This window comes from Streptomyces lincolnensis (assembly GCF_021173675.1).
In the GTDB taxonomy this organism is placed as follows: domain Bacteria; phylum Actinomycetota; class Actinomycetes; order Streptomycetales; family Streptomycetaceae; genus Streptomyces; species Streptomyces lincolnensis_B.
In genome coordinates this window covers 58,088-115,758 of record NZ_JAIHON010000016.1, presented here as the reverse complement: position 1 = coordinate 115,758, position 57,671 = coordinate 58,088, and the positions used below count along the sequence as shown (strand labels likewise).

The 57,671-nt window shown below is 71.8% G+C and carries 43 protein-coding genes (2 of these 43 running past the window's edge); 32 read left to right on the top strand and 11 right to left on the bottom strand.

Annotation, left to right across the window (positions count from 1 at the left end; genetic code table 11):
- Positions 1-317, top strand: the final stretch of a protein-coding gene (locus K4B79_RS38515; protein WP_232032074.1) for an RNA polymerase sigma factor. It extends 1,357 nt beyond the left edge of the window; the window shows 317 of its 1,674 coding nt (coding positions 1,358-1,674); its start codon lies beyond the left edge, outside the window; the stop codon is at positions 315-317.
- Here K4B79_RS38515 and K4B79_RS38510 read toward each other — a convergent pair.
- Positions 262-1,011, bottom strand: coding sequence for a glycerophosphodiester phosphodiesterase (locus K4B79_RS38510; protein ID WP_232032073.1), 750 nt, complete (start codon positions 1,009-1,011; stop codon positions 262-264). The genes K4B79_RS38515 and K4B79_RS38510 overlap by 56 nt on opposite strands.
- Before the next feature lie 47 nt (positions 1,012-1,058).
- On the bottom strand, positions 1,059-2,126 hold the full coding sequence (locus K4B79_RS38505) for an adenosine deaminase (protein ID WP_232032072.1): 1,068 nt from the start codon (positions 2,124-2,126) through the stop codon (positions 1,059-1,061).
- Between the two features lie 188 nt (positions 2,127-2,314).
- On the opposite strand from K4B79_RS38505, the gene K4B79_RS38500 reads away from it, so the two are divergent.
- Entirely contained in the window at positions 2,315-3,040 is a 726-nt protein-coding gene (locus K4B79_RS38500; RefSeq protein ID WP_232032071.1) for a DUF4190 domain-containing protein, read from the top strand.
- Positions 3,041-3,119: 79 nt separating this feature from the next.
- Positions 3,120-3,641, top strand: a complete 522-nt coding sequence (locus K4B79_RS38495) for a DUF4190 domain-containing protein (RefSeq protein ID WP_232032070.1) — start codon at positions 3,120-3,122, stop codon at positions 3,639-3,641.
- Positions 3,642-3,711: 70 nt separating this feature from the next.
- Here K4B79_RS38495 and K4B79_RS38490 read toward each other — a convergent pair whose 3' ends face one another.
- Positions 3,712-4,281, bottom strand: coding sequence for an NADAR family protein (locus K4B79_RS38490; RefSeq protein WP_232032069.1), 570 nt, complete (start codon positions 4,279-4,281; stop codon positions 3,712-3,714).
- Positions 4,282-4,489: 208 nt separating this feature from the next.
- On the opposite strand from K4B79_RS38490, the gene K4B79_RS38485 reads away from it, so the two are divergent.
- From K4B79_RS38485 to K4B79_RS38455, 7 genes are all read left to right on the top strand, one after another.
- Positions 4,490-6,028: a gamma-aminobutyraldehyde dehydrogenase gene (locus tag K4B79_RS38485; RefSeq protein ID WP_232032068.1), complete on the top strand. Its 1,539-nt coding sequence runs from the start codon at positions 4,490-4,492 to the stop codon at positions 6,026-6,028.
- A gap of 78 nt (positions 6,029-6,106) precedes the next feature.
- Entirely contained in the window at positions 6,107-7,354 is a 1,248-nt protein-coding gene (locus K4B79_RS38480) for a polyamine ABC transporter substrate-binding protein (protein WP_232032067.1), read from the top strand.
- Positions 7,351-8,514, top strand: a complete 1,164-nt coding sequence (locus K4B79_RS38475) for an ABC transporter ATP-binding protein (RefSeq protein ID WP_232032066.1) — start codon at positions 7,351-7,353, stop codon at positions 8,512-8,514. Before K4B79_RS38480 ends, K4B79_RS38475 begins: the two co-directional genes overlap by 4 nt.
- Complete coding sequence (locus K4B79_RS38470) at positions 8,514-9,443, top strand: ABC transporter permease (protein WP_232032065.1); 930 nt, start codon at positions 8,514-8,516, stop codon at positions 9,441-9,443. Before K4B79_RS38475 ends, K4B79_RS38470 begins: the two co-directional genes overlap by 1 nt.
- Positions 9,444-10,244, top strand: coding sequence for an ABC transporter permease (locus K4B79_RS38465; RefSeq protein WP_232032064.1), 801 nt, complete (start codon positions 9,444-9,446; stop codon positions 10,242-10,244).
- Positions 10,245-10,247: 3 nt separating this feature from the next.
- The gene (locus tag K4B79_RS38460; protein WP_232032063.1) at positions 10,248-11,648 is read left to right on the top strand and encodes an NAD(P)/FAD-dependent oxidoreductase; all 1,401 of its coding nucleotides are present in this window, start codon (positions 10,248-10,250) and stop codon (positions 11,646-11,648) included.
- 125 nt (positions 11,649-11,773) lie between these two features.
- Complete coding sequence (locus K4B79_RS38455) at positions 11,774-12,229, top strand: hypothetical protein (protein ID WP_232032062.1); 456 nt, start codon at positions 11,774-11,776, stop codon at positions 12,227-12,229.
- 65 nt (positions 12,230-12,294) lie between these two features.
- Here the strand turns inward: K4B79_RS38455 and K4B79_RS38450 are convergent, their stop codons facing one another.
- Positions 12,295-13,143 carry a phosphatase PAP2 family protein gene (locus K4B79_RS38450; protein ID WP_232032061.1) on the bottom strand — a complete coding sequence of 283 codons (849 nt, stop codon included), beginning with the start codon at positions 13,141-13,143 and terminating at the stop codon, positions 12,295-12,297.
- 214 nt (positions 13,144-13,357) lie between these two features.
- Positions 13,358-14,692, bottom strand: a complete 1,335-nt coding sequence (gene gabT / locus K4B79_RS38445) for a 4-aminobutyrate--2-oxoglutarate transaminase (RefSeq protein WP_232032060.1) — start codon at positions 14,690-14,692, stop codon at positions 13,358-13,360.
- A 249-nt stretch (positions 14,693-14,941) separates the two neighbouring features.
- On the opposite strand from gabT, the gene K4B79_RS38440 reads away from it, so the two are divergent.
- From K4B79_RS38440 to K4B79_RS38430, 3 genes are all read left to right on the top strand, one after another.
- Positions 14,942-17,068, top strand: a complete 2,127-nt coding sequence (locus tag K4B79_RS38440; protein ID WP_232032059.1) for an ATP-binding protein — start codon at positions 14,942-14,944, stop codon at positions 17,066-17,068.
- A gap of 121 nt (positions 17,069-17,189) precedes the next feature.
- Complete coding sequence (locus K4B79_RS38435; RefSeq protein WP_232032058.1) at positions 17,190-18,872, top strand: PucR family transcriptional regulator; 1,683 nt, start codon at positions 17,190-17,192, stop codon at positions 18,870-18,872.
- Positions 18,873-19,087: 215 nt separating this feature from the next.
- A complete protein-coding gene (locus tag K4B79_RS38430; RefSeq protein ID WP_232032057.1) occupies positions 19,088-20,533 on the top strand; it encodes an aldehyde dehydrogenase family protein in 1,446 nt (481 codons plus the stop codon).
- A gap of 97 nt (positions 20,534-20,630) precedes the next feature.
- On the opposite strand, the gene K4B79_RS38425 is transcribed toward K4B79_RS38430, so the two are convergent.
- Positions 20,631-23,465: a glycoside hydrolase family 3 C-terminal domain-containing protein gene (locus K4B79_RS38425; protein WP_232032056.1), complete on the bottom strand. Its 2,835-nt coding sequence runs from the start codon at positions 23,463-23,465 to the stop codon at positions 20,631-20,633.
- A 349-nt stretch (positions 23,466-23,814) separates the two neighbouring features.
- Between K4B79_RS38425 and K4B79_RS38420 the strand changes: the two genes are divergently transcribed.
- The 7 genes from K4B79_RS38420 to K4B79_RS38390 all read left to right on the top strand — a co-directional run bounded on the left by K4B79_RS38420 (position 23,815) and on the right by K4B79_RS38390 (position 34,843).
- Positions 23,815-25,512, top strand: coding sequence for an extracellular solute-binding protein (locus tag K4B79_RS38420; protein WP_232032055.1), 1,698 nt, complete (start codon positions 23,815-23,817; stop codon positions 25,510-25,512).
- Between the two features lie 27 nt (positions 25,513-25,539).
- Positions 25,540-26,574 (top strand): ABC transporter permease, encoded by a 1,035-nt coding sequence (locus K4B79_RS38415; protein WP_232032054.1) that lies wholly within the window; start codon positions 25,540-25,542, stop codon positions 26,572-26,574.
- Positions 26,571-27,521, top strand: a complete 951-nt coding sequence (locus K4B79_RS38410) for a carbohydrate ABC transporter permease (RefSeq protein WP_232032053.1) — start codon at positions 26,571-26,573, stop codon at positions 27,519-27,521. Before K4B79_RS38415 ends, K4B79_RS38410 begins: the two co-directional genes overlap by 4 nt.
- Before the next feature lie 152 nt (positions 27,522-27,673).
- Entirely contained in the window at positions 27,674-29,884 is a 2,211-nt protein-coding gene (locus tag K4B79_RS38405; protein ID WP_232032052.1) for a sialidase family protein, read from the top strand.
- Entirely contained in the window at positions 29,884-31,875 is a 1,992-nt protein-coding gene (locus K4B79_RS38400; protein WP_232032051.1) for a beta-galactosidase, read from the top strand. The genes K4B79_RS38405 and K4B79_RS38400 overlap by 1 nt, the downstream gene beginning before the upstream one ends.
- Complete coding sequence (locus K4B79_RS38395; protein WP_232032050.1) at positions 31,872-34,079, top strand: glycosyl hydrolase family 95 catalytic domain-containing protein; 2,208 nt, start codon at positions 31,872-31,874, stop codon at positions 34,077-34,079. Before K4B79_RS38400 ends, K4B79_RS38395 begins: the two co-directional genes overlap by 4 nt.
- Before the next feature lie 50 nt (positions 34,080-34,129).
- The gene (locus K4B79_RS38390) at positions 34,130-34,843 is read left to right on the top strand and encodes a glycoside hydrolase family 12 protein (protein WP_232032049.1); all 714 of its coding nucleotides are present in this window, start codon (positions 34,130-34,132) and stop codon (positions 34,841-34,843) included.
- 30 nt (positions 34,844-34,873) lie between these two features.
- On the opposite strand, the gene K4B79_RS38385 is transcribed toward K4B79_RS38390, so the two are convergent.
- The 3 genes from K4B79_RS38385 to K4B79_RS38375 form a co-directional block, all read right to left on the bottom strand.
- Positions 34,874-36,061, bottom strand: coding sequence for a sulfotransferase family protein (locus tag K4B79_RS38385; RefSeq protein ID WP_232032048.1), 1,188 nt, complete (start codon positions 36,059-36,061; stop codon positions 34,874-34,876).
- A gap of 155 nt (positions 36,062-36,216) precedes the next feature.
- On the bottom strand, positions 36,217-38,265 hold the full coding sequence (locus tag K4B79_RS38380; protein WP_232032047.1) for a glycoside hydrolase family 31 protein: 2,049 nt from the start codon (positions 38,263-38,265) through the stop codon (positions 36,217-36,219).
- A 161-nt stretch (positions 38,266-38,426) separates the two neighbouring features.
- Positions 38,427-39,440 (bottom strand): LacI family DNA-binding transcriptional regulator, encoded by a 1,014-nt coding sequence (locus tag K4B79_RS38375; protein ID WP_232032046.1) that lies wholly within the window; start codon positions 39,438-39,440, stop codon positions 38,427-38,429.
- Between the two features lie 220 nt (positions 39,441-39,660).
- Between K4B79_RS38375 and K4B79_RS48420 the strand changes: the two genes are divergently transcribed.
- The 12 genes from K4B79_RS48420 to K4B79_RS38310 all read left to right on the top strand — a co-directional run bounded on the left by K4B79_RS48420 (position 39,661) and on the right by K4B79_RS38310 (position 56,523).
- Entirely contained in the window at positions 39,661-41,796 is a 2,136-nt protein-coding gene (locus K4B79_RS48420) for a protein kinase domain-containing protein (RefSeq protein ID WP_232032045.1), read from the top strand.
- Between the two features lie 80 nt (positions 41,797-41,876).
- Complete coding sequence (locus K4B79_RS38365) at positions 41,877-43,862, top strand: outer membrane protein assembly factor BamB family protein (RefSeq protein WP_232032044.1); 1,986 nt, start codon at positions 41,877-41,879, stop codon at positions 43,860-43,862.
- Between the two features lie 5 nt (positions 43,863-43,867).
- On the top strand, positions 43,868-46,063 hold the full coding sequence (locus K4B79_RS38360) for a protein kinase domain-containing protein (protein WP_232032043.1): 2,196 nt from the start codon (positions 43,868-43,870) through the stop codon (positions 46,061-46,063).
- Positions 46,064-46,139: 76 nt separating this feature from the next.
- Positions 46,140-46,292: a hypothetical protein gene (locus tag K4B79_RS38355; RefSeq protein ID WP_232032042.1), complete on the top strand. Its 153-nt coding sequence runs from the start codon at positions 46,140-46,142 to the stop codon at positions 46,290-46,292.
- A gap of 288 nt (positions 46,293-46,580) precedes the next feature.
- Complete coding sequence (locus tag K4B79_RS38350) at positions 46,581-46,853, top strand: GH12 family glycosyl hydrolase domain-containing protein (protein WP_232032041.1); 273 nt, start codon at positions 46,581-46,583, stop codon at positions 46,851-46,853.
- A 130-nt stretch (positions 46,854-46,983) separates the two neighbouring features.
- The gene (locus K4B79_RS38345) at positions 46,984-48,915 is read left to right on the top strand and encodes an acyl-CoA dehydrogenase family protein (protein WP_232032040.1); all 1,932 of its coding nucleotides are present in this window, start codon (positions 46,984-46,986) and stop codon (positions 48,913-48,915) included.
- A gap of 87 nt (positions 48,916-49,002) precedes the next feature.
- The gene (gene dxr / locus K4B79_RS38340) at positions 49,003-50,259 is read left to right on the top strand and encodes a 1-deoxy-D-xylulose-5-phosphate reductoisomerase (protein ID WP_232032039.1); all 1,257 of its coding nucleotides are present in this window, start codon (positions 49,003-49,005) and stop codon (positions 50,257-50,259) included.
- Positions 50,260-50,267: 8 nt separating this feature from the next.
- Positions 50,268-51,560 (top strand): M50 family metallopeptidase, encoded by a 1,293-nt coding sequence (locus K4B79_RS38335; protein ID WP_232032169.1) that lies wholly within the window; start codon positions 50,268-50,270, stop codon positions 51,558-51,560.
- Between the two features lie 171 nt (positions 51,561-51,731).
- Positions 51,732-52,889, top strand: coding sequence for a flavodoxin-dependent (E)-4-hydroxy-3-methylbut-2-enyl-diphosphate synthase (gene ispG, locus K4B79_RS38330; RefSeq protein WP_232032038.1), 1,158 nt, complete (start codon positions 51,732-51,734; stop codon positions 52,887-52,889).
- Positions 52,890-53,283: 394 nt separating this feature from the next.
- Positions 53,284-54,132, top strand: a complete 849-nt coding sequence (locus K4B79_RS38325) for a GNAT family N-acetyltransferase (protein ID WP_232032037.1) — start codon at positions 53,284-53,286, stop codon at positions 54,130-54,132.
- A gap of 87 nt (positions 54,133-54,219) precedes the next feature.
- Positions 54,220-54,750, top strand: a complete 531-nt coding sequence (locus K4B79_RS48415; protein WP_374208569.1) for a GNAT family N-acetyltransferase — start codon at positions 54,220-54,222, stop codon at positions 54,748-54,750.
- Between the two features lie 69 nt (positions 54,751-54,819).
- A complete protein-coding gene (locus K4B79_RS38310) occupies positions 54,820-56,523 on the top strand; it encodes a proline--tRNA ligase (RefSeq protein ID WP_232032036.1) in 1,704 nt (567 codons plus the stop codon).
- Positions 56,524-56,635: 112 nt separating this feature from the next.
- On the opposite strand, the gene K4B79_RS38305 is transcribed toward K4B79_RS38310, so the two are convergent.
- Positions 56,636-57,526, bottom strand: a complete 891-nt coding sequence (locus K4B79_RS38305; RefSeq protein WP_232032035.1) for an aminoglycoside phosphotransferase family protein — start codon at positions 57,524-57,526, stop codon at positions 56,636-56,638.
- 26 nt (positions 57,527-57,552) lie between these two features.
- Positions 57,553-57,671, bottom strand: the 3' end of a protein-coding gene (locus K4B79_RS38300) for a ferritin-like domain-containing protein (RefSeq protein ID WP_374208568.1). The gene runs 361 nt beyond the window's last position; only the last 119 of its 480 coding nucleotides appear in the window; its start codon lies off the right edge, out of view — the gene reads right to left on this strand; it ends in the stop codon at positions 57,553-57,555.

Sequence of the window (57,671 nt, the reverse complement as noted above, 5' to 3'; positions counted from 1 at the left end):
CCACCGGCATGGGCAACGCGACCGTCGGCTACGCCGTCCCGCCGCCCGGCACCCAGCAGATGTGGCAGAACGAGTACTTCTACCTCGACGGCGCGGTCACCCTCACCGTGAACGAGCGCGGCGCCGACTACGGGCTGAGCGTCTTCCCGACGACCTGGGACAGCGTGGAGAAGGACATCGAGACCGGACCCCCCGAGGGCGCGAAGCGCTACGGCCTCGTCCGCGACACCGGCGAGGACGACACCCCCGTCCCGCAGTACGTCACCCGCTCGACCCCGGCCGATCCGGCGACGGTTCCTCAACGGTCCCGCGTGTAGCGGGCGTTCCGGCTCCGTCGCGCAGGACGCACAGGGTGTCGATGCGGTTCGTGGTGATCGAGTCGACGCCCATGCCGATGAGGCGGCGCATGGAGCGGCGGGTGTCGGGGGTCCAGACGGACAGGAGGTAGCCGTCGGTGTGGACGCGCTCGGCGAGGGCGTGGTCGACCAGGGAGAAGCGGTAGTTGAGCCAGCGCGGGCGGACCGCCTCCAGCAGGGCGGGCCGGGGCGGGGCCAGGGTGGTCCAGGTCAGGGCGATCTCGGCGGCCGCGTCCGCCGCGCGCACGGCGAGCATCGCCGGGGCGCCCGCGCAGTAGTACACGCGGTCCTCCGCCCGGCACTCACGCACCACGTCCACCACCCGCCGGGCCGCCCGCACATCGGGCGTACCCGGCAGATCCAGCATCACCCGGCCGCCGTCCGTCGCCTTCAGCGCCTGAGCCAGGGTCGGCACCCGGCCGTCGGTGAGCCCGCGCACCTCGTCCGACGACAGCGACAGCAACGGCCGGTCGTGCTCCCACAACCGCTTCAGCGTGTCGTCGTGCAGCAGGACGGGCACGCCGTCCCGGGTGAGCCGTACGTCGATCTCGACGGCGTCCGCGCCCCGTTCGAGCGCGGAACGCAGCGAGTCGATCGTGTTCTCACGGACGCGGTAGGGGTCGCCGCGGTGTGCCACGGCGGTCAGCTTCTGCATGCGCCCATTGTGCTGGTGGCCGGGTGACGGTGGTCAGGTGACGGCGGTCAGGGGGCGAGCCAGGCCGAGGTGTAGGTGTCGATCTCGTCCCGGATCCGCGACTTGCCCGCCTCGTCGAGGAAGGAGGCGTCGACCGCGTTCTTCGCCAGCTCGGCCACCCCCCGCTCGTCGAGATCCAGGAGCCGGGCGGCCACCGCGTACTCGTTGTCGAGGTCGGTGCCGAACATCGGCGGGTCGTCGGAGTTGATGGTGACCAGCACCCCGGCCTTCACGAACTCCTTGATCGGGTGCTCGTCCAGGGTGCGCACCGCGCGGGTGGCGATGTTCGAGGTCGGGCACACCTCCAACGGGATCCGGTGCTCGGCGAGATGGGCGAGGAGCCTGTCGTCCTGCGCGGAGCTGGTGCCGTGGCCGATGCGCTCGGCCCGCAGGTGGGTCAGCGCGTCCCACACCGTCTGCGGCCCGGTGGTCTCACCGGCGTGCGGCACGGAGTGCAGGCCCGCGGCGATGGCCCGGTCGAAGTACGGCTTGAACTGCGGCCGGGGCACGCCGATCTCGGGCCCGCCGAGACCGAAGGAGACCAGCCCCTCCGGGCGCAGCCGGTCGTCGGTGGCGAGCCGGACCGTTTCCTCGGCCGACTCCAGGCCCGCCTCGCCGGGGATGTCGAAGCACCAGCGCAGCACGGTCCCGAACTCGGCCTCGGCCGCCTTGCGGGCGTCCTCGATCGCGTCCATGAACGCCCGCTCGTCGATCCCGCGGCGGGTCGAGGAGAACGGTGTGATGGTCAGCTCGGCGTAGCGCACCTGCTGCCGGGCCAGGTCCCGGGCCACCTCGTACGTCAGCAGCCGGACGTCCTCCGGAGTGCGGATCAGGTCGACGACGGACAGGTAGACGTCGATGAAGCGGGCGAAGTCCGTGAAGGTGAAGAAGTCGACCAGGGCCTCGGGGTCGGTGGGCACCTTGGTGTCGGGGTGCCGGGCGGCCAGTTCGGAGACGATGCGCGGGGAGGCGGATCCCACGTGGTGCACGTGCAGTTCGGCCTTGGGCAGCGACGCGATGAAGGCGTGCAGATCGCGTGGTGCGGGGTCGACGAGCACGTCGAGGTGGTCGGTCATGGGGGCCTCCCCGGGGCAGGGCGCCGGGCACCGGATGGGGTGCGGCGCGGTGATCGGCTGATCGATGCGGGCCCATCGTAGGACGAGTGCGGGGGAGGGGCCGCCGCGTTTTTTGCGGGGACCGGCCTCCGACGTGCGGTGGGCGAGGCCGTAGCATGGCGGCACGAACGACCTAGGGGGACATGATCATGACGGACGCAGCGCAGCCGGGCGGAGAGGCCGGTGGCGGCCACGACCCCTGGGCGGCACCGGAGAACAAGCCGTCGTTGGACAAGGCGCAACCGCCCGCGCAGCAGCCGCCGCCCGCGCAGCGACCGCCGTCCGTGCACGACCAGGCCACGGTGACGTCGATGCCGAACGACGGCTTCGCCGCCCCCGGCACCGGCCCCCTGCCCGGTTACCCGCCGCCCGGCGCGACGGCCGCCACGGGCGCCACCGCCCCGGTCGGCGGCCCCGGCCCCGGTGTGCCGCCCCCGCCGGTCGCCCCCACCGGCCCCGCGGCCCCCGGCGGCTACGGCTACCCGTCCTACGCCCCGCCCCCCGGTTACGGCGGCTGGCCCGGCATGCCGGCGCAGCCGCAGAACGGCATGGGCATCGCGGCGATGGTGCTGGGCATCCTGTCCTGCTGCCTGTTCTGTCTGTACGGCGTCGTCTCGCTCGTGCTCGGCATCCTCGCCGTGATCTTCGGCATCAAGGGACGCAAGCGGGTCGAGCAGGGCCTGGCCGACAACCACGGTCAGGCGCAGGCCGGTCTGATCACCGGCATCATCGGGATCATCCTCGGCGTCGCCGTGCTCGTCCTGCTCGCCATCGGCATCACGGCCGCCATCAACATGGACGACGAGTACGACTCCGACTCCGGCTCCTACGGCGCCCTGCACAGCGTCTCCGCGCCGGCGCTGTCGCCCCGCTGATCCCAGCTCTCAAGAACCCTTCTCTCCAAGGTGATCAGGGCCACTACGATGCCCTGGCAGTCAACGAGGGGAGCAGTTCATGTCCGACGCCCAACCCGGATCCGGGGGATTCGGGCCGCCGCCGTCGCAGCCGCCGCAACAGCCCGCGGGGGGAGTCGGCGGATACGCCTATCCGCCCGCCGCGCCGGGGGCCGCTCCGGGCTACGGCTACCCGAACGCGGGTCAGCCGTACCAGGGCCAGAACCCCTCCTACCCGAGCCAGCACGCCTACCCGGCCGCGCCCCCGATGGGCGCCTATCCGCAGGCGCCGGGCTACGGCATGGCGCCGCAGCCGGCCAACGGCATGGGCACGACCGCGCTGGTGCTGGGCATCATCGGTGTCGTGTGCAGCGTGGTCGTCGTGATGTGGTGGCTCGGTGTCATCCTCGGGATCCTCGCCATCATCTTCGGCGCGATCGGCCGGGGGAAGGCCAACCGGGGCGAGGCCACCAACAGGGGCGCGGCGACCGCGGGGCTCGTCTGCGGGATCATCGCCACCGTGATCCTGCCGCTGCTCGGCTTCCTCGTCTTCGCGAGCATCATGGGCGCGTGGGGGCTGTGAGGGAGGCCCTCGGGGGCCACTGAAGCAAACAAGGCGACAGGGGGCCGGTCGAGGGCCGGCCCCGCTGCCGTCACCCCTCCCGCAACCGCCCCCGGGCCTCCATCAACGCGAACCCCAGCAGGTTCGGGCCCCGCCACCGCTCGGGATCCGCGGCCGCCTCGTCGTCCGCGGCGAGGCCGATGCCCCACACGCGGTCCACGGGACTGGCCTCCACCAGCACCCGGTCGCCCGTGTTCACCAGGAACTCCCGCAGATCCGCGTGCGCGGCGAACTTGTGGACGCTGCCCTCGACCACGATCCGGAACCGCTCGCGCTCCCATATCGCCTCGTCGAAGCCCCGCACGAGCCGCCCGGCCTTCTTGGCCTCGGCCGGATGGCCGGCGTCCAGCACCCGCCGCTCGGCCTCGGGATCTTCGAAAAGCCGCGCCTTGCCCGCCATCATCCAGTGCTCGGCGGTCGCATAGGTCACGCCGTCCACGGCGAACGGCGACGGCCACCACTGGCTCAGACAGCTCGCACCGACCCGGCCGTCCGCCCGCGGCGCGTGCCCCCAGAAATGCAGGTACTTGATCCGCGCACCCGCCCGGACCGCCCTGACCAGGGCGTCCCGCGAGTCGATCAGCCCCGTGGTTCCTTCCATGCACGCGAGTCTGGCAGGCACCACTGACACTCCGTCCCCCCTTTTCCCGGCCCACTCGACACCTGGTCGACAGATTCCGTCGCGTAACCAAAAGGCAACAACGGAATCACTTGTTGGACGCCCTCTGCTCTGTCAGGATCGGCACTCAAATCCAGCTGGAGCTACGCCAGCCCCGTCCCGGACCGGGGCGACGGCGGAGGAGAGCGACATGCACAACCCGGGCACTGCCACCCCGGACCGGTTCGCGGCCCAGGAGCGCTTCGCGGACGGCGCGCAGTTCATCGCGGGCCGCCCGGCGAAGGGCACCTCCGGCCGGACGCACACGGTCGTCGACCCGGCGACCGGCGAGGACGTGTACACGTTCGAACTGGCGGGCACCGCCGACGTGGACGCGGCCGTCGCCGCCGCCCGCGCGGCCTTCCCGGGCTGGTCCTCGGCCACCCCGGGAGAACGCTCCGACGCCCTGCACCGCTTCGCCGCCGTGCTCGCCGACCACGCCGACGACCTGGCCCGCGCCGAGTCCCTCCAGTGCGGCAAGCCGCTGAAGCTGACCCGGGAGTTCGACGTCCCGGGCACCATCGACAACACCGCGTTCTTCGCGGGCGCCGCCCGGCACCTCCAAGGGCAGTCCGCGGGCGAGTACTCCGGCGACCACACCTCGTACGTCCGCCGTGAGCCCATCGGCGTCGTCGGCTCCATCGCCCCCTGGAACTACCCCCTGCAGATGGCCGCCTGGAAGATCCTCCCGGCGATCGCCGCGGGCAACACCATCGTCCTGAAGCCCGCCGAGCTCACCCCGCTGACCTCGTTGCTGTTCGCGCGGGCCGCCACCGACGCCGGGATCCCGGACGGCGTGATCAACATCGTCACGGGCACCGGCAAGGAGGCCGGCGAGCACCTCGTCGGCCACCCGGACGTGGCCATGACCTCCTTCACGGGCTCCACGGCCGTCGGCAAGCGCGTCGCCGAGATCGCCACGGCCACCGTCAAGCGCCTCCACCTGGAACTCGGCGGCAAGGCGCCCTTCCTGGTCTTCGACGACGCCGACCTGGAGGCGGCCGTCCACGGGGCGGTCGCGGGCGCGCTCATCAACACCGGGCAGGACTGCACGGCCGCCACGCGCGCGTATGTGCAGCGGCCCCTCTACGAGGCGTTCGTCGAGCGGACGGCCGCCCTCATGGAGACCGTCAGGCTCGGCGACCCGTTCGCCGCGGGCACCGACCTCGGCCCGTTGATCTCGCACGTCCAGCGGGACCGGGTCGCCGGTTTCGTCGAGCGGGCGCGCGCCTACGCGCGCGTGGTGACCGGCGGCGAGGCTCCTCGGGGCGATCTCAAGAACGGGGCGTACTATCGCCCCACCCTGATCGCGGACGCCGCCCAGGACAGCGAGATCGTCCAGTCCGAGATCTTCGGACCGGTCCTGGTGGTGCTGCCCTTCGACAGCGACGACGAGGGGATCCGGCTGGCGAACGACACGCCCTACGGGCTCGCGGCCTCCGCCTGGAGCCGTGACGTCTACCGGGCGAACCGTGCCACCCGTGAGCTCAGGGCGGGCTGTGTGTGGGTCAACGACCACATCCCGATCATCAGCGAGATGCCCCACGGCGGATACCGGGCGTCCGGCTTCGGCAAGGACATGTCCGCGTACTCGTTCGAGGAGTACACCCAGATCAAGCACGTCATGTTCGACAACACGGCGGTGCCCCGCAAGGACTGGCACCGCACGATCTTCGGGGACCGGCTGTAACCGATGTCCGGCTACCGCCGGGTGACGTCTCCAGGCCGCCCGACCCGCGGCCGCTCATCCCGAAAGGGCACCACGCGCATGGAGCAGTTCGAGCCAGACCGCCTGTCCCCGGCCCAGGTGGCCGCCGTGCGGCGCAGCTTCCGCAACGGGCGTGCCTCCCTCACCCGCCGATCGCTGCTGCGCGCCTCCGCGGGCGGCGCGCTCGCGGTCGGCGGCGTCGCGGGCCTGAGCGCCTGCGGCATCCCCGCGGCGGGCAACACGCAGGGCGGCGTCTCCGCGGACGACCGCTCGGCCAAGGAGAAGACGGTGAACTTCTCCAACTGGACCGAGTACATGGACGTCGACGACAGCGGCAAGCACCATCCGACGCTGGAGCAGTTCACCCGGCGCACCGGCATCAAGGTCAAGTACACCGAGGACATCAACGACAACAACGAGTTCTTCGGCAAGATCAAGCCGCAGCTCGCCGCGGGCCAGGACACCGGCCGCGACCTGATCGTCCTCACCGACTGGCTGGCGGCCCGGCTGATCCGCCTGGGCTGGGTACAGAAACTGGACGCGTCCAACCTGCCCCACGCCTACGCCAACCTGTCCGCGCAGTTCCGCGACCCGGACTGGGATCCCGGCCGCGCCTACTCCTACGTCTGGCAGGGCATCTCCACGGTCATCGCCTACAACAAGAAGGCGCTGGACGGCGTCGAGGTGAAGTCGGTCTCCGACCTGCTCGACAACCCGAAGCTCAAGGGCCGCGTCGGCTTCCTCTCGGAGATGCGCGACAGCATCGGCATGACCCTGCTCGACATGGGCAAGGACCCGGCGACGTTCACCGCCGACGACTTCGACGCGGCCGTCGCGCGCATCCAGAAGGGCGTCGACAAGGGCCAGATCCGCCGCTTCACGGGCAACGACTACACCTCGGACCTGACCAGCGGCGACTTCGCGGCCTGTATCGCCTGGGCCGGCGACGTCGTCCAGCTGAAGGCGGACAGCCCGGACATCGACTTCATCATCCCGGACAGCGGCTACATGACGTCGACCGACAACCTGCTGGTCCCCAACAAGGCCCGCCACAAGACGAACGCCGAGCGGCTCATCGACTTCTACTACGAGCCGAAGCCGGCCGCCGAACTCGCCGCGTACATCAACTACGTGTGTCCGGTCGACGGGGTGAAGGCCGAGCTGGAGAAGATCGACAAGGACGCGGCGGAGAATCCGCTGATCATCCCGGACAAGGCCATGGCCGAGAAGTCGCACGCCTTCCGCTCGCTGAGCTCGAAGGAAGAGACCGAGTTCGAAGAGAAGTTCGCGAAGCTGACTGGGGCGTGACCACCGTGACGAACAAGAACACAGAGGGCAGCGGCGACGTCCGCCTCTCCGGCATCGGCAAGACCTACGGCTCCTTCACCGCCGTACATCCCCTCGACCTGACCGTGCCGCAGGGCTCCTTCTTCGCCCTGCTCGGCGCCTCCGGCTGCGGCAAGACCACCACCCTGCGCATGATCGCGGGACTGGAGGAGCCCACCAGCGGCACCGTCCACCTCGGTGACCAGGAGGTCACCCGGCTGCCGCCCTACAAGCGGCCGGTGAACACCGTCTTCCAGTCCTACGCGCTCTTCCCGCACCTCGACATCTTCGAGAACGTCGCCTTCGGGCTGCGCCGGCGCGGCATCAAATCGGTGAAGAAGCAGGTCGAGGAGATGCTCGACCTGGTGCAGCTCGGCGAGCAGGCGCGCAAGAAGCCGCACCAGCTCTCGGGCGGCCAGCAGCAGCGGGTGGCCGTGGCGCGGGCGCTGATCAACCACCCCAAGGTGCTCCTCCTCGACGAACCCCTCGGCGCCCTGGACCTCAAGCTGCGCCGCCAGATGCAGCTGGAGCTCAAGCGGATCCAGACCGAGGTCGGCATCACCTTCATCCACGTCACGCACGACCAGGAGGAGGCCATGACCATGGCCGACACGGTCGCCGTGATGAACGCGGGCCGGGTGGAGCAGCTCGGCTCGCCCACCGACCTCTACGAGAACCCGGACACCACCTTCGTCGCCAACTTCCTCGGTACGTCGAACCTCATCGAGGCCGAGGTCGACTCCAGGAGCGGCGACGAGATCGTACTGAAGGCGGGCGGCGGCAAGCTCGTCCTGCCCGAGGCGCGCTGTTCGGCGCCCACGACGACCGGCGGCAAGGTGCTGGTCGGGGTCCGGCCCGAGAAGATCACCCTCACCCACGCCGACGAGGCGGGCGAGATCCCCGCGGGCCGCAACCGGATCACCGGGAAGATCGCCGACTCCAGCTTCATCGGCGTCTCCACGCAGTACGTCATCGACAGCCCCGTCTGCCCCGAGTTCGAGGTCTACGCCCAGAACATCGACCGGGACGCCCGGCTGGTGCCGGGCGCGGACGTGGTCCTGCACTGGAACCCGGCGCACACCTTCGGCCTGGACGCCGCGATGGACATCGACGCCGGCACCGAGGAAGAGGCGGCGGTCTGATGGCGACGCTCACCGAGGCGCCGCCGCCTCCGACCCCGACGGCTCCGGAGAAGAAGCCCCCGCGCAGAAGAGGCCGCTTCACGCCGTACTGGCTGCTGCTGCCCGGCATCCTGTGGCTGCTGGTCTTCTTCGCGCTGCCGATGATCTACCAGGCCTCCACGTCCGTGCAGACGGGCTCCCTGGAGGAGGGCTACAAGGTCACCTGGCACTTCGTGACCTACTGGGACGCGCTGAGCGGGTACTGGCCGCAGTTCCTGCGCTCGGTCGCCTACGCGGCCGCCGCGACGGTGCTGTGTCTGCTGCTCGGCTACCCGCTGGCGTACCTCATCGCCTTCCGCGCGGGCCGCTGGCGGAACCTGATCATGATCCTGGTGATCGCGCCCTTCTTCACCAGCTTCCTGATCCGCACCCTCGCCTGGAAGACGATCCTCGCGGACGGCGGCCCGGTCGTCGGCGCCCTCAACACCCTGCACGTCCTGGACGTCACCAACTGGCTCGGCTGGACCGCGGGCGACCGGGTCCTGGCCACCCCGCTGGCCGTCGTGTGCGGTCTGACGTACAACTTCCTGCCGTTCATGATCCTGCCGCTGTACACCTCGCTGGAGCGCATCGACGGACGGCTGCACGAGGCGGCCGGCGACCTGTACGCCAAGCCCTGGGTGACCTTCCGGAAGGTCACCTTCCCGCTGTCGATGCCGGGCGTGGTCTCCGGGACCCTGCTCACCTTCATCCCGGCGGCCGGCGACTACGTCAACGCGGACCTGCTCGGCTCCACCGACACCCGCATGATCGGAAACGTCATCCAGACGCAGTTCCTGCGGATCCTCGACTATCCGACGGCGGCGGCCCTGTCCTTCATCCTCATGGCCGCGATCCTCATCATGGTCACCTTCTACATCCGCAGGTCGGGGACGGAGGATCTGGTCTAAATGGCCCTCGTCAACTGGCTCAAGCGCCATCTCGTCGTCATCGCGGGACTGCTGACGCTCGGGTATCTCCTGCTGCCGAACGTCGTCGTCACGGTGTTCTCCTTCAACAAACCGAAGGGGCGCTTCAACTACGCGTGGCAGCAGTTCTCCACGGACGCCTGGAAGGACCCGTGCGGGGTCTCCGACCTGTGCGGCTCCCTGTCGGTCAGCCTCCAGATCGCCTTCTGGGCCACGCTCGGCGCGACCGCCCTCGGCACGCTGATCGCCTTCGCGCTGGTCCGCTACCGGTTCCGTGCCCGGGGCGCGGTCAACTCGCTGATCTTCCTGCCGATGGCGATGCCCGAGGTCGTCATGGCGGCCTCGCTGCTCACCCTGTTCCTCAACATGGGCGCCCAGCTGGGCTTCTGGACGATCCTCATCGCCCACATCATGTTCTGCCTGAGCTTCGTCGTCACGGCGGTGAAGGCACGAGTGATGTCGATGGACCCCCGGCTGGAGCAGGCTGCCCAGGACCTGTACGCGGGCCCCGTCCAGACCTTCGTCAGGGTCACGCTCCCGATCGCCGCCCCCGGCATCGCGGCGGGCGCGCTGCTCGCCTTCGCGCTCTCCTTCGACGACTTCATCATCACCAACTTCAACGCGGGCTCGACCGTCACCTTCCCGATGTTCGTCTGGGGGTCGGCGCAGCGCGGAACGCCCGTGCAGATCAACGTCATCGGGACGGCCATGTTCCTCGTCGCCGTCCTTCTGGTCCTGGCCTCCATGGTCGTCGGCAATCGCCGCAACAGACAAAAGGCGTGAGCCGTGAACTGGACGAAGGCACTCTCCGAAGCCCGGCCCGTCCCGTACTGGCTGGACGACCCCGCCAAGCCGGACCCCGAGCCCGCCCTCACCGGCGCCGAGACCTGTGACCTGCTGGTCGTCGGCGGCGGCTACAGCGGACTGTGGACCGCGCTCAACGCCAAGGAGCGCGACCCGCGACGGGACGTCGTCCTGCTGGAGGGCCGCGAGGTGGGCTGGGCCGCCTCCGGCCGCAACGGCGGCTTCTGCGCCGCCTCCCTCACCCACGGTCTGCCCAACGGGCTGACCCGCTGGCCCGACGAGATCCACAGGCTCCAGGAGCTGGGCGCCCGCAACCTCGACGACATCGAGAAGGCGGTCGCCCGGCACGACCTGGACTGCGACTTCGAGCGCACCGGCGAGATCGACGTGGCGACCGAGACGTACCAGGCGTGGGCACTGCGCGACTGGTACGAGGAGACGCGGCGCCAGGGTCTCGCGGACGGCGTCGAGTTCCTGGACGCCGAGGCGGTGCGGGAACAGGTCGACTCGCCGACGTTCGAGGCGGGCCTGTGGGACCGCCGGGGCGTGGCCATGCTCCACCCCGCCAAGCTCGCCTGGGGACTGAAGCGGGCCTGTCTGCGCCTCGGCGTCCGCGTGTACGAGCACACCCCCGCGCTCGATCTCAAGCCCTACGGCGCCGGCATGGCCGTACGCACTCCCTACGGCTCGGTCCGGGCCCGCAAGGTGGCGCTCGGCACCAACGTCTTCCCGAACCTGGTCCGACGCGTCCGGGCGTACACCGTGCCGGTCTACGACTACGCGCTGATGACCGAGCCGCTGACCGCCGAGCAGCTCGCGTCGGTCGGCTGGCACAACCGGCAGGGCCTCGGCGACAGCGCCAACCAGTTCCACTACTTCCGGCTGTCCGCCGACAACCGCGTCCTGTGGGGCGGTTACGACGCCGTGTACCCCTACGGCGGCCGGGTGCGGGCCGAGTACGACGACCGCCCGGAGACGTACGCCAAGCTCGCCGGGCACTTCTTCACCTGCTTCCCGCAGCTGGAGGGCGTCCGCTTCACGCACGCCTGGGGCGGCGCGATCGACACCTGCTCGCGCTTCTCGGCGTTCTTCGGCACCGCCCACCACGGCAAGGTGGCGTACGCGGCGGGCTACACGGGCCTGGGCGTGGGCGCGACCCGGTTCGGCGCCGACGTGATGCTCGACCTGCTGTCGGGGGAGAGCACCGAGCGGACCTCGCTGGAGATGGTCCGCACCAAGCCGCTGCCCTTCCCGCCGGAGCCCTTCGCCTGGACCGGCATCGCGCTCACCAAGTGGTCGCTGGCGCGGGCGGACGCGCGCGGTGGCCGGCGCAACCTGTGGCTGCGGACCATGGACCGGCTCGGGCTCGGCTTCGACAGCTGACCGCGCCGCCCGCGGTGTGATCCGGTTCACTCCAACGGGGTGCCGGAACCCGCGTAATGCAGGCCGGGAGACCTCCCTCTCCTTCGTGACGCGACCCGCGTCCGAACCGAAAGGGAGGTTCCCTCATGACTGGGGCGAAGACGGCTGTGGAGTGGCTGGCATCCGTCGCACCGGATCCCGAGGCCTGCCGCTGGGAATGGGAGCGCAACCCCCTCGGGGTCGCGCTGCTGCCCGCCGGCAAGGTCTGGGACGTACTGATCCTGCGGGCCGAGCTGGGCTACCCCACGCTCGACGTCCTCACCCGCATCCTCGACCAGCCCGGCCCGGTGCTGGTCGACTTCGGTGACGCCCGGATGGGCTTCTTCGTGCCACCGGGCACCGCGGCCCGCTGGGTCGGCACGGGCATCCGCACGGCCGGCGCCGGCACCTGGATCGTGGTGCCGTATCCGGGCCGGGTGGCCGGCGGCGGGGTCCGCTGGCTGGTCCCGCCGGACGGTTCCGGCACCCTCACCGACCCGGCCCTGCTGGAACTGGCGATGCACGAGGCGGCGGCGGGCCTGGCCACGGAGCAGGACGACTAGGAGCACCTCGAAGGATCGACCGGATCTCGTCGGCCGCCCGTGCGGCCGACGCGGGGCGAACCCCCTCAGGTCCGCGGTCGGGTTCTCGGCCGGTCGGGCGTCCCCCGCCCGAGGAACAGCCACAGCGACGACAGCAGCACCGCACACAAACACCAACTGGCCACCACGTCCAGTGGCCAGTGATAGCCGCGGCGGACCAGACCGAAGGACACGCCCAGGACGAGGGCGGCGCAGAGGGCGAGGAGCAGACGGCGGGCTGCCGTCGAGCGGAGCCAGGGGAGCAGCAGCAGGGTCGCGCCGCCGTAGGCGACGGCGGCCGTGGCGGTGTGCCCGGAGGGGTAGTAGCCGGTGGCGGGCGGCACGGCCGGGGTGCCGGGGCGGTCGGTGAGCTCCTTGATCGGCACGACCAGCGCCGGGACCAGCACCATCAGGAGGGCCGCCGCGAGGGGCGCGAGCCACCAGCGGTCTGTACCAATACGGCGGGCGCGCCAGGCGGCGTACACCAGGGCGGCGGCCAGCACCGGGACCGCGACCTGGACGTTGCCCAGATCGGCGAGGAGTTCGGAGGCTCGGTCCGGATGGATCAGGGCACGGCTGAGGCCCTCGTCCACGCGCAGCAGCGGGCCGTCGGCCACGACCTGCCAGGTGATCAGCGCGAAGAGGAGGGCCGGAAGCCCGAGAAGGAAGAAGAGGGAGGTCGGCCGCCCCGGAACAGGGGGGGTGGTTCCGGGGCGGCCGAACGGACCGGATCGTCGCGCGCCCCGGGGGGTTTGGGGCGGGCGACTGTCCGATCGGTGAGGAGATCCGGAGCCGGAGGCTCCGTTTGTGTGCGCGAGGGCACGACCAGATCGAAGCTGGGGAGGCCCCGATCTGAGATCGCCCGCGGTTTCCCGCGGACGGGGTGTATCTCTCATCTGGATAGAACCTACGACAGGCGATGGGCGGACGACAGGCGGAATCGAATCCTCCCATCCACCTCGCACACCTTCTTCACACGCTCTTCCTCTCGCCGCCCCAGCACCGGAATTCCGTGCGAAGTGTGACGCTGGGGCGGGTGGGACGGAAGGGGAGACTCCGCATCCGACCTGCGGTGTTTCCCCTGGGGTCCCGGGGTGCGCGGCGGGCGGATCAGATCCGGGCGAAGGCCTGCTCGATGATGTCGAGGCCCTCGTTCAGCAGGTCCTCGCCGATGACGAGCGGCGGCAGGAAGCGCAGCACGTTGCCGTAGGTGCCACAGGTCAGGACCAGCAGTCCCTCGGCGTGGCAGGCCTTGGCGAGCGCGGCGGTCGCCTCCGGGTCGGGCTCCTTGGTGGCGCGGTCCTTGACCAGCTCGATGGCGATCATCGCGCCACGGCCCCGGACGTCACCGACGATGTCGAACTTCTCGGCCATGGCGGTCAGGCGGGCCTTCATCGTGGCCTCGATCGCCTTCGCCCTGGAGTTGAGGTCCAGCTCCTTCATCGTCTCGATCGAGCCGAGCGCGCCCGCGCAGGCGACCGGATTGCCGCCGTAGGTGCCGCCCAGGCCGCCCGCGTGCGCGGCGTCCATGATCTCGGCGCGGCCGGTCACGGCGGCGAGCGGCAGACCGCCCGCGATGCCCTTCGCGGTCGTGATCAGGTCCGGGACGATGCCCTCGTCCTCGCACGCGAACCACTGGCCGGTGCGGCAGAAGCCGGACTGGATCTCGTCGGCGACGAAGACGATGCCGTGGTCCTTCGCGAACTGGCTGAGCGCCGGCAGGAAGCCCTTGGCCGGCTCGATGAAACCGCCCTCGCCGAGCACCGGCTCGATGATGATCGCGGCCACGTTCTCCGGACCGACCTGCTTGGTGATCTGGTCGATCGCCTGCGCGGCGGCCTCCGGGCCCGCGTTCTCCGGGCCGGTCGGCCAGCGGTAGCCGTACGCCAGCGGCATCCGGTAGACCTCGGGCGCGAACGGGCCGAAGCCGTGCTTGTACGGCATGTTCTTCGCCGTCAGCGCCATCGTGAGGTTGGTGCGGCCGTGGTAGCCGTGGTCGAAGACGACGACCGCCTGCCGCTTGGTGTACGCGCGGGCGATCTTCACCGCGTTCTCCACGGCCTCGGCACCGCTGTTGAACAGGGCCGACTTCTTGGCGTGGTCGCCCGGGGTCAGCTCCGCGAGGGCCTCGGCGACCTCCACGTAGCCCTCGTACGGCGTGACCATGAAACAGGTGTGGGTGAAGTCGGCGAGCTGCGCGGAGGCCCGGCGTACGACGGCCTCGGCGGAGGCGCCGACCGAGGTCACGGCGATGCCGGAGCCGAAGTCGATCAGACGGTTGCCGTCGACGTCCTCGATGATCCCGCCGCCCGCGCGCGCGGTGAACACCGGCAGCACGGAACCCACGCCCTGCGCGACCGCGGCGACGCGGCGGGCCTGGAGTTCCTGCGACTTCGGACCGGGGATGGCGGTGACGACGCGGCGCTCCTGCGGAACTGCGGTCATGAGGGGCTCCTGGGGTTTTGCGGGCACTTACCTTCTTTTCTCGCAGGCTAGGGCCGGGCCCGGAAGGCGGGCATGCTCCATGTGGGCGTTGTCGGCGACGTCGATTGTCCGCGGTGGACATGGCGGTGAACAAGCGGTGGACATGGCGGACAGGAGCGGGCCCGGCCGCGTAAGCGGTGAACTCCCCAGGCAGGGGCGTTAGATTGACCGCTGATGGTGGACGGAACGGCTGGTCAAGGGGCGAGGGCGATGGACAGCGACGGGACGCGGGACACCCGGGGTACGCATGCGAACCCTGTGCCACGTCCGGCAGGGCCCCCACGGATGCCGGCGACACCCCCGCGGCCGGCCGCCGCGCCGGGCACGCCGCCGATGCCGGACGGGTCGGCCTTCCTCACCTGGCTGCGCACGCCCCGGCCCGAGGCGGCCCCGGGCGTGTGGCGGTTCGGGCACACGGCCCGGCCGGACGAGGAGCCCGAGCAGATCCCGACCCGGCAGCTGCTCAGCGGCGCCGTGATCGCCTTCCTGGTGGGCTGGCTGGTCTGGTCGCTGCTGTGGAACGGCTACCTCGGCGGCTGGTGGGTGCTGCCCCTGGAGCTGTTCACCCCCGATTCCTGGCGGCACAGCGACGACCGCGTCGGCAACGCGATCCTCTGGTACGGCTACTACACGCTCATCGCCCTCACGATCATGCTGGTCGTCGGCCGGCTCGGCCGCTGGGGCGAGGTCTGGCGCCGCTTCGGCCCGCCCGCCTGGAGCCGGGCGCTCCCGGCCGTGGAGCGGCCCGTGACACCGGAGCAGGACCCCGCCGAATGGCCCGAGCTGCGGATGGCCGGAGCCGTCGACGCCGCCGAGCGGCTGGCCGCCGAGGCCCGCGCCGGGCTGATGAAGGACGTCGACCACGCCCGGATCACCCGTGCCTGGCAGGGCGTGCGCAGCGGCCGGCACAGCCTGGCCACCTTCACCGGCACCGTCCTGCAAGAGGGCGCCGCCGCCTGTCTGCACCCCTCCGGCGCCCGCGACCTGCCGACCCGGCTGGCCCGGCACGACCTCATGACCGGCCAGGTGCGCCTGGGCACCACGGCCGACGACAAGCGCAACCCCTACGGCTACCGCGGCGCCGGCCTCGGCCTCGGACCCGACCTGCTCGGCACCTCCCTGCTCGCCGTCGGCCCGGCCGGCTCCGGCAAGACCGGCACCGTCGTCCAGCCGCTCGCCGAGTCGCTGTGCCTGCACGCCCTCGCCGGCCGCGCCGCCGTCGTCGTGGTCGGTGCCGCGGGCGCGGGGCTCGGCCCGACCGACGCCTACGACGTCGTCGTACGCATCGGGAATCCGGAATCCGTCTACGACCTCGACCTGTACGGCGGGACGGGTGATCCGGACGAGGCGGCGGCCGTGCTCGCCGAAGCCCTCGTCGGGGACCTCGCCGATCCGCACCAGGGCGGGGACACCCGCCGGTCCACCACCGTCCTCGCCCAGCTGCTCGGCCCCTTCCGGGCGGTCCACGGCCGCTTCCCCTCCGTACCGGAGCTGCGGCAGCTGCTGGACGGCGCGCCGGGGCCCATGGCCGCACTGCGCAAGGGGCTCCAGGAGGCCGGGCACGAGTCGCTGCTGCGGGAACTGGACGCGCGCGAGCGGCAGATGGGGCACCCGGGGGACGTCGGGGGCGTGCTCGCGGACCGGGTCGCGCTGCTCGACCGGCCCGCGTTCGCCGGGTTCTTCGACACGTCGGGGCAGTCGCGGCCGTTCTCGCTCAAGGCGCTGGACCATCCCGTGCGGGTGCGCATCGACCTGCCGCAGCGTGGGCACGCCGACGCCTCGCGGATGCTGGCGCGGCTGGTGCTCGCCCAGTTCACGGCCAGTGTCGCCGTGCGCGAGGACCGGTCCCTGTTCGCCTGCCTGGTCCTCGACGACGCCACCGGCGTGGTGACCCCGGAGGCCGTCCGGGGCGTCCAGCGGCTGCGGTCGGGCAACGCCGGGGTGGTGCTGACGCTGCGCACCCTGGACGACGTACCGAGGCCGCTGCGCGGGCCGCTGCTCGGGTCCATCGGGTGCCGGATGGCGCTGTCCGGGCTCACGCCGTGGGACGGGCAGGACTTCGCCGAGGTGTGGGGCAAGGAGTGGATCGAGGCGCGGGACGTCACCGACCGGCAGATCATCGCCGAGACCCCGGCCGGCAAGGCGCTGCACGCGGTGCGCCGGGTGATCACCGGCAAGGCGCCGACCGCGCGGGCGGTGACCGTACGGCAGGTCGAGCGGGAGCGGTGGTCGCCCTCCGAACTGGCGCACGGGGTGCCGCCGGGGCACGCGGTGCTCTCGCTGACCAACGTGAAGGGGGAGCACGCGCCGCCGCTGCTGGTGGATCTGCGGGGGTGAGCGGTGCGGGGTGACCGTACGGTGAGGCAGAATCGTCACGGGTCGTTCATACGTGGCGGCCAAAAGCACACAAGGATCACGACGGTCTCACCTCCCGCGGTCACTCCACCCTGAAGGCCTCATGCCCCCCACGCTCGCCTCGCTCGTCCACCACTCCGCGCTGAAGCTGACCGTGCGGGCGGGCGAGGACCGCCTCGACGTGCCGGTCCGCTGGGCGCACGTCAGCGAGCTCGCCGACCCCGTCCCCTACATGGAGGGCGGGGAACTGCTGCTGATCACCGCCCTCAAACTGGACGCCGAGGATCCGGACGTCATGGCGCGGTACGTCAAGCGGCTGGTCGGGGCCGGGGTGGTCGGGCTCGGCTTCGCCGTCGGCGTCAACTACGACGAGATCCCCGCCGCCCTCGTGGCGGCGGCCGAGCAGGAGGGGCTGCCCCTCCTTGAGGTGCCGCGGCGCACGCCCTTCCTCGCGATCAGCAAGGCCGTGTCCGCGGCCATCGCGGCCGACCAGTACCGGTCGGTGACGGCGGGCTTCGCCGCCCAGCGCGAGCTGACCCGGCAGGCGCTCACCGACGGCCCGGAGGGGCTGCTGAGCGCGCTCGCGGGCCAGGTCGACGGATGGGCGGCGCTCTACGACGCGTCCGGCGCCGTCGTCGCCACCGCGCCGGAGTGGGCGGGACGGCGGGCCGCCCGGCTGACGGCGGACGTCGAACGGCTGCGGGAACGGCCGGCGCCCGCCTCCTCGGTCGTGGGGGACCCGGACCACGAGGACCGCATCGAGCTGCACTCCCTGGGCACCGGGCGGCGCGCCCGCGCGGCCCTGGCCGTGGGGACGGCGGCGGCCCTCGGTACGGCCGAGCGGTACGCCGTCCACTCGGCCATCGCGCTGCTGACCCTGACCACCGAACGCTCCCGGTCCCTGCACGCGGCCGAACAGCGCCTCGGGGCGGCGGTGCTGCGCATGCTGCTCGCCGGGGAGCCGGACCACGCGCGGGCCGTGGCCGGGGACCTGTACGGGGAACTGCTGGACGCGCCGTTCCGGATGATCATCGCCGAGTCCGCCTCCTCGGCCTCGGCGGCGCGGGTGCGGCCCGAGGGGCACACCGGCACCCCGCCCACGCGGTCGACCGCGGCGACACTGGCCGCCGCGGACCCGGGCGGCGATCCGCTGGCCGCGCTCACCGAGGTCATGGAGTCGGCGGCGGCCCGGGCCGGGGAGGCCGTGCTCGTCGTCCCGGAGAACGGGGGCGGCGAGAGCGAACGGCTGGTGGTGCTGGCCGCGGACGGCGGGGCCGCGGTGACCGCGTGCGGGGAGTACGCGGAGGCGCTGGAGGCCGCGCGGGCGGGGACCGACGAGCAGGAGGCCGGCGGGGACGGGGACGAACTCGTCGTCGGGCTGTCGGCGCCGGCCGGGCCGATCGCCGCGGCGGCGGCCTACAAGCAGGCCGAGCAGGCGTTGTCGGTGGCCCGGCGGCGGGGGCGGGTGTGTGTGGAGCATGAGCAGATGGCCGCGGGGTCTGTGCTGCCGTTGCTCGCCGACGACGCGGTGAAGGCCTTCGCGGACGGGCTGTTGCGGCCTCTGTTCGAGCATGACGCTCGGGGGCGGGGGGATCTGATCGCCTCGCTGCGGGCCTGGTTGTCGCGGCACGGGCAGTGGGATGCGGCTGCGGCGGATCTGGGGGTGCATCGGCATACGCTGCGGTACCGGATGCGGCGGGTGGAGGAGATTCTCGGGCGGTCGGTGGATGATCCGGACGCGCGGATGGAGCTGTGGTTGGCGTTGAAGGCGACGTCGGCGGAGTAGGGGTGGGTGTTGGGTTGCCGTGTGGGTCTCTCGCCCCCGCCGCCCCTACCCGTCCCATCCCTGGGGGCTGCGCCCCCAGACCCCGCTGTCGGCCCTGAAGGGGCCTCGTCCTCAAACGCCGGACGGGCTGAATGGGCCATGTCGGAGTGAAGTTCGCGCTCACCGCTCCACCCTGGACAAACAATCCCCGCCCGCCCCACCCCTACCGTGGACCCATGACTTCCACGCACGCCTTCTGGCTCGCCGGCCGCCAGGTCATCGGCGAGGACACCTTTGACGTCACCTCCCCGTGGGACGGTCGTCTCGTCGGCAGGGTCGCCGTGCCGACGGACGGGCAGATCGAGGAGGCGGTGGCCGCCGCGTACGCCGTGCGGGAGGACTTCGCGGCGACGCCGGCGCATGTGCGCGCCGCTGCCCTGGACCATGTGAGCCGGCGGCTCGTCGAGCGCACCGAGGAGATCGCGCGGCTGATCTCCGCGGAGAACGGCAAGCCGGTCAAGTGGGCGCGGGGTGAGGTCGGCCGTGCGGTCTCGGTGTTCCGGTTCGCGGCGGAGGAGGCCCGGCGGTTCAACGGCGGCGAGGCCCAGCGGCTCGACACCGACGCCGGCGGGCAGGGCCGGCTGGCCCTGACCCGGCGGTTCCCGAAGGGGGTCGTCCTCGGCATCGCGCCGTTCAACTTCCCGCTGAACCTGTGCGCCCACAAGATCGCCCCGGCGATCGCGGCCGGCGCGCCGATCATCCTGAAGCCCGCCCCGGCCACCCCGCTCTCCGGTCTCGTCATCGGTGAGCTGCTCGCGGAGACCGAGCTGCCGGCCGGTGCCTGGAGCATCCTGCCCGTCCCGAACGACCGGATGCCCGCCCTCGTCCAGGACGAGCGGCTGCCCGTGATCTCCTTCACCGGTTCCGAGAAGGTCGGCTACGCGATCATGGACTCGGTGCCGCGCAAGCACTGCACGCTGGAGCTGGGCGGCAACGGCGCGGCCGTCGTCCTCGGGGACTACGCGAGCGACGAGGACCTCGACTGGGCCGCCACCCGCATCGCCACCTTCTCCAACTACCAGGGCGGGCAGTCCTGCATCTCGGTGCAGCGGGTCATCGCCGACGCGTCGGTGTACGACCGGCTGCTGCCCCGGATCGTCGCCGCCGTCGAGGCCCAGGTCACCGGTGACCCGGGTGACGACGCGACCGATGTGGGCCCGCTGGTCAGCGAGGACGCGGCCCGGCGCGTCGAGGCGTGGGTGCAGGAAGCGGTCGAGGCGGGCGCGAGCCTGCTGACGGGCGGCAAGCGCGACGGCGCCTCCTACGCGCCGACCGTCCTCACCGACGTGCCGGCGGACGCCACCCTCTCCTGCGAGGAGGTCTTCGGGCCTGTCCTCACCGTGCAGAGGGCGGACGGGGAGGCGGCGGCCTTCGCGGCCGTCAACGCCTCCAAGTACGGCCTCCAGGCAGGGGTGTTCACCCACGACCTGCAGGCCGCCTTCCGCGCCCACCGCGCTCTCGAGGTCGGCGGTGTCGTCATCGGTGACGTGCCCTCCTATCGCGCCGACCAGATGCCGTACGGCGGCGTCAAGCAGTCCGGGGTCGGCCGGGAAGGCGTGAAGTTCGCGATGGACGACTACACCTACGAGCGGGTGCTGGTCCTCACCGGGCTCGCCCTCTAGCTAATGGGAACCGTTTTCAGATAAGGTCCCCGAAGGGGTCCGGCACCGATGCCTTCCGGTGCCGGACCCCTTCCTTGTGTCGGCCTGGTCCGGACCCTCAACCGGAGAAGCCGACGTGCGCGAGCCGCAGTGGGCCGCGCAGTCCGACGCGCAGGTCGCGCACACCCTCGACGGCCAGGGCGGCGCCGAGCGCGGTGTAGTCGTACGGGTCGCCGGAGCCGCTCGCCGTCAGTTCCGCGAGCACCGGGCCGCCGTCGACCGACAGCTCGACCGTGCCCTCGCCCGCCACGGTCACCGTCACCCGGGTCGTGCCGGTCCCGAAGTCGCAGGCGCGGTAGAGCAGTTCACCGGTCAGGCCGGGAACCGCCGTCACCGCGTCGCCCTCGGTCTTCGTCCGGTCGACGATGTCGACGCCGCTCTGCTCGTCGAAGTCGGCCGCGTCCAGACCCCGTCGCAGGACGGCACGCGGTGCACCGGGCTCGCCGTCGAGCGGCACGGTCGTACGGAGCCGGACGTCCTCGCTGGAGGCGCCGGCCAGGATGTCGTACGGGCCCGGTTCCAGCCGCCACCCGCCCTGGGCCACGTCCCAGAACTCCAGGGCGTGCGACGGGACGTCGAAGGCGAGCTCCGCCCGGGCGCCCGGCGCCAGCGTGACCCGGCGGTGGGCCACCAGCTGGCGGCGCGGACGCGGGACCGTCGGGTCCGCGGCGCGGACGTAGACCTGGGCGACCTCGTCGGCCTCACGGTCCCCGGTGTTCGTGACCGTGAACGACACGTGCAGGGTGCCGTCCTCGACGCGGGTCGCGAGATCGCCGTAGGAGAAGGACGCGTACGACAGCCCGTGTCCGAAGGGGAACAGCGGGGTGCCCTCGAAGTACAGGTAGGTCTGGCGGCCGCCGATCACGTCGTAGTCGAGGAGGTCGGGCAGGTCGGCGTCGTCGGCGTACCAGGTCTGCGGGAGGCGGCCGGCGGGGGAGACGTCGCCGGCCAGGACGCGGGCCAGGGCGGTGCCGGCCGCCTGGCCGCCGTGGGCCGTCCACAGCACCGCGGGCAGGGCGGTGGTGTCGACGGCGTACGGGTACGCCGAGACCAGCGCGAGGACGGTGTTCGGGTTGGCCGCGCGGGCCGCGCGCAGCAGGCGCTCCTGGTGGGCGGGCAGCCGCAGGGTGGTGCGGTCCTCGGTCTCGCGGCCGCGGATGTGCGGGTCGTTGCCCGCGACCACCAGGACCACGTCGGCCTCGGCGGTGACCCTGGTCACTGCGTCCTCGCCACGTTCGACGACGATGAGCTCCAGCGTTTCCGGATTCTCGTCGGCAACCTTTACTCCGTCGGCGGAGACAGAGACGTGGCGACCCGTTCCGACATGCCTGAGGAGGTGTCCGTTCTCGTGCGGTTCCAGACGGAACGTCTCCTGGACGATCCAGCCGCCCGGCTGGTCCGCGGAGGCGCGGACGAAGCCGTCCTCGGCGACCGAGAGGTAGCGGCCGTCGGGGGCGCGCAGCGTGAGGGTGCCCTCGCCCCAGTCGATCAGCGCGAACTCGGTGCCGGCCGGGTCGGTGGTGAGCGGGGGCAGGTCGGTGCGGCCCGCGAGCAGCGCCGGGTCGAGGGCGCCCTCGGCGCCGCGCGCCTCGTCGGTGGCGCCGTCGGCGGCGGGCACGTGCAGGAACGTACCTTCACCGGTCTTCAGCAGGACCCGGTCCACGCCCTCCGCGAACTCCACCCGCTCGGCGCCGAACCGCTCGTACAGGCCCTCCAGCGGGGTGGAGCGGTGGATGAGGGTGCCGCTGTACCAGTCGAGCTTGCACTCGTCGGCGAGGAGGCCGACCACCGCGATCCGGGCGTCCTGGGCGAGGGGCAGCGTCCCGTCGTTCTTGAGCAGGACGATCGCCTGCTCGGCGGCCTCCCGTGCGAGGTCGCGGTGTGCCGGGGTGTCGAAGTCCTTGGTCCCGGCGTGCGGGTCGTCCCGCGGGTCGAACTCACCGAGCCGGAACCGGACCGAGAGCTGACGGCGGACGGCCGTGTCGATGTCGGCCTCGCTCAGCAGGCCCCGCTCGTGGGCCTTCATGATGCGGCCGATCATCTGCGCGCTGTCCGTGCCGTGGTCGGTGAAGCTGTCGACGCCGGCCCGCAGGGAGGCCGCGGTGGCCTCCTCGTGGGTGTCGAAGTAGTGCTCGTGGTCGACCAGGTTGCTGGGCGCGCCCGCGTCCGAGCAGACCAGCAGCTCCTCCTCGGTCCAGGCGCGCAGATGCTCGTCCAGATACGGCGAGACATGGTTCGGACGGCCGTTGACCAGGTTGTACGCCGGCATCACCCCGGCCACCGCGCCCGCCTCGACGGTCTCGCGGAAGGCCCGCAGGTCGTACTCGTGCAGCACGCGCGGGCGGACCGAGCTCGACGAGGTGGCCCGGTCCGTCTCGTTGTTGTGCGCCAGCCAGTGCTTGAGCACCGGGGCCGTGCGCCAGTAGGTGGGGTGGTCGCCGCGCAGCCCGCGCGTGTACGCGGTGGCGATGGCCGAGGTGAGCTTCGGGTCCTCCGAGTAGCCCTCCTCGTTACGGCCCCACAGCGGGTGCCGGAGGAGGTTGACGGTGGGCGCCCAGACGTTCAGGCCCACGCGGTCGTCGTGGGCGCGCATCGCCCGGACCTCCTGGGACACCGCCTCGCCGACCCGGCGCACCAGATCCGTGTTCCAGGTCGCGCCCAGGCCCACGGCCTGCGGGAACACGGTGGCCGGGCCCATCCAGGCGACGCCGTGCAGCGCCTCCTGGCCGGTACGGAACGCGGCGACGCCGAGGCGGTCGACGGCGGGGGCGAACTGGTGCAGGAAGGCGGCCTTCTCGTCGAGGGTCAGCCGCGACAGCAGATCGTCGATGCGCTTCGCGAACGGCAGGCTCGGATCGCGGAAAGGCGGCGTGGGCGGCGGGTGTGCGGTCACGTGGGGTTCCCTTTGCTGTGGAGCGGCGACGCGCTTTCGAAGCGCTTCGATGCTCATTCGACGCGGGGGTGGGTGTCAAGAGACCTCAGGGCAACAAGTCCGACTCCTGACCGTTATTTCAAGGGAGTGGCGAGACGGATCAGTGGGGCCATGGCTCCGAGGAATCTTGGATACGACCCTTGTGCACCCCTGGGTGTTCACTTAACCTCACAGCAACATCGAAGCGCTTCGACTGGCCGGATCCGGTGCCTGGTCGAAAAAACGCTTCAGCTCAGCCAGTTCCACTCAAGACACCGCAGCCGACGGCTCCACCGCCGGGTGTCCTGGTGCGCCATGAAGGGTTGACGCAATGACGCCGAATGCCGCCGCCTCCTCTCCTGGTCCTTCCGGACCGAGCCGGAGAAGCTTCCTCGCCTCGACGGCGGTCGCCACCGCCGCGGTGGCGGGCGGGATGCCGCTGCTTGCCGCCTGCGGTGGGTCGCAGGAGGCCCGTAAGGAGGGAACGACGTCCGGCAAGGACGCCGCGAAGATCCTCCCGGCCTTCGTCGCTTCGAACGTCGTGACCCCGGACATCCCCTCGAAGAACGGCTCGCCGGTCGGCTTCACCAAGGCGATCCCGGCGGCCGAGCTGAAGACCTCGGTGCCGCAGAAGCTGGGCAGCGGCGGCAAGCTGACCGCCATGACCCCCTACTGGGGCACCCCGCCGAAGGGGAACAACCCGTACTACACGGCCATGAACAAGGCCATCGGCGTCGACATCACCTGGCAGAACCAGGATGGCGTCACCTACGACCAGAAGCTCGGCGCCGTCCTCGCCTCCAGCGACATCCCCGACATCGTCGTGGTGCCCGACTGGAACCTCACGGGCCGGATACCCACGGCCATCAACGCCAAGTTCGCGGACCTCGGACCGTACCTGTCCGGTGACAAGGTCAAGGAGTACCCGAACCTCGCGGCCGTCCCCAGCGACGCGTGGCAGCGGGGCATCTTCGGGGGCCAGCTCCGGGCTATCCCGATGCCGGCCTCCTATGTCACCGGCATGGCGGCCATGTACCGCAAGGACCTCTTCCAGAAGGAGGGGTACGCCGTCCCGAAGAGCCCCGACGAGTTCCTGTCCTGGGCCAAGTCGGCGACCAAGGCCAGGTCGAAGGTCTGGGCCTGTGACGACATGAAGTGGACGGCGCTCCAGGTCTTCGGAGTCCAGCCGGGCGGCGACAAGGCGCTGTGGTGGAACCTGGAGGGCGGCAAGCTCGTCAACCGCATCGAGACCCCGCAGTACCTGGAAGCCCTGGAGTGGACACGCAAGCTCTACGCGGCCGGTGTGGTCCACCCGGACGCGGTCTCGGGCAAGTCGGGCGGCAGCGCGGCCAACCGCTTCACCGCGGGGCAGGTGCTGGTCTACAACAACAACATCTCCGACTGGTGGGGCAAGACCGCCGAACAGCGGACTCAGAACCCCGACTTCGAGATGGGGGTCATCGACGTCTTCGGCCCCGACGGCGGCGATCCCACCCTGTGGGCGGGGCAGCCGGGCGGCATGTTCAGCTTCATCAGCAAGAAGGCGAGCAAGCAGCAGATCAAGGACTTCCTCGCGCTGTGCAACTACTGCGCCGCTCCCTACGGCACCAAGGAGTTCATGCTCACCGCCTACGGCGTGGAGGGCACCGACTACACGGTGAAGGACGGCCTGCCGGTCAAGACGCAGCAGGGCGTCAACGAGGTCAGCAGCACCTACGACCTCACGGGCAACCCCGCACCGTACGTCGCCTACCCCGACTTCCCCGACATCACCCGGGGCATCGTCGAGTACCAGCAGCGCATGGGCGCCTTCACCAAGAAGTCCTCCTTCTACGGGCTGACCGTCACCGAGCCGACCCGCTGGGCCAACCTCGTCGACGACTTCGAGCAGTTGGAGGACGACGTCGTGCGCGGCCGCAAGAAGATCAGCGACGTCCAGCAGGCCGTCTCCGACTGGAAGAAGCGCGGCGGCGACGACCTGCGCGCGTGGTACATGAAGCTGCTCGACGACAACGGGTCGGCGAGCTGACGCGAGGCTGAGGCAAGGAGAACGGCCGTGTCACACAGCACGGTGCCTCGCAGCAGGGCCGAGGCGGACACCCCCACAAAGACCCCGACCGCGTCCGGCGGCACCACCGGGCGCCGGGACACCGGGCGGCAGGGCAGGATCGGCTTCTGGGTGCGCCTGAGGCGCGACCGGACGCTGCTGCTGATGACGTTGCCCGCGGTCCTGCTGGTCCTGGTCTTCAACTACGTGCCGATCCTCGGCAACGTCGTCGCCTTCCAGGACTACGACCCCTACCTCAGCGACAACGGCTTCGTCGCGATGTTGCAGAGCCCCTGGGTCGGCATCGAGCAGTTCCAACGGGTCTTCGAGGACTCCCAGTTCTGGCACGCCGTGCAGAACACGTTCGTCCTCTTCTTCCTCCAGCTGCTGCTGTTCTTCCCGGTGCCGATCGTGCTCGCGCTGCTCATCAACAGCGTGATCAGGCCCCGGGTCAGGGCGGTCGCCCAGGCGATCATGTACCTGCCGCACTTCTTCTCCTGGGTGCTCGTCGTCACCGTCTTCCAGCAGATCTTCGGCGGCGCCGGCGTCATCGCGCAGACCCTGGCCGACCACGGTGTGAACGGCTTCGACGTGATGACCGACCCGTCGACGTTCAAGTACCTGGTCACGGTCCAGATGATCTGGAAGGACGCGGGCTGGGGCATCATCGTCTTCCTCGCGGCGCTCTCCTCGGTGAGCAACGACCTGTACGAGGCCGCCGCGATGGACGGCGCCGGACGCTGGCGCCGCATGTGGCACATCACGCTGCCGGCGCTTCGTCCGGTGATCGCCCTGCTGCTGGTGCTGCGGGTCGGCGACGCGCTGACCGTCGGCTTCGAGCAACTGCTGCTGCAACGGCAGGCGGTGGGCCCGGACGCCTCCGAGGTCCTCGACACCTACGTGTGGTGGAACGGCATCCGCAACCAGGACTTCAGCTACGCGGCCGCGGCCGGTCTGATCAAGGGCCTCGTCGGACTGACCCTCGTCCTCGTGGCGAACAAGGTCGCCCATCTCATGGGCGAGCAGGGGGTGTACAAGAAGTGAGTACGGTCGTCGACCGCCCCTCGTTGACGGAAGTGGCGAAGAAGCCGAGCCCATGGGCCGCACCGCCCCGTCCGTCCTGGGAGGAGGAGCCCGCCAAGGCCGGGCTCGCCGCCAAGGGCATCGTCCTCGCCTTCGCCTGCTTCGCGATCCTGTTCCCCCTGTGGATCGTGATCGTGACCAGCCTCTCCTCGAAGAAGACCATCGACGAGACGGGCGGGCTGGTGGTGATCCCGAAGGACATCACCTTCATCGCCTACCAGGAACTGCTCAGCGGCGGTCAGGTGCAGCGGGCGGCGCTCGTCAGCATCGGGGTGACCCTGGTCGGCACGCTGTTCAGCATGACCGTGTCGGTGCTGTGCGCCTACGGGCTGTCCCGGACCGGTTCGTTGGGGCACCGCTGGATCCTGATGACCCTGCTCGCCACGATGTTCTTCGGCGCCGGGCTGATCCCCACCTATCTGCTGGTGCAGGCCCTCGGCCTGATGGACACGTATCTGGCGCTGATCCTGCCGAGCGCGGTGAGTGTCTTCAACATCCTGGTTCTGCGCGGGTTCTTCATGGGGATCTCGCCGGAACTCATCGACAGCGCGCGGATCGACGGGGCGGGTGACTGGCGGATCCTGTGGAAGATCGTGATGCCGTTGTCGCGGGCCGTGCTCGCCGTCATCGCCCTGTTCTACGCCGTCGGGTACTGGAGTGCCTGGTTCAACGCGTCGATCTATCTGACCGACCAGGACAAGATGCCGTTGCAGAACATCATGATCCAGCTCGTGCAGAAGCAGGAGCGGCCGGTGGGGTTGACGACGGAGATCAACACCGGGCAGCTGTCGGCGCTGGCCATTCAGATGGCCGTCATGGTGATGGCTCTGTTGCCGGTGGCGGTTCTTTCGCCGTTCGTCCAGCGGCATTTCAAGAAGGGCATGCTCACGGGTGCGGTGAAGGGTTGACCCGCGCCCAGTCAATGGGGTGGTGGGTGTCGTACGGCGACTGCTCGTAGTTCGTGGCTGGTCGCGCCCACGCGGCGGAGCCGCATATCAATGCGGCCCCGCGTCCCTTAAGTCGGACCTCTCCCCCCTTCTCATACAGCGAGGTATGTGTCATGCGCGTGTCCGGTCTCAGTCGTCGTGCCGTTCTTGCCGGGACCGCGGCTGCTGCCGCGCTGGCCGCGGGTCCCGCAGTTCAGGGACGTGCGTATGCCGCGGTGGCCGCCGCTCCTTCCTACCGCTGGCGGACCGCCGTCATCGGCGGTACCGGCTTCGTCACCGGTGTTCTCTTCCACCCCTCCGTCCGGGGGCTCGCCTACGCCCGTACCGACATCGGCGGGGCCTACCGCTGGGACGACCGGGCGGCGCGCTGGACCGCGCTCACCGATCACCTCGGGTGGGACGACTGGAACCTGACGGGTGTCGAGGCGATGGCGGTCGACCCGGTGCATCCGGACCGGCTGTATCTGGCGCTCGGTACCTACACACAGTCCTGGGTGGGCAACGGCGCGGTGCTGCGGTCGGAGGACCGGGGGGCCACCTGGAGACGCACCGACCTGGACGTGAAGCTCGGGGCCAACGAGGACGGGCGGGGGACGGGGGAGCGGCTGCTCGTCGACCCGAGGGACAGCGACACGCTGTGGCTGGGGACCAGGCACGACGGGCTGCTGAAGTCCACCGACCGAGGCGCCACCTGGGCGGTCGCGAGCGGCTTCCCGGGCACGCCGAGCGCCACCGGGCAGGGCGTGACCCTCCTGGTCGCCGCCGGACGGACCGTCTACGCGGGCTGGGGCGACTCCGACGGGACCGCCGCCAACCTGTACCGCACCGCCGACGGCGGCACCTGGGAAGCCGTCCCCGGGCAGCCCTCCGGCACCGCCGCCAAGGTCCCGGTCCGCGCCGCGTACGACTGCCTCACCCGTGAGCTGTACGTGACGTACGCCAACGCCCCCGGGCCCAACGGGCAGTCCGACGGCAGCGTCCACAAGCTGGCCACCGTCACCGGCAGGTGGACCGAGGTCACGCCGGTGAAGCCGGGCGGGACCACGAGCGACGGCTCCGCCGACACCTTCGGCTACGGCGGGGTCGCCGTCGACGCCCGCCGGCCCGGCACGGTCGTGGTGTCCACCAACAACCGGTGGGCCGACATCGACACCGTCTACCGCTCCACGAACGGCGGCCGCACCTGGACGTCCCTGAAGGACACCGCGGTCTTCGACGTCTCCGAGACCCCCTTCCTCAAGTGGGGTGGCGACAAGCCGAAGTTCGGCTGGTGGATCCAGGCCCTCGCCCTCGACCCGTACGACTCGAAGCACATCGTCTACGGCACCGGCGCCACCCTCTACGGCACGCGGGACCTGAAGAACTGGGCCCCGCAGATCCGCGGCCTGGAGGAGACCTCCGTACGCCAGCTGATCTCGCCCCCGGTCGGGACGGCGCACCTGATCAGCGGACTCGGGGACATCGGCGTGATGTACCACGAGCGGCTCACCGCCTCGCCCTCGCGCGGCATGGCCTCCAACCCCGTGTTCGGAACGGCGACGGGACTCTCGCAGGCCACGCGCAAGCCGGCGTACGTCGTGCGCACCGGCTGGGGCGACCACGGCAACGGCGCCTACTCGAACGACGGCGGACAGACCTGGGCGCCCTTCAAGGCCCAGCCCTCCATCGCCAAGGACGCACCGGGGCCGATCGCCACCAACGCCGACGGCGGTGTGCTGCTCTGGGTGTTCGTGCACTGGGACGGCACGAAGTACCCGGCCTACCGCTCGACGGACAACGGCGCCACCTGGACCGAGGTCCCCTCCTTCCCGAAGGGCGCCACGCCGGTCGCCGACCCGGCCGACCCGACGCGCTTCTACGCCTACGACACCGACACGGGAACGCTACTCGCCAGCACTGACAGTGGCCTCACGTTCACCAAGGGTGCGACCGGGCTGCCGTCCGGGGACGGCCAGTTCGAGCTGGTCGCGGCACCGGGGCGGTCGGGTGACCTGTGGGTCTCAGCCAAGGGGAACGGGCTGTTCCGGTCCACCGACGGCGGCGCGACCGTCACGAAGGTCACCAGCACCTCCGCCTCGCACACCCTCGGCTTCGGCAAGGCCGCCGAGGGCGCCGACTACCCGGCGCTCTACATGGTCGGCAGCCCCGGGAGCATCACCGCCGTGTACCGCTCCGACGACGGCGCGAAGACCTGGACGCGGATCAACGACGACCGGCACCAGTGGGGCTGGATCGGCGAGACCATCACCGGCGACCCGCGCGTGTACGGCCGCGTGTACATCGCCACCAACGGGCGGGGCATCCAGTACGGGGAGCCGGTCTGATGCCGGGCCTCGGTGACGCCACCCGCGGCCGCATCCTCTACGGCGGCGACTACAACCCCGAGCAGTGGCCCGAGGAGACCTGGCAGGAGGACGTCCGGCTGATGACGGCCGCCGGGGTCAACTCCGTCACCCTCGGCGTCTTCTCCTGGTCCCGGCTCGAACCCCGGCCGGGGGAGAGGGAGTTCGGCTGGCTCGACCGGCTGATGGACCTCATGCACGACCACGGCATCGGGGTGGTGCTCGCCACCCCGACCGCCTCCCCGCCGCCGTGGATGGGCCACCTCCACCCCGACACCCTGCCCGTCGACCAGGACGGCCGCACCGAGTGGTGGGGCGGCCGCCAGCACTTCTCGCACTCCAGCGACACCTACCGCCGTTACGCCGCCGCCATCACCGAGGACCTCGCCGCCCGCTACGGCGGCCACCCGGCCCTCACCATGTGGCACATCAACAACGAGTACTGCACCTACGACTGGAGCGACCGCGCCGCCGCCCGTTTCCGGGACTGGCTCCGGGCGAAGTACGGCACGCTCGACGCCCTCAACGAGGCCTGGGGCACCGCCTTCTGGAGCCAGGGCTACGGCGACTGGGCCGAGATCCACACCCCCCGCCACGCCCACTACATGAAGAACCCCGGCCAGGTGCTGGACTTCAAGCGGTTCACCTCCGACATGCTCCTGGAGTGCTATGTCGCCGAACGCGACATCGTCCGCCGGGCCACCCCGCACCTCCCCGTGACCACCAACTTCATGCCGCTGTGGGTCGGCCAGGACGCCTGGCGCTGGGCCGAGGAGGAGGACGTCGTCTCCGTCGACCTCTATCCCGATCCGCGGGATCCGCTGGGCGCCCAGAACGGCGCCCTGGTGCAGGACATGACCCGCTCGCAGGCCCGCGGTCCCTGGATGCTGATGGAGCAGGCCGCCGGGCCCGTCAACTGGCGGGGCGTCAACCACCCCAAGCCGCGCGGTCTCAACCGCCTGTGGTCCCTCCAGGCCGTGGCCCGGGGCGCCGACGCCGTCTGCTACTTCCAGTGGCGCCAGTCCCGGCAGGGCGCGGAGAAGTTCCACTCCGGGATGGTCAGCCACGCGGGGGAGGAGGGCCGGACGTACCAGGAGGTGAAGCGGCTCGGCGCCGAACTCGCCGTGATCGCCCCCGAGGTGACGGGCCGTCACACCGCCAACGACATCGCCGTACTCCACGACTGGCACGCCTGGTGGGCCGGCGCCCAGGACGGCCGGCTCTCCCACCGGGTCGACCATCCCGACCTCCTCAAGGCCTGGCACCGGGCCCTGTGGGAGGCGCACCTCACCACCGACTTCGCCCACCCCGAGCACGATCTGAGCGCCTACAGGCTGGTCGTCGTGCCACAGGCGTACGCCCTCACCGACGCGGCGATCGAGAACCTCCTCGGGTACGTCCGCCGGGGCGGCACCCTCGTCTCGGGCTTCCTCACCGGCGTCGCCGACGAGGACGACCGGGTCCGCGCGGGCGGGATGGACGCCCGGCTGCGTGAGCTGTTCGGCATCCGCACCCTGCACGAGTGGTGGCCGCTGGACGCCGACGAGCACGTCGAGTGCGACGGGTTCCGCGGCACCCTGTGGTCGGAGGAGATCGACGGGGCCGAGGACGCCGAGGTCCGGGCCGCCTACAAGGGCGGTGAGCTCGACGGGCTGCCCGCGGTGCTGCGCCGGGGCCGTGCCTGGTACCTCTCGACGCTGCCCGAGCCCGCCGCGCTGCGCGATCTGCTCGCCGGGATCGCCGCCGAGGCGGGTGCCCGTCCCGTGCTCGACGCGCTGCCCGAGGGGGTCGAGGCGGTCCGCCGCGGCGACCTGCTGTTCGTCCTCCACCACGGGCGCGATCCGGTCACCGTCCAGGTGCCCGGCAGACACCGGGACCTGCTGACCGGAGGGGCCGTCGAGGGCGAGCTCACACTCGGCCGGTACGGAGCGGCTGTGCTCAAGGCGGTGCCCGAGGCGGTGCCCACGCCATGACCGACGGTCCCGTCCACGGCACCTGGGAACCGCACCCGGCCACCCGCTGGGAGGACGGTTTCCTCAGCGGCAACGGCCGGCACGGCGCCCTCGTGTTCGGCGAACCGACCGACGAGCGGGTCGTCGTGACCCACCACACCCTCGTCCGCCCCAACGGCACCGAGGACGCCCGCCCGCCCGAGCTCGCCGCCGAACTCCCCGCGCTCCAGGACCGGTTGCTCGCCGGCGACCTGCACGCCGCCGAGAGCTTCACCGACGGACGCGACCTGCGGTGGGTGAAGCCCTTCCACCCGGCCTTCGAGATACGGCTGCGACGGCGATCCGGTCACGGCACCGACTACCGCCGGTCGGTCGACTTCACCACCGGCGTCGCCCGGACCGAGTGCGCGGACGGAGGCGGCCAGGTCTTCGTCTCCCGCGCCGACGACGTCATCGTCCAGCGGGTCACCACCCCCGACCTGGACATCTCCCTGGACCACCGGCTCCCGGGCGCGCCCCACGACCTGGCCGTGGGCCACGGCGCCGTCCTCACCCCCGAGGGCGCCCTGCTCACCCTGCGGGCCCGCTACCCCGGCGGTGACCGCGCCTACACCGGCGTGACGCTGGTCGTGGTCACGGGCGGCCGGACCTCCCTCATCCCGCCGGGCCTGCGGATCACCGGCGCGGACTCCGTGCTGCTGCTCACCCGTGTGCTGTGCCACCCGGACGGACCCGACGCCGAGGACCGGGACGCCCTCACCCACGCCCGCGCCCTCGGCGATCTGATCCCGGACGACGAGGACCCGTACACCGCGCTCCTCGCCCGCCACACCGACCTGCACCGCACGGCCTACGAACGCGTCACCCTCGACCTCGACGCCGACCCGGCCGAACGCGCCCTGCCCGGCTCGGAGTTGCTCACCCGCCCCGAGAGCCCCGCCCTGCTGGAACGCCTCTTCGCCGCCGGCCGCTACCACCTGCTGTCCGCCTCCGGCATGCTGCCGCCCCGCCTGGTCGGCCTGTGGACCGGCGACTGGAACACCGCCTGGGCCGGGGCCTTCACCAACGACGCCAACCTCAACCTCCAGACCGCCTCCGCCGCGGCCGCCGCCCTCCCCGAAGTCACCGAGGCCCACGCCTCCCTGATCCATCGTCAGCTGGACGACTGGGCCGCCAACGCCCGCGCGGTCTTCGGCGCCCGCGGTGTCATGGCCCCCGCGCACACCGACGGCGAGTCCGGGCTGACATACCACTTCAGCCGTGAATACCCCCTGCACCTGTGGACGGCGGGCGCCGACTGGCTGCTCAAGCCGCTCGTCGACCACGACGAGACCCGCGGCGAGAAGGACCCCCGCACGGCCCACGCGCTCGCCCAGGTCGCCCTGTTCTACGAGGACTTCCTCACCCGCACCGACGACGAGGGCCACCTGGTCGTCGTCCCCTCCTACTCGCCGGAGAACCGGCCCGCGAACGCGAGCTGGGGCGCGATCAACGCGGCCATGGACCTCTCGGCCGCCCGGCACGCCCTGCTCACGGCCGCCGAGTACCACCCCGAGCGGGCGCGGGACTGGCGTGCCCTCGCCGACCGGCTTCCGCCCCACCGGATCAACGCCGACGGCGCCCTCGCCGAGTGGGCCTGGCCAGGACTCGACGACACCTACGACCACCGCCACCTCAGCCACCTCTACGGCGTCTGGCCGCTCGACGAGATCACCCCGTACGACACCCCGGCCCTCGCGGCGGCCGCGCACCGCGCGCTCGCCCTGCGCGGCTCGGAGAACGACTCCGCCCACGGCCATCTGCACCACGCCCTGGTCGCCGCCCGGCTGCGGGACGGCGAACGGGTCGCGCACGCCCTCGGGCAGGTACTCAAGGGGGACTTCTTCCACGCCTCCCTGATGAGCGCGCACTACCCGAACCGGGACGTCTACAACGCGGACGCCGCCCACACCCTGCCCGCCGTGCTGATCGAGACGCTCGTCCAGTCGACCCCCGACCGCCTGGTCCTGCTGCCCGCGCTCCCTGCGGCGTACCCCAGCGGCCGGCTGACCGGCATCCGCACCCGGTTCGGGGCGGAGATCGATCTCACATGGACGCCCGAGACCGTCAGGGCGATGATCAGGCCCACGCGCACCCACCGCGTGGAACTCCGTACTTCCTCCGGCGCCGAACCGCTCGACCTCGTCGCCGGTGAAGACCACGTCCTCTCCCCGAGGGCGTGGTGATCCCCCCGCAATTCCCCCCGCGATTCCCCCCACCCATGGAAAGGGACACCATGGCACAGAGCACGTTGCGCAAGATCACCATGGCCGTTCTGGCCCCGGCGATGGCCTTCGGCGCCACCGTCGGTCTCGCCTCCACCCCCGCCGCGGCCGCCGTCTGGAACTCCTGCGACCAGTGGGGCAACACCAGCCTGAACGGCTACACGCTCTACAACAACATCTGGGGCTCCGGCGCCGGCGCCCAGTGCATCTGGGCGAACTCGGGCACCAACTGGGGTGTCAACGCCAACCACCCCAACACCGGCGGCATCAAGTCCTACCCCAACTCCAAGAAGGTGATCAACAAGTCGATCACCTCGCTGACCTCGCTCACCAGCAACTACAACGTCTCCGTCCCGTCCTCCGGCGCGTACAACACCTCGTACGACATCTGGGACACCGACTACGACTACGAGATCATGCTCTGGGTCAACAAGACCGGCCCCGTCGGCCCCATCGGCTCCTCGCAGGGCAGCGTGACGGTCGGCGGACACAGCTGGAACGTCTTCAAGGGCACCAACGGAGCCAACGAGGTCTTCTCGTTCATCCGCACCTCGAACTCCAACTCCGGCACCGTGAACATCCTGCCGATCCTGAAGTGGATCAAGGACACCAAGGGCTGGATGGGCAACGAGACCATCGGTGACGTGCAGTTCGGCTTCGAGATCACGTCCTCGTCCGGCGGCCTGGACTTCGCCGCCAACAACGTGACGGTCAGCGGAAGCTGATCGACGCCAGGGCCGGGGCCGGCCGTGCCGTCAGGCGCGGTCGACCTCGGCCCGCAGCACGTCGTACTCGGCGAAGGCCGCGTCCACGTCGGCGCGGGTCAGGCCGTAGCGGGCCAGGTCGTAGGTGTGCCGGCGGGCGCCCTTCGGCCGGGCGGCGACCGAGTCCAGCCGGGCCGCCTCGGCCTCCGTCCACCGGGCGCCGACGGCGTCGTAGAGCTTCGGGGCGCTCGCGGCGGGGTCGGTGCCGAGCCAGGAGTAGGGGACGTCCACCAGCGCCTCGCGGGGGATGCCGGCCCTTGCCGCGAGCCCGCGGCTCACCGAGCGGCTCAGCAGGTCGAGCCAGGTGGCGCCCAGGGCGTGCCGGTCGACCGTGCGGCGGGACAGGGCCATACCGCACTCGACCAGGCTGCAGAACGACGCGACGGCGGTCGCCGGGTCGCGGTGCGTCCACACGAGCGTGGCGTCGGGGAACACGCTGTACAGGGCGTCGAGGTTCCCGGTGTGCATGGGGGACTTCAGGATCCAGCGGCGAGGCGGACGGCCGTACTGGAGCACCTGGAGGCACTGCTTGAGATGGCGGTAGTCGGGGAGGAAGTCCCGCTCGAACTGCCGGGCGTGGTACTCGGGCAGGCGGGCCTGGGACAGCGGCACCAGGGCGTGCGGCAGGAGGAAGGTGCACTCCTCGGGGCCCTCCGCGGTCATGGGATGGATGTCGCGGAAGCGCGGCGTGAGCAGATACGTGCCGTCGAGCATCCGGCGCGCGGCCCGGACCGCCTTCTGCCGCTCCTGGGGCGAGGGTCCCAGTCCGGGGGCGAGCAGCTCCCACAGCCGCGGGCAGCGGTGGTCCTCGGAGAGGGAGAGCACGTTGTGGGTCAGCGTGGTGGCGGTGCGCGGCAGGCCCACCACGAACACCGGGCGCTCGACGGGCTCCTCCTCGATGGCCGGATTCTCGGCGATCAGCCGCCGGATCCGGGCCCGGTTGGTCAGATGCCTGCGGACATGGGCCTGCGCCGACTGCCAGCCGACCGGAGACAGCTCCTCGTCGGCCGCCCACTCGCGCAGCAGGAGCCGGAAGCTCTCGACGAACCACTCGTCCCCGTCCGCCTGCCCGGCCCCGCCGAGGATCCGGTCGAAGGCCCGGTCCGGATCGCGCCGGGATCCGAACGCCGGTCGGGTCAGGAGGTTGGCCAGCGTCAGGGGGAGCGGGGTGGAGGGCACGAGGCGGAATTCCTTTCACCGGGTCACCGGGGCTCGGTCACCCAACAAGCCTGCCCGACAGGGGAGTTCGCGCAGCGGTCGCCCCCCCCGTGCGGGTGCGGTCGGCCTTTCCCTCGCAGGCCGACCGCACCCGACCGGATTCCCGGCCGCCGCCGCTACTCGGCGACCGGGAGGCTCGCCCCGTCCCGCAGGAACAGCGGGATGCGGTCCAGCGGGGCGTCGACCGTCACGGTCGTACCGCCCGGGTACGTCTCACCGGTCCACGCGTCCGTCCAGGCCGCGCCCGCCGGCAGATACGTCGTCCGGGCCGTGGCGCCCGCCGTCAGCACCGGCGCGACCAGCAGATCCGCGCCGAAGAGATAGGCGTCGTCCACCGACCACGTCGCCTGGTCCTCGGGGAACTCCAGGAACAGCGGCCGCATGACCGGCAGGCCCTCCTCGTGGGCCTCGCGCATGACCTGGAGGACGTACGGCTTCAGGCGCTCGCGCAGCCGCAGGTACCGCTCCATGATCGCGCCGGCCTCCTCGCCGTACGACCACACCTCGTTCGGGCCGCCGGTCATCGCCGGGCCGAGCGGCGTGCCCGGGTCGCGGAAGCCGTGCAGGCGCATCAGCGGGGACAGCGCGCCGAACTGGAACCAGCGGACCATGACCTCCTGGTACGCCGGGTCGGACGGGTCGCCGCCGTGGAAGCCGCCGATGTCGGTGTTCCACCAGGGGATGCCCGACAGGGAGGTGTTGAGGCCGGCCGCGATCTGGCGGCGCAGGGTCGGGAAGTCGGTGCCGATGTCGCCGGACCACAGGGCGGCGCCGTAGCGCTGACTGCCCGCCCACGCCGAGCGGTTGAGGGTGATGACCTCCTCGTCGGCGGCGCTCAGCCCCTCGTGGAAGGTGCGGGCGTTCTCGGCCGGGTAGATGTTGCCGACCTCCAGGCCCGGACCCGCCCAGTAGCGCAGGTTCTCCGAGAAGCCCGGCTTCAGTTCCGGCTCGCAGGCGTCCAGCCAGAACGCGGTGATGCCGTACGGGTCGAGGTAGTTCTCCTTCACCTTCGACCACACGAAGTCCCGGGCCTCGGGGTTGGTGGCGTCGTAGAAGGCGACCTGGACGGTGGAGGCGACCTGCTTGTCCGGCCAGTCGGCGTGGGCCATCGGGCCGTACTGGGTGCCGATGAAGTAGCCGCGCTGCTCCATGACCGGGTGGTTCTCCGACAGGGGCGAGACCGACGGCCACACGGAGACGACGAGCTTGATGCCCATCTCCTCCAGCTCGCGCACCATCGCGGCCGGGTCCGGCCACTCGTCCAGGTCGAACTTCCACTCGCCCAGGTGCGTCCAGTGGAAGAAGTCGCAGACGATCGCGGAGATCGGCAGCCCGCGCCGCTTGTACTCCCGGGCCACGTCGAGGAGTTCGTCCTGCGTGCGGTAGCGCAGCTTGCACTGCCAGAAGCCCGTCGCCCACTCCGGCATCATCGGCGTCCGGCCGGTCACCGCGCTGTAGGCGCGCTGCGCGGCGGCCGGGGCGCCCGCGGTGATCCAGTAGTCGATCTGGCGGGCGGAGTCGGCGACCCACCGGGTGCCGTTGTGCGCCAGCTCCACGCGGCCGATCGCCGGGTTGTTCCACAGCAGGGTGTAGCCGCGGCTGGAGGTCAGGACCGGGATGCCGACCTCGGCGTTTCGCTGGACCAGGTCCAGGACCAGGCCCTTCTGGTCGAGGCGGCCGTGCTGGTGCTGGCCGAGGCCGTACAGCTTCTCGTCGTCGTAGGCGGCGAAGCGCTGCTCCAGGCGGTGGTGGCCGTTGCCGACCGCCGTGTACAGGCGAGAGCCCGGCCACCAGAAGTGGGCGCGCTCCTCGCACAGCAGCTCCGTGAGGTCGTCCGTGCGCAGGAAGCGGATCAGGCCCTCGGCGTCGACCTCGACGGTCAGCGAGCCGACGGTCAGCGACCCCCGCCCGCCCTCGATCTTGACGGCGGACTCGGTGGCGGGCGCCTCGTCGAGCAGCGCGCCCGGCAGCCCCTCCAGGATCGGGCCGCCGAGCCGGGCCCGGACCCGGACCGCGTCGGGACCCCACGGCTCGACGCGCAGGGTCTCCTGGCGGCCGCTCCACTCCAGCGCGCCGTCCCGCTCGCGGAAGGTGCCGACGGTGGGCGACGACTGCGCGAGGCTGACCTCGCCGGTCGGGATCTGGGGTACGGCAGGCTGATTCACGTGGAGTGCTCCCGGAGTAAGGAGGACGGGGTGGAGGCAGGGGTGTGCCCGGGCGGGGCACGGTGGTGAAGGAACGTCAGGAGTGCGTGCGGGTGCTTCTGGAGTGCTGGTGGTGCTTCGGTGGTGCTTCCGGACCGCTTGCAGAGCGCTTCCGGAGTGCTTCAGGCGACCGTCGGCGCGGGGCCCGTGCTGGCCCTCACCGTCAACTCGGGTGCGATCAGCACGACTTCGTCGCCCTCCCGGCCGTCGAGCTTGGCCACCAGCCGCGCCACGGCGTGCCGGCCCATCTCCTGGGCGGGGATGGCGACCGACGTCAGCCGCACCGAGGCCTGGACGGCGACCTGGTCGGGGCAGATCGCCACCACCGACACGTCCTCGGGGACGGCCCTGCCCTGCTGGCGCAGCAGGGCGAGCAGCGGTTCGACCGCCGACTCGTTCTGGACGACGAACCCGGTGGTCGTCGGGCGTTCGTCGAGGACCCGGGCGAGGGTCACGGCCATCGCGTCGTAGCCGCCGTCGCACGGCCGGTGCAGCAGCCGTACGCCCAACTCCCCGGCGCGCGAGCGCAGTCCGTCGAGGGTGCGCTCGGCGAAGCCGGTGTGCCGCTCGTAGACCGCCGGGGCCTCGCCGATGACAGCGATGTCGCGGTGTCCCAGCATCGCCAGGTGTTCCACGCACAGTGCGCCCGTCGCCCGGAAGTCCAGGTCCACACAGGTCAGCCCCGAGGTGTCGGCGGGCAGGCCGATGAGGACGGAGGGCTGGTCGGTGTCGCGCAGCAACGGCAGCCGTTCGTCGTGGAGTTCCACGTCCATCACGATCATCGCGTCGGCGAGCCCGCTGCCGGTGACGCGGCGCACGGCGTCGGGGCCCTCCTCGCCGGTGAGCAGCAGGACGTCGTAGCCGTGCGTGCGGGCCGTGGTGGCGACCGCGATGGCGATCTCCATCATGACCGGCACGTACATGTCGGTGCGCAGCGGGATCATCAGCGCGATGATGTTCGACTTGCTGCTGGCCAGGGCGCGGGCGCCCGCGTTCGGGTGGTAGCCCAGCTCGCGGATGCTCTCCTCGACCCGCTGCCGGGTGGCACCGGAGATGGACCGCTTGCCGCTGAGGACATAGCTCACCGTGCTCGCCGAGACTCCGGCGTGCTGGGCGACCTCGGCGAGGGTGACCATCCAGCTCTCCAAGCTTTGTGAAGCGCTTCGACAGTGCGCAGTACGAACAAGGGCGGGTGAGGGTGGTTCGACAGTAGCTCCACCGGGAGTGGGTGTCCATAGGTTGTCGAAGCGCTTCGACAGAGACTTTCCGGAGAAGTCCCGGACCCGAGGGCCCGTGGACGACGCCCGGCCTGCCCGGTCTTCCCGAGGTGCGGGTTCCTCCCTACCATGACCGGCCGTGGGGGGCCATGGAACGGGGGCGGCCGAACCCGCGCGCTGGATCGGGCCGTACCGCATCCTCGCGCCGCTCGGCGAGGGCGGCATGGGGGCGGTGTACCTCGGGCGGGATCCGCGGGGGCGGGCGGCGGCGGTGAAGGTGCTGCGGGACGGGGCGGCGCAGGACGCCTCGATGCTGCGGCGGTTCGGGCGCGAGGCCGAGGCCGCCTCGGCGGTGCGCGGACCGGGCGTGGCCGCCGTGCTGGGCCACGACGTCGACGGCCCCGTCCCCTGGATCGCCGCCGAGTACCTCGCGGGGCCGACCCTGCACGAGGCGGTGACCACCTACGGCGCCTTCGCCGCGGACGGGGCCCGGGCGCTGCTCGCGGAGCTGGCCCGCACGGTCGCCCTGATCCACGAGGCGGGCCTGGTGCACCGGGACCTCAAGCCCTCCAACATCGTCCTGACCCGCTCCGGCGCCAGGATCATCGACTTCGGCATCGCCCGCCCCGAGTACGGCCTGACCCTCACCCAGCCGGGCCTGGCCCCCGCCACACCCGGCTACGCGCCCCCGGAACAGATCACCGGCCGCCGCGCGGGGCCCGCCGCCGACGTCTTCGCCCTGGGCGCGGTCCTCGCCTTCGCCTGCACCGGCCGGGGCCCCTTCGGCTCCGGCCATCCGGCCGCGGTCGGCTACCGCGTGGTCCACGAGGAACCCCGGCTGGAGGGCGTACCGCGAGAACTCCTCGGCACCGTCCGGGCCTGCCTGGCGAAGGACCCGGCACGGCGACCGACGCCGGGGGAGCTGGTGCTGTGGGGCGAGGACCCTGCCCTCCCCGCCACCCCTCCGCCCACGCCACAGCCGTCCGCCCCGCACCCCACCCCCTGGCTCACCCCCCTCCTCGCCACCGAGATCGACCGCCGCGCCACCGGAGCCGAGGCCCTGCTCGGAACCGTCGCCCCGCGGCGGCGTCCCTCGCGGCGGGCGATCCTGGCGGGCCTCGCCGGAGGCGCCGGGACCGCGGCCGGTGCCTGGTGGGTCTTCGGGCGGGACCGGCCGGTGCCGCCGCCGGGCCGGCGTACGGAGAACGGCGTGCCCGTGGCCGCGCCGCTCGTCGGTCCCACCGCCGACGTCGTCCCCGCGGCCCTGTGGCAGACCGAGGGCGTGCACCCGGCGGGCCCCGCCCCCGTCGCCGTCGGGCGGGTCGTCGCCGCGGGCACCCCGGACGGTGTGGGCGCCTGGCTCCAGCACACCGGACGCCTCGCCTGGAGCTGGAGCGGTGACCAACCCCCCGACCGGCACGGCGCCCTCCTCGTCGCCGGTACCGCGATCCTCGTCGTCACCGGCGACGGCCGGCTCACCGCGCTCGACTCCCGTACCGGACAGCCGCGTTGGCGGACCGCGGACATCGGCGCCGTGCAGACGCTCGCCGTGGACGACCGGGCGGCGTACGTCCTGGACCGCCGACGCCACGCGCTCGCCGTGGAACTGACGGACCGTCGAATCCGCTGGACCTCCGTGCGGGCCGTCGGCGGCAGCGGTACCGCCCGGGCCGCCGTGACCCGGCAGCGCCTGATGATCACCACCGACGACGGACTGGCGCAGGTCCTCGACACCGGTACCGGTGCGTCGAGTTGGACCTGGAACATGGGCAGGCCCGTGCTCTGGAAGGGCGGGGCGGCCGGCGCCCCGGCCCCCGCCGTGCACGACGGGGGCTTCTGCGTCGGCGGCCGCCCCCTCACCCTCCTCGACGCCCGCACCCGCGAGGTCCGCTGGCGCCAGAACGAGGACCTCGGCTTCTACAGCGCCCCCACCGTCGCCGGCGGCCGCGTCTACGCCGGGATGGGCGCCGAACTGTGGTGCCTGGACGCCGACTCGGGCGACACCCGCTGGACCGCACCCCTGGCGTACAGCGGCATACCGCTGTGGGCGGACGTCGTCATCGGACACGCGCTGTACGGCCTGATGGGCAACCCGGCTGATTCCACGAACGGCCAGGGCGCCGACGAAGGCGTCTACACCGTCGACATCCGCTCCGGCAAGGTGCTGTGGACCTTCGACGACCAGGCAGAGCAGGCGGGCTGGCGGCTCGCCGGCGCCGCCGGACGGGTGTTCGTCGCCCGCCGCACCACCCTGCGCGCCATGCCCACGCTGTGAAACGGCCGCCGCCCGCGCGAACGTCATAGCCCGTGTTCGCGAAGTGCGCCGGGAGCGACACGGGCGACGGGGGGGATCGCATGGAAGAGCTGCGCGCCGACGACATCAGGGTCCTGGGGGCATACGTCCTGCTGGCCAGGCTCACACCCGCGGGCGGTGAACCACGGCTGCTGGCCAGGCGCCCGGCCGCGGAGGGCCTCGCCGAGATCACCCTGGTCCGCGACGAGCACGCCCGCGCCACGACCGCCGCCCTGCGCGCCGCGGCCGGCCCCGGCTTCCCCGAGCTCCTGGAGGACGGCACCGCGGCCCGGCCGCCCTGGCTGGCCTGGCGTTACGTGCCGGCCCTCACCCTCGCCGAGGCCGGCGCCCTGATGTACGCCGGTCTGCCGCACGGCACCGTCCGCGCCCTCGCCGGCCGCCTCGCCGCACCGCTGGCCCGGCTGCACGCGCGGGGCGTCCCGCACGGAGCGCTCACCGCCGACGCCGTACTCCTCACCCCGGACGGCCCCCGTCTGACCCGGCCCCGCCGCACGGGCACCGCCCCGGACGACATCGCGGCCCTCGGCGACCTGCTCACCCACGCCGGAGCAGGCCGCGCCCCCGACGACCCGCTGCTGCGCCGCTGCTCCCACGAGGAGCCCGAACAGCGGCCCAGCGCCCAGGAGTTGCTGGACGAACTCGGCGAGGAGCCGTTCGAGGCGCCCGCCCGCCTGGTCGGCGCCCTCGCCCGCCAGGCGGACCGCGCCCTGGCCCTGGAGTCCGCCACCGACACCCCGCCCCGGGCCCCCGCCGCCCGCCCCGCCCGCCGCACCCTGCTCACCGCCGCCGGGGCCGGACTGCTGCTCGGCGCGGGCTCGGTGGCCGGCTGGGTGACCGGGCGCGGCGGCACCCAGGCACTGACCTCACCGGCCGTCACCACCCGCCGTACGACCACCGGGGCGACCGCTGTGCGCGGCACACCGCCGGCCGCGCTGTGGCGCTACGACTCCAAGAACGAGTTCCTGTGGCAGTACAACGGCCTGCTCTGGCACAGCGACGGCAAGGTGATCTACCTCGTGGAGCACCCCGAGCTGACCGCCCTGAGCATGACCGACGGCCGGCCGGTGTGGCAGCGCGGCGGGTTCGACACCCGCGAGACGCTCGTCTCCACGGAACCGGGCACGCTCATCCTCACCCGCAACGACCGCTTCCTCGCCGTCTCCACCGCCGACGGCCGGCAGCGGTGGACCGAGCGGACCACTCACCCCGACCTCACCGTCGACGCGGTCGCCGGATACGACAGGGGGCGCGACCTCCTGTACTACCGGGCCGTCGGCCGCGAGAACACCGTCCCGGGCACCGTCCCGCGGACGTACGTCATCGCCTTCGACACCGCCGCCCGCGCCGAACGCTGGCGCCTGAAGGTACCGGCGGGGGAGGAGGGGGAGGCCATGCTGGAGATCGCCCCCGACGACCTCAAGGTGATGTACGCCGTCGAGGGAGGCGTCGTCCTCGCCGACGTCGACCCGCGCACCGGAACCATGGGCCGCCCCTTCCGCCACACCTGGACGCCCAGCGGCGGCAAGCTGTCGGTGAACCGGCTCACCGGGCACATCTACGCCTTCGGCGACGGCCGGCTGTCGGCCGCGCCGCTGCGGGTGAACAAGCCGGTGTGGCGGCTCAACCTCAGCGACGACGGCGGGCCCGGCGAACCGCCCGTGGTCAGCACCCCGACGGCGGTGGAGGTCCCCGGCCTCGGCACCGTCCTCTACGTCACCGACGCCCGGCGCAACGTCTTCGCGATCGACCCCGTACGGGGCCGCGAGATCTGGCGCCGCACCCTGCTGCCCGACCCGCCCTACGCGCTGGTGAAGAGCGCCCCGGGCCTGGCCCTGACCCGCTCGCGGCGCACCCTGCTGGCGTTCGGCCGGGGCGCCGGGGTGGTGGCCCTCGATCCGCGCAACGGAGCGGTCAAATGGACCTTCCAGAGCAAGCAGTCGGCCTCCTCCCTCTACGAGGTCCACACCGTGAACGACATCGCCGTGATCATGAACGGCGCCTCCGTCTTCGCCTTCCCGGCCGGGTGACCGCGATGCCGCCGTACCCCCTCACCGACGACGACCCCGACCTCATCGGAGGCCACCGGTTGCTGGCCCGGCTCGGCGCCGGCGGCATGGGCACGGTCTACCTCGCCCGGACGCCCACCGGCCGCACGGTCGCGCTCAAGGCCGTGCATCCGCACCTCACCGGCGACCCGGACCTGGTCGAACGGTTCCGCAGGGAGACCGAGACCGTGCGGGCGCTCGGCGACCTGCCGTACGTACCGCCGTTCTCCGGCGCCGACACGGACGGCTCCCGGCCCTGGCTGGCCACCGCCTACGTCCTGGGCCCCTCGCTCGCCGAGGCCGTCGCCGCCCACGGGCCCTGGCCCGAGGGGCCCCTGCGCGCCCTCGCCGCCCACCTCGCCGGCGCGCTGGCCGCACTGCACCGGGCGGGCGTCGTCCACCGGGACCTCAAGCCCTCCAACATCCTGCTCACCCCCGCCCGCCCGGTCCTCGTCGACTTCGGCATCGCGCGGGCCGCGCACGCCGGTGACCTCACCCAGGCCGGCGAGAGCCCCGGCACCCCCGCCTACATGGCCCCCGAGCAGCTCGCCGCCGACGGCCCGGCCGGACCGCCCGGCGATGTGTTCGCGCTCGGCTCGGTACTGACGTACGCCGCCTGCGGCCGGCCGCCCTTCGGCGAGGGCCGGCCGGACGAGGTGCTCTACCGCATCACCCACCAGGACCCCGAACTCGACGCGGCACCCGAGGAGCTGCGGCCCCTGCTCGCCGACTGCCTGGACAAGGAGGCCGATGCCCGTCCCACGGCCGGCGCCGTCGCCGAACGGGCGGGCGGCGAGGGCTGGTTCGGCGACCGGCTGCCCGCCCCCGTCCTCGCCGACATCGCCGCCCGCACCGCCCGGATCGGCGAACCCCCGCCACCCCGGACCGTCCCGGAGCCGCCCGGCCCCGCCCGTCTCACCCGCCGCCGACTGCTCACCGGTGCCGCCGCGGTCGCCCTCGCCGGAGCGGGCGGCGCCGTCTGGGCGACCCGGCCCGAGGAACGGCGGACCGGACGGACGGCCCAGGCGGCCGAGCCCGGCCCCTCGCCGTCCCGCACCGCGTCCGAGCGCCCCGGCGGGCCCCCGGGCGCCCGCTGGGAGTACCGCGGCGACTTCGACGTCAACGTCGGCACCCGCCGGGTGGCCGCCCTCGTCGACGGCACCCTCCTGGTCCCCGCGAGCGACAACCAGGTCCACGGCATCGACGCCCGCCGGGGCGTACTGCGGTGGACGGCCGAGAACATCGGCGGCCAGTTCAGGGCGTGCGGCACGGCCGTCGTCGGCCGGGGCACCGGCCCCAGCGGCCGGCTCGCCGCCGTGGAGGCGTCCGACGGCCGCGTCTGGTTCAGCGCCCCGCTCGGCGTCAGCTTCGACCTGCTGCTCGCCCCCGTGTTCGCGGCCGACACCCGCACCGTCTACGCCATGGGACACCGGTCGGGCGCCGCCTACGGCGACAAGCACCAGGACCTGGACCGCCACCTGCTCGCCTACGACCTCGCCGCCCGCCGGCTGCGCTGGCGCCGCCGCCTGCCGCCCAGCCCCGCCGAGGGCGCGGTCGGAGCGGTCGCCGAAGGGGTGCTGCTGTTCCTGGAGAACGACGCGGTCACCGCGTACCGGGCGGACACCGGCGCCCCGATGTGGCGCCGCGCCCTGGCCGCCTCCGCCCTGGACCGCAGGTACGACGAGCTGACCGACCGCAGCGTCACAGCGGGACAGGGCGTGGCCGTGATCGCCGGACGCGGCTGCCTCTGCGTCGACCTGCGCACCGGCCGCACCCGGTGGAGCGTCGACCCGGAGGAACTGGGGACGGAGCTGAAGGGGCATGTCATGTACGGCGGTTCGACCATCGACGGGGCCACCGTGTACGTGACCATCGTCGGCCAGGACCTGGTGGCCGTGGGCCGCGACGACAAGAAGCTGCTGTGGAGCTGGGAGCGCCCCGGCACCATCTCCGGCGGCGCCTCACCGCCACCGCTGCTCGCGGGCGGCTACGTCTTCCCGCAGACCGGCGACGGCCTCGGCGGCGCCCCCGAGGACGCGGTCGCCGTGGACCCGCGCACCCACAGGACGGCCTGGACCCTCAAGTCCGTCGACAGCGAAGCCGTCGCCGTCCAGCTCCTCGCCGACGCCCGCACCCTGTACGTCCTGCGCGGCAACCGCCTGCGCGCCCACCCCCTGCCCTGACGGCAACCTCTCCGGGGCGGGCGGCCACTGGGGAGACGCAGCACCCGCCGACAGGACTTCCCCGGAAGGACCCCCCATGTCCCATCGCCGCTCCCGCCTGTCCAAGAAGGCCAAGACCCTCGTCGCCACCACGGTCGCCCTCGGCGTCACCGTCGCCCAGGCGAACAAGAAGGTGCCCCCGGCGTTCGCCGGGGGCTCGGCAAGTACTACGTCACCGCCTTGGCCGTGAACCGCAGGGCATGACGACCCTGCTGCGCACACCTCGTCGCGCTCCCGACTGCCCCCTACGACAGGACGGTCACGGGTCGCATCCACCCCGGGCAGGGATGCGGGTGCGGTGACAGGCACCCACGTCGGGCGTTGCCCGACGACGACAGCCCGGTCGACGCCACGTACAACCGTGTCTCCGGTCTTCACCGGTTCGTGCCTTCAAGGGCTCGTGGGCTGACAACGCGACGGTACTCGCGTCAGGCGCCTTCTGCCCGCCTCTGACTTCCCCTGGGCGACTCCCGAACGTGTGTTCGGAAGCCTCGGCACCAACGGCAGCGTCAGCCTCGGCGGCGCCATGTGGGACATCTACCAGGGCAACATCGGCTGGAACGTCTACTCCTTCGTCCGCCAGGCCAACACCAGCAAGGCGTCCCTCAACCTCGACGACTTCACCCAGGCCCTGGTCCGCCGCAACCTGCTGAGCAACGACAAGTACGTCTCCGGCATCGAGTCCGGCACCGAGGTCTTCAAGGGCACGGGCCGCCTGGACACCAGGGCGTACTCGGTGGACATCGGCTGATCGGCGGCACGAGGGGTGGTGGGGTTGGCCCGGATCGGGTACATACGATCGGGTAGCACCGGTCGGTAACCAATAGGACCGTCGGTAAACATAAGGCCCCAAGATCCCGATTCGCGGCGAGGTGAGCCTGATGTCCGCAGCACCTACGAAACCCACCGTCACCGAGCGCGAGGCGCGCGAGGTGGCGGAGGCGGCCCGGGAACAGGACTGGCGCAAGCCCAGCTTCGCCAAGGAACTGTTCCTCGGCCGCTTCCGGCTCGACCTCATCCACCCCCACCCCATGCCGCCCACCGAGGACGCCCAGCGCGGCGAGGAGTTCCTCGCCAAGCTCCGCGACTTCTGCGAGAGCAAGGTCGACGGCGCCCTCATCGAGCGCGAGGCACGGATCCCCGACGAGGTCATCAACGGCCTCAAGGAGCTCGGCGCCCTCGGCATGAAGATCGACACCAAGTACGGCGGCCTCGGCCTCACCCAGGTGTACTACAACAAGGCGCTCTCCCTGGCGGGCTCCGCCAGTCCGGCGATCGGCGTCCTGCTCTCCGCGCACCAGTCGATCGGCGTACCGCAGCCCCTGAAACTGTTCGGCACCCCCGAACAGAAGGAGAAGTTCCTGCCCCGCTGCGCCCGCACCGACATCAGCGCCTTCCTCCTCACCGAACCGGACGTCGGCTCCGACCCGGCCCGCCTCGCCACCACGGCCGTACCGGACGGGGACGACTACGTCCTCGACGGCGTGAAGCTGTGGACCACCAACGGCGTGGTCGCCGACCTCCTCGTCGTGATGGCCCGGGTGCCGAGGAGCGAGGGCCACAAGGGCGGCATCACCGCCTTCGTCGTGGAGACCAACTCGCCCGGCGTCACCGTCGAGAACCGCAACGCCTTCCTGGGCCTGCGCGGCATCGAGAACGGCGTCACCCGCTTCCACCAGGTGCGCGTCCCCGCCGCCCACCGCATCGGCCCCGAGGGCGCGGGCCTGAAGATCGCGCTGACCACCCTCAACACCGGCCGCCTCTCGCTCCCGGCCTCCTGCGTCGCGGCCGGCAAGTGGTGCCTGAAGATCGCCCGCGAATGGTCGGCGGCCCGCGAGCAGTGGGGCAAGCCCATCGCCCACCACGAGGCCGTCGGCTCCAAGATCTCCTTCATCGCGGCGACGACCTTCGCCCTGGAGGCCGTACTGGACCTGTCCTCGCAGATGGCCGACGAGGACCGCAACGACATCCGCATCGAGGGCGCCCTCGCCAAGCTGTACGCCTCCGAGATGGCCTGGCTGGTCGCCGACGAACTGGTCCAGATCCGCGGCGGCCGCGGCTTCGAGACCGCCGAGTCGCTCCGGGCCCGCGGCGAACGCGCCGTCCCCGCCGAACAGGTCCTGCGCGACCTGCGCATCAACCGCATCTTCGAGGGCTCGACGGAGATCATGCACCTCCTCATCGCCCGCGAGGCGGTCGACGCCCACCTGTCCGTGGCCGGCGACCTCATCGACCCGGAGAAATCCCTGGGAGACAAGGCGAAGGCGGGTGCCAACGCGGGCGTCTTCTACGCCAAATGGCTGCCGAAACTGGTCGCCGGACCCGGTCAACTCCCGAACTCCTACAGCGAGTTCAAACGCGAGGTCGACCTCTCCGTACACCTGCGCTACGTCGAGCGCACCGCCCGCAAACTCGCCCGCTCCACCTTCTACGCCATGTCCCGCTGGCAGGGCCGGATGGAGACCAGGCAGGGCTTCCTCGGCCGGATCGTCGACATCGGCGCCGAACTGTTCGCGATGAGCGCGGCCTGCGTGCGCGCCGAACTCCTGCGCTCCACCGAGGCCCACGGCCGCGAGGCCTACCAACTGGCCGACGTCTTCTGCCGCCAGTCCCGCATCCGCGTCGAGGAACTCTTCGGCCGCCTGTGGAACAACACCGACGACCTCGACCGCACGGTCGTCAAGGGAGTCCTCTCCGGCACCTACACCTGGCTGGAGGACGGCATCGTCGACCCCTCGGGCGACGGCCCCTGGATCGCGGACGCGACCCCCGGCCCCTCGCAGAAGGAGAACGTCCACCGCCCGATCCGGTGACCGGCCCATGACACTGCGTCCCCCTCACACCCCCCGTGAGGGGGACGCACTGTCCTCATACACCGTCCTTACGGCCACAATGGAGAGATGAGCGACAGTCCAGCCCCTCTCGCCGACCCGCACCGCGTCCATGACCCCCTACCGGGCGACGGCCCCAAGGACGTGGTGATCCTCGGCTCCACCGGGTCGATCGGCACCCAGGCCATCGATCTCGTGCTGCGCAACCCCGACCGCTTCCGGGTGACGGCACTCTCGGCCAACGGCGGCAGGGTCGCCCTCCTCGCCGAGCAGGCGCACCGGCTGAGGGCGAGCACGGTCGCGGTCGCCCGCGAGGACGCCGTACCGGCACTGAAGGAAGCGCTGTCGGCCCGGTACGGCAGGAGCGAGCCGCTCCCCGAGATCCTCGCGGGACCGGACGCGGCCACCGAGGTCGCCGCCTCCGACTGCCACACCGTCCTCAACGGCATCACCGGCTCCATCGGCCTCGCCCCGACCCTCGCCGCCCTGGAGGCGGGCCGCACCCTCGCGCTCGCCAACAAGGAGTCGCTCATCGTGGGCGGCCCGTTGGTCAGGGCCCTCGCCGAGCCCGGCCAGATCATCCCCGTGGACTCCGAGCACGCGGCCCTCTTCCAGGCGCTGGCGTCCGGCACCAGAGCGGACGTCCGCAAGCTCGTCGTCACCGCCTCCGGCGGCCCCTTCCGCGGCCGCACCAAGGCCGAGCTGGACCGGGTCACCGTCGAGGACGCCCTCGCCCACCCCACCTGGGCCATGGGCCCCGTGATCACGATCAACTCCGCGACCCTCGTCAACAAGGGCCTGGAAGTCATCGAGGCGCACCTCCTCTACGACATTTCCTTCGACCGCATTGAGGTGGTCGTGCATCCCCAGTCGTATGTCCACTCGATGATTGAGTTCACGGACGGCTCCACGATCGCCCAGGCCACGCCCCCCGACATGCGCGGACCGATCGCCATCGGCCTCGGCTGGCCCGAGCGCGTCCCCGACGCGGCCCCGGCCTTCGACTGGAGCAAGGCATCGACCTGGGAGTTCTTCCCGCTCGACAACGACGCGTTTCCGTCGGTGAACCTGGCGCGCCACGTGGGACAGCTCGCGGGCACGGCCCCGGCGGTGTTCAATGCCGCCAACGAGGAGAGCGTGGAGGCCTTCCGGGCCGGCGCGCTCCCGTTCAACGGGATCATGGAGACCGTGACGCGGGTCGTGGAGGAACACGGCACCCCGCGCGGGGGAACCTCACTCACCGTCGCGGACGTCCTCGAAGCGGAGACCTGGGCGCGGACCCGGGCCCGGGAACTGACGGCACAGACGGCGGAGGCCCGTGCATGACGACCCTGATGTTCATCCTCGGCATAGTGCTGTTCGCCTTCGGCCTCCTGGTGTCGATCGCGTGGCACGAGCTGGGGCACCTGTCCTTCGCCAAGCTCTTCGGCATCCGCGTGCCGCAGTACATGGTCGGCTTCGGCCCGACGCTCTTCTCCCGCAAGAAGGGGGAGACCGAGTACGGCATCAAGGCCATCCCGTTCGGCGGCTACATCCGCATGATCGGCATGTTCCCGCCGGGCCCGGACGGCCGCCTGGAGGCCCGCTCCACCTCGCCCTGGCGCGGCATGATCGAGGACGCCCGCTCGGCCGCCTTCGAGGAACTGAAGCCGGGTGACGAGAACCGCCTCTTCTACACGCGCAAGCCGTGGAAACGCGTCATCGTGATGTTCGCGGGCCCCTTCGCCAACCTCATCCTGGCCGCCGCGCTGTTCCTCACCGTCCTCATGGGCTTCGGCATCTCGCAGCAGACCAACACCGTCAGCTCGGTCTCCCAGTGCGTCATCGCCCAGAGCGAGAACCGGGAGAAGTGCGCCGCCTCCGACAAGCCCTCCCCGGCCGCGGCCGCCGGCCTCAAGGCGGGCGACAAGATCCTCTCCTTCAACGGCGTGAAGACCGACGACTGGAACAAGCTCTCCGACCTCATCCGGGCCAACCCCGACAGGACGGTCCCGATCGTCGTCGAGCGCGACGGCAAGGACGTCACCCTCACCGCGACGATCGCCTCCAACCAGGTCGCCAAGAAGGACGCCGGCGGCCAGTACGTCCAGGGCCAGTACGTCACCGCCGGCTTCCTCGGCTTCAGCGCCGCCACCGGCATCGTCAAACAGGACTTCGGCGACTCCGTGGTCTGGATGGGCGACCGCGTCGGCGACGCCGTCGACTCCCTCGCCGCCCTGCCCGGCAAGATCCCGGCCCTGTGGGACGCGGCCTTCGGCGACGCCCCGCGCGAGCCGGACTCCCCGATGGGCGTGGTCGGCGCGGCCCGCGTCGGCGGCGAGATCTTCACCCTGGACATCCCGCCCACCCAGCAGCTCGCCATGGCGTTGATGCTGGTGGCCGGCTTCAACCTCTCCCTGTTCCTCTTCAACATGCTCCCGCTGCTGCCCCTGGACGGCGGCCATGTCGCGGGGGCCCTCTGGGAGTCCCTGCGGCGGAACGTGGCGAAGGTCCTCAAGCGCCCGGACCCGGGTCCGTTCGACGTGGCGAAGCTGATGCCGGTGGCCTACGTGGTGGCGGGGATCTTCATCTGCTTCACCCTGCTCGTGCTCGTCGCCGATGTCGTTAACCCGGTGAGAATCTCCTAGCCATACGGAGTTGGCGGACGGCCCGGAACCTCGCGTACCGGGCCGTCTTCCATTGAGTGGCTTTGACGATGGTGATGTGCTCGCGGCCCGGCCCGTGCCGTAATCTCGAAGTCCGGAGCCCGCCGCTGACGGGACCTGGGCCTTGATCCACGACTTGGGGTTGCACAGCAGATGACTGCGATTTCTCTCGGCATGCCGTCCGTTCCGACCAGGCTCGCCGAGCGCCGGAAGAGCCGGCAGATCCAGGTCGGCTCGGTCGCGGTGGGCGGTGACGCCCCGGTGTCGGTCCAGTCGATGACGACGACCCGTACGTCGGACATCGGTGCGACCCTCCAGCAGATCGCCGAGCTGACCGCCTCCGGTTGCCAGATCGTGCGCGTGGCGTGCCCCACGCAGGACGACGCGGACGCGCTGTCGACGATCGCCCGCAAGTCGCAGATCCCGGTGATCGCGGACATTCACTTCCAGCCGAAGTACGTCTTCGCGGCCATCGAGGCGGGCTGTGCGGCCGTCCGGGTCAACCCCGGCAACATCAAGCAGTTCGACGACAAGGTCAAGGAGATCGCGCGGGCCGCCAAGGACCACGGCACCCCGATCCGCATCGGCGTGAACGCGGGCTCGTTGGACCGCCGCCTCCTGCAGAAGTACGGCAAGGCGACCCCCGAGGCGCTGGCGGAGTCCGCCCTGTGGGAGGCGTCCCTCTTCGAGGAGCACGACTTCCGGGACATCAAGATCTCCGTCAAGCACAACGACCCGGTCGTGATGGTCGAGGCGTACCGCCAGCTCGCCGCCCAGTGCGACTACCCGCTCCACCTCGGCGTCACCGAGGCGGGCCCGGCCTTCCAGGGCACGATCAAGTCGGCGGTCGCCTTCGGCGCCCTGCTCTCCCAGGGCATCGGCGACACCATCCGGGTCTCCCTCTCCGCGCCCCCCGTGGAGGAGGTCAAGGTCGGCAACCAGATCCTTGAGTCCCTCAACCTCAGGCAGCGCGGCCTGGAGATCGTCTCCTGCCCCTCCTGCGGCCGCGCCCAGGTCGACGTCTACAAGCTGGCGGAGGAAGTCACCGCGGGCCTGACCGGCATGGAGGTCCCCCTCCGCGTCGCCGTCATGGGCTGCGTCGTCAACGGTCCCGGCGAGGCCCGCGAGGCCGACCTCGGCGTCGCCTCCGGCAACGGCAAGGGTCAGATCTTCGTCAAGGGCGAGGTCATCAAGACCGTCCCCGAGTCCAAGATCGTCGAGACCCTCATCGAAGAGGCCATGAAGCTCGCCGAGCAGATGGAGGCGGAGGGGGTCGCGTCGGGCGAGCCCTCCGTGGCCGTCGCGGGCTGAGGTCCGGCTTTTTCGCCCCCGCCGCCCCTACCCGTCCCATCCCCAGGGGCTCCGCCCCTTCGACCCCGGCGGGGCAGGGGGTGCCGGGGGAGGTCGTAGGCCGGCTGCGGGTGGGTGGGGGCTGGTCGCGCAGTTCCCCCGCGCCCCTAGGTCTTTCAGCCCGTCCGGCGTTCGAGTGCCTCACCCCCGGCCCAGGCACTCCCAGCCCGTCCGGCGTTTGAGGACGAGGCCCCTTCAGGGCCGACAGCGGGGGTCTGGGGGCGCAGCCCTCAGGGACGGTCACCCCAACCCACGGCCACCGCAAATCAAGCAGCACCGAAACACAGGGCAGCACGGCCCAGCTTCCGCAGGTACAGTGCGGAGATCAGCAGACCCCAGTTGTGAGGCCCCGCCCGTGTTGACCCAGACCACCTCCCGGGTCCTCGAACCGAGCGACCTGGACGCCGCGCTCGCCGTCCTGGACCGCGAGCCGGTCGCGAACGCCTTCGTGACGTCGAGGGTCCAGGTCGCCGGTCTCGACCCCTGGCGGCTCGGCGGCGAGATGTGGGGCTGGTACGAGGACGGCATGCTGACGTCCCTGTGCTACGCCGGCGCCAACCTGGTCCCGATCTGCGCCACCCCCCGCGCCGTCCGCGCCTTCGCCGACCGCGCCCGCCGGGCCGGCCGCCGCTGTTCCTCGATCGTCGGCCCCGCCGAACCCGCCGCCCAGCTCTGGCGCCTGCTGGAACCGAGCTGGGGCCCGGCCCGCGAGGTCCGCGCCCACCAGCCCCTCATGGTCACCGACCGGCTGCCCACCGACATCGCCCCGGATCCCTACGTCCGCCGCATCCGCAAGGACGAGATGGAAACGATCATGCCGGCGTGCGTGGCGATGTTCACCGAGGAGGTCGGCGTCTCCCCGATGGCCGGCGACGGCGGCCTGCTCTACCAGGCCCGCGTCGCCGAACTCGTCGGTTCCGGCCGCTCCTTCGCCCGCCTCGACGAACACGGCAAGGTCGCCTTCAAGGCCGAGATCGGCGCCGCCACCGACCGCGCCTGCCAGATCCAGGGCGTCTGGGTCGCCCCCGAGTACCGGGGCAGGGGCCTGGCCGCCCCCGGCATGGCCGCCGTCCTGCGGTACGCCCTGGCCGACGTGGCCCCGGTGGCCAGCCTCTACGTCAACGACTTCAACACGGCGGCGCGAAGGACGTACCGCCGAGTCGGCTTCCAGGAGATCGGCGCCTTCATGAGCGTCCTGTTCTGAGCCCGCCCGAGGGCGGCCTCGCCACGTGGCCGCGACCGGCCCGCCCGCACCGGGCAGCACCCGCACACCCCCCTGTACGCTCCCCGCATGGACCTCGTCATCGGCCCCCTCGACCTGTCGGCCCACGTGGACGAGGCCCTGGCCGTCCAAGCCGTCGCCTTCGGACTGGGCCCCGACGAGGTCGCCGTACGCCGCCAGATCGTCCTGCGCCACATGACCCAGCCCGGCGCCAGAGCCCTCGGCGCGAGCGTCGGAGGCGGCCTCGTCGGTTTCGTCTACGGCATGCCCAACGACCGCGCCCACTGGTGGTCCACCGTCGTGGAGCCGTATCTCAGGGCCCGCCACTGCGACGACTGGCTGGACGACTCCTTCGTGATCACCGAGCTGCACGTCCACCCCCGCCACCAGAACCGCGGCATCGGCCGCTCCCTGATCACCAGGATCACCGACTCCGTCGCCGAACCCCGCTCGATCCTCTCCGCGATCGACACCGACAGCCCGGCCCGCGGCCTCTACCACTCCCTCGGCTACGTGGACCTGGCCCGCCAGGTCCTCTTCCCCAGCGCCCCCAAGCCGTACGCGGTGATGGGCGCCCCCTTGCCGCTGCGCCGCCGTTAACCGATTTCCGCCGTCCCGTACCCCCCGGCTAACCTCCTGCCATCACCTAGAAGCAGCAGGAGCAGAACCATGGCGAACACCCCGGTCCAGCGCATGTCCCAGTTGATGGCGAAGACGCTGCGCGACGACCCGGCGGACGCCGAGGTCCTCAGCCACAAGCTGCTCGTCCGCGCCGGCTACGTCCGCCGTACCGCGGCCGGCCTGTGGAGCTGGCTGCCGCTCGGCAAGAAGGTCCTCGCCAACGTGGAGCGGATCGTGCGCGAGGAGATGGACGCGATCGGCGCCCAGGAGGTGCTGCTCCCCGCGCTGCTGCCCCGTGAGCCCTACGAGGCGACCGGCCGCTGGCAGGAGTACGGCCCCGAGCTGTTCCGCCTCCAGGACCGCAAGGGCGGCGACTACCTGCTCGGCCCCACCCACGAGGAGATCTTCACCCTGCTGGTGAAGGACCAGGCGTCCTCCTACAAGGACCTGCCGGTCATCCTCTACCAGATCCAGAACAAGTACCGGGACGAGGCCCGCCCCCGCGCCGGCGTCCTGCGCGGCCGTGAGTTCCTGATGAAGGACTCGTACTCCTTCGACACCGAGGACGAGGGCCTGGCCCAGTCGTACGCCCTGCACCGCGAGGCCTACCGGAAGATCTTCGCGCGCCTGGGCCTGGACTACCGCATCTGCGCCGCCACGGCGGGCGCCATGGGCGGCTCCAAGTCGGAGGAGTTCCTCGCCCCGGCCGGCGCCGGCGAGGACACCTTCGCGGACTGCCCGAACTGCGACTTCGCGGCCAACACCGAGGCGATCACGTACGCGCTGAAGCCGGTCGACGCGGCGGACGTCCCCGCCGCCGAGGACATCCCGACGCCCGACACCCCCACCATCGAGACCCTCGCCGCCTCCCTCGGCGTCCCCGCCTCCGCCACCCTGAAGAACCTCCTGGTGAAGGTCGACGGCGAGATCGTCGCCGTGGGCGTGCCCGGCGACCGCGAGGTCGACATGGACAAGGTCGAGGCCCACTTCGCCCCGGCCACCGTCGAGATGGTCACCGAGGCCGACTTCGCGGGCCGCCCCGACCTGGTCCGCGGCTACGTCGGCCCGCAGGGCCTGGGGGAGAAGGTGCAGTACATCGCCGACCCGCGCGTGGCCCCCGGCACCGCCTGGATCACCGGCGCCAACAAGGAGCACACGCACGCCAAGAACGTCGTCGCGGGCCGTGACTTCGAGGTCGACGCGTACGTCGACGTCGTGGTCGTCCAGGAGGGCGACCCCTGCCCGGCGTGCGGCACCGGCCTCAAGCTGGACCGCGCCATCGAGATCGGCCACATCTTCCAGCTCGGCCGCAAGTACACCGACGCCCTCAAGCTCGACGTCCTCGGCCAGAACGGCAAGCCGGTCCGCGTGACCATGGGCTCCTACGGCATCGGCGTCTCCCGCGCGGTCGCCGCCCTCGCCGAGCAGTCCGCCGACGACAAGGGCCTGTGCTGGCCCAAGGAGGTCGCCCCGGCCGACGTGCACGTGGTCGCCGCCGGCAAGGCCCTCCAGACCGAGCTGGCCCTCGACGTCTCCGAGAAGCTGCGCGCCGCCGGCCTCCGCGTCCTGGTCGACGACCGCGCCGGCGTCTCCCCGGGCGTCAAGTTCACCGACTCCGAACTCATCGGCGTCCCCCAGATCCTGGTCGCCGGCCGCCGAGCCGCCGAGGGCGTCCTGGAACTGAAGGACCGCCGCACCGGCGAGCGAGAAGAACTCACGGTGGACGAGGCGATCGCCCGCCTCACCGCGTAAAGCAGCATCAGGGCAAGGGGGCCTGGTCTCAACACCGGGTAGGACAACCCACCTCAGGGGCGCGGGGAACTGCGCGACCAGCCCCCACCGGCCCGCAGACGACACACCACCTTCATAGCCACCCCGCAAACTCCAACAGCAACTCCCCATCCCTCGGCCGCCCCACCCGGAGGGCCCGCACCCCCGACTCCACGGCCCGGAACAACGTCCACCCCCGCAACCGCTCCTGATCCACGTCCAACGACTCGGCCAGCCGCTTCACCCGCCGCCGAGTCGTCGCCGCCCCCGACGGCGAGGCGATCAGATCCTCCACCCGATCCCGCACCAGCCGCGCCAGATCGAACGCGCACTCCCCGACCACCGGATCCGGCCCCACGGCCAGCCACGGCATCCGCTCCCCGGCCAGCACCTTGCTCTGCCGGAACGTCCCGTGCAGCAACCGCCGTTCGGGCGGCGCGGCCAACAGCTCCTCCCGCGCGGCCAGAGCCGCGTCCACCAGCCCCGCCGCCCCCGCGGCAGCGCCCCGCATCGCCGTGGCCTGCCGCCCGGTCCGCTCGGCCACCGTCTCGAAGACGTGGTCGCCGGGCGGCTCCACCCACAGCCGCCGCAAGGTCCCCGCAGCCTCCAGCAAGGCCTTCGCCTCCGGCAGCGACCGCACGGAGACATCCGGATGCAGCCGCTCCAGGAACAGCACACCCTCGGTCACCGCGGGCTCCAGCAGCTCCACGGCACCCAGCCCGCCCCAGTGCGCGAGCGCCGCCCGCTCGCTCTCCGGCCGGGCCCGCGGCGGCGCCAGCTTCAGCACCGCGGGCGTCCCGTCCGGCCGGCGTACCAGTACCACCAGGCTGCTGCGCCCGCCGGGCACCTGCACCCGCTCCACGGTCAACTCGCGCAGGGCCACGGCCCGCTCGGCGGTCCCGGGCAGCCTTTCCAACCAGCCGTCACCGTCCGGTGCGCTCTCCCTGAGCGCCCTGACCAGCCGCCGCGGCGGTTCGAAAGCCATGCGCGAGTCGTTTCCTTCCGTACGGGTCACTCCGTGGGCGTCGCCGACGCCGAGGCCCCGCCGGCCAGCTCGGCGAGCCCAGGGAAGGCTACGCTCTCGCCGCTCCAGCGCACCGCCCGCACCGCCGCCTCCCGCAGCGCCTCGG

Excerpts from the sequence above, each read along its gene's own strand:
- K4B79_RS38455 (WP_232032062.1), top strand. The coding sequence starts at position 11,774 with ATGACTGGGGCGAAGACGGCTGTGGAGTGGCTGGCATCCGTCGCACCG.
- K4B79_RS38335 (WP_232032169.1), top strand. The coding sequence starts at position 50,268 with ATGTTCATCCTCGGCATAGTGCTGTTCGCCTTCGGCCTCCTGGTGTCG.
- dxr (WP_232032039.1), top strand. The coding sequence starts at position 49,003 with ATGAGCGACAGTCCAGCCCCTCTCGCCGACCCGCACCGCGTCCATGAC.
- K4B79_RS38505 (WP_232032072.1), bottom strand. The coding sequence starts at position 2,126 with ATGACCGACCACCTCGACGTGCTCGTCGACCCCGCACCACGCGATCTG.
- K4B79_RS38500 (WP_232032071.1), top strand. The coding sequence starts at position 2,315 with ATGACGGACGCAGCGCAGCCGGGCGGAGAGGCCGGTGGCGGCCACGAC.
- K4B79_RS38375 (WP_232032046.1), bottom strand. The coding sequence starts at position 39,440 with ATGGTCACCCTCGCCGAGGTCGCCCAGCACGCCGGAGTCTCGGCGAGC.
- K4B79_RS38480 (WP_232032067.1), top strand. The coding sequence starts at position 6,107 with ATGGAGCAGTTCGAGCCAGACCGCCTGTCCCCGGCCCAGGTGGCCGCC.
- K4B79_RS38510 (WP_232032073.1), bottom strand. The coding sequence starts at position 1,011 with ATGCAGAAGCTGACCGCCGTGGCACACCGCGGCGACCCCTACCGCGTC.
- ispG (WP_232032038.1), top strand. The coding sequence starts at position 51,732 with ATGACTGCGATTTCTCTCGGCATGCCGTCCGTTCCGACCAGGCTCGCC.
- K4B79_RS38470 (WP_232032065.1), top strand. The coding sequence starts at position 8,514 with ATGGCGACGCTCACCGAGGCGCCGCCGCCTCCGACCCCGACGGCTCCG.
- K4B79_RS38310 (WP_232032036.1), top strand. The coding sequence starts at position 54,820 with ATGGCGAACACCCCGGTCCAGCGCATGTCCCAGTTGATGGCGAAGACG.
- K4B79_RS38355 (WP_232032042.1), top strand. The coding sequence starts at position 46,140 with ATGTCCCATCGCCGCTCCCGCCTGTCCAAGAAGGCCAAGACCCTCGTC.
- K4B79_RS38395 (WP_232032050.1), top strand. The coding sequence starts at position 31,872 with ATGACCGACGGTCCCGTCCACGGCACCTGGGAACCGCACCCGGCCACC.
- K4B79_RS38345 (WP_232032040.1), top strand. The coding sequence starts at position 46,984 with ATGTCCGCAGCACCTACGAAACCCACCGTCACCGAGCGCGAGGCGCGC.
- K4B79_RS38435 (WP_232032058.1), top strand. The coding sequence starts at position 17,190 with ATGCCCCCCACGCTCGCCTCGCTCGTCCACCACTCCGCGCTGAAGCTG.
- K4B79_RS38495 (WP_232032070.1), top strand. The coding sequence starts at position 3,120 with ATGTCCGACGCCCAACCCGGATCCGGGGGATTCGGGCCGCCGCCGTCG.
- K4B79_RS38490 (WP_232032069.1), bottom strand. The coding sequence starts at position 4,281 with ATGGAAGGAACCACGGGGCTGATCGACTCGCGGGACGCCCTGGTCAGG.
- K4B79_RS38360 (WP_232032043.1), top strand. The coding sequence starts at position 43,868 with ATGCCGCCGTACCCCCTCACCGACGACGACCCCGACCTCATCGGAGGC.
- K4B79_RS38400 (WP_232032051.1), top strand. The coding sequence starts at position 29,884 with ATGCCGGGCCTCGGTGACGCCACCCGCGGCCGCATCCTCTACGGCGGC.
- K4B79_RS38365 (WP_232032044.1), top strand. The coding sequence starts at position 41,877 with ATGGAAGAGCTGCGCGCCGACGACATCAGGGTCCTGGGGGCATACGTC.
- K4B79_RS48415 (WP_374208569.1), top strand. The coding sequence starts at position 54,220 with ATGGACCTCGTCATCGGCCCCCTCGACCTGTCGGCCCACGTGGACGAG.
- K4B79_RS38390 (WP_232032049.1), top strand. The coding sequence starts at position 34,130 with ATGGCACAGAGCACGTTGCGCAAGATCACCATGGCCGTTCTGGCCCCG.
- K4B79_RS38465 (WP_232032064.1), top strand. The coding sequence starts at position 9,444 with ATGGCCCTCGTCAACTGGCTCAAGCGCCATCTCGTCGTCATCGCGGGA.
- K4B79_RS38440 (WP_232032059.1), top strand. The coding sequence starts at position 14,942 with ATGGACAGCGACGGGACGCGGGACACCCGGGGTACGCATGCGAACCCT.
- K4B79_RS38485 (WP_232032068.1), top strand. The coding sequence starts at position 4,490 with ATGCACAACCCGGGCACTGCCACCCCGGACCGGTTCGCGGCCCAGGAG.
- gabT (WP_232032060.1), bottom strand. The coding sequence starts at position 14,692 with ATGACCGCAGTTCCGCAGGAGCGCCGCGTCGTCACCGCCATCCCCGGT.
- K4B79_RS38405 (WP_232032052.1), top strand. The coding sequence starts at position 27,674 with ATGCGCGTGTCCGGTCTCAGTCGTCGTGCCGTTCTTGCCGGGACCGCG.
- K4B79_RS38430 (WP_232032057.1), top strand. The coding sequence starts at position 19,088 with ATGACTTCCACGCACGCCTTCTGGCTCGCCGGCCGCCAGGTCATCGGC.
- K4B79_RS38305 (WP_232032035.1), bottom strand. The coding sequence starts at position 57,526 with ATGGCTTTCGAACCGCCGCGGCGGCTGGTCAGGGCGCTCAGGGAGAGC.
- K4B79_RS38420 (WP_232032055.1), top strand. The coding sequence starts at position 23,815 with ATGACGCCGAATGCCGCCGCCTCCTCTCCTGGTCCTTCCGGACCGAGC.
- K4B79_RS38450 (WP_232032061.1), bottom strand. The coding sequence starts at position 13,143 with ATGAGAGATACACCCCGTCCGCGGGAAACCGCGGGCGATCTCAGATCG.